The organism is Candidatus Nitrospira nitrificans, assembly GCF_001458775.1.
GTDB lineage: Bacteria > Nitrospirota > Nitrospiria > Nitrospirales > Nitrospiraceae > Nitrospira_D > Nitrospira_D nitrificans.
On sequence record NZ_CZPZ01000004.1, the window covers coordinates 57,298 to 114,968 of the forward strand.

At 56.4% G+C, this 57,671-nt stretch carries 57 protein-coding genes (2 of these 57 only partly in view); 30 read left to right on the plus strand and 27 right to left on the minus strand.

Going from position 1 to position 57,671, the window contains the following annotated elements; genetic code table 11:
• On the plus strand, nucleotides 1-369 hold the 3' portion of the coding sequence (locus COMA2_RS03955) for a hypothetical protein (protein WP_139077039.1). The gene continues 51 nt to the left of window position 1, outside the view; the window shows 369 of its 420 coding nt (coding positions 52-420); its start codon lies off the left edge, out of view; the stop codon is at nucleotides 367-369.
• 522 nt (nucleotides 370-891) lie between these two features.
• Here the strand turns inward: COMA2_RS03955 and COMA2_RS20425 are convergent.
• From COMA2_RS20425 to COMA2_RS03975, 3 genes are all read right to left on the minus strand, one after another.
• Nucleotides 892-1,155 carry a hypothetical protein gene (locus COMA2_RS20425; RefSeq protein ID WP_217490613.1) on the minus strand — a complete coding sequence of 88 codons (264 nt, stop codon included), beginning with the start codon at nucleotides 1,153-1,155 and terminating at the stop codon, nucleotides 892-894.
• A gap of 684 nt (nucleotides 1,156-1,839) precedes the next feature.
• Nucleotides 1,840-2,996 (minus strand): IS3 family transposase gene (locus COMA2_RS03970; protein WP_407919004.1). Its coding sequence is split into 2 segments (ribosomal slippage): nucleotides 1,840-2,732 and nucleotides 2,732-2,996, totalling 1,158 coding nucleotides; the frame shifts between segments, so codons are not numbered across the junction.
• Between the two features lie 1,091 nt (nucleotides 2,997-4,087).
• The gene (locus tag COMA2_RS03975) at nucleotides 4,088-5,263 is read right to left on the minus strand and encodes a class I SAM-dependent rRNA methyltransferase (RefSeq protein WP_090894871.1); all 1,176 of its coding nucleotides are present in this window, start codon (nucleotides 5,261-5,263) and stop codon (nucleotides 4,088-4,090) included.
• 162 nt (nucleotides 5,264-5,425) lie between these two features.
• Between COMA2_RS03975 and COMA2_RS03980 the strand changes: the two genes are divergently transcribed.
• The 5 genes from COMA2_RS03980 (at nucleotide 5,426) to COMA2_RS04000 (ending at nucleotide 11,485) form a co-directional block, all read left to right on the plus strand.
• Entirely contained in the window at nucleotides 5,426-7,087 is a 1,662-nt protein-coding gene (locus COMA2_RS03980) for an alpha-keto acid decarboxylase family protein (RefSeq protein ID WP_090894874.1), read from the plus strand.
• Nucleotides 7,088-7,361: 274 nt separating this feature from the next.
• Nucleotides 7,362-8,579, plus strand: a complete 1,218-nt coding sequence (locus tag COMA2_RS03985) for a glycosyltransferase family protein (RefSeq protein WP_245630867.1) — start codon at nucleotides 7,362-7,364, stop codon at nucleotides 8,577-8,579.
• On the plus strand, nucleotides 8,576-9,901 hold the full coding sequence (locus COMA2_RS03990; protein WP_090894877.1) for a glycosyltransferase family protein: 1,326 nt from the start codon (nucleotides 8,576-8,578) through the stop codon (nucleotides 9,899-9,901). Before COMA2_RS03985 ends, COMA2_RS03990 begins: the two co-directional genes overlap by 4 nt.
• Nucleotides 9,898-10,605 (plus strand): mechanosensitive ion channel family protein, encoded by a 708-nt coding sequence (locus COMA2_RS03995; protein ID WP_090894879.1) that lies wholly within the window; start codon nucleotides 9,898-9,900, stop codon nucleotides 10,603-10,605. Before COMA2_RS03990 ends, COMA2_RS03995 begins: the two co-directional genes overlap by 4 nt.
• Before the next feature lie 4 nt (nucleotides 10,606-10,609).
• Entirely contained in the window at nucleotides 10,610-11,485 is an 876-nt protein-coding gene (locus tag COMA2_RS04000) for an HAD-IIB family hydrolase (protein ID WP_090894880.1), read from the plus strand.
• A gap of 133 nt (nucleotides 11,486-11,618) precedes the next feature.
• Here the strand turns inward: COMA2_RS04000 and COMA2_RS04005 are convergent, their stop codons facing one another.
• From COMA2_RS04005 to COMA2_RS04030, 6 genes are read right to left on the minus strand one after another with little or no spacing between them, the layout of a single operon-like run.
• A complete protein-coding gene (locus tag COMA2_RS04005; RefSeq protein ID WP_090894882.1) occupies nucleotides 11,619-12,062 on the minus strand; it encodes a type II toxin-antitoxin system VapC family toxin in 444 nt (147 codons plus the stop codon).
• Nucleotides 12,063-12,066: 4 nt separating this feature from the next.
• Nucleotides 12,067-12,336 carry a hypothetical protein gene (locus tag COMA2_RS04010; RefSeq protein ID WP_090894884.1) on the minus strand — a complete coding sequence of 90 codons (270 nt, stop codon included), beginning with the start codon at nucleotides 12,334-12,336 and terminating at the stop codon, nucleotides 12,067-12,069.
• 25 nt (nucleotides 12,337-12,361) lie between these two features.
• Nucleotides 12,362-13,501 carry an LPP20 family lipoprotein gene (locus COMA2_RS04015; protein WP_090894886.1) on the minus strand — a complete coding sequence of 380 codons (1,140 nt, stop codon included), beginning with the start codon at nucleotides 13,499-13,501 and terminating at the stop codon, nucleotides 12,362-12,364.
• Entirely contained in the window at nucleotides 13,498-14,946 is a 1,449-nt protein-coding gene (locus COMA2_RS04020) for a COG3014 family protein (protein ID WP_090894888.1), read from the minus strand. Before COMA2_RS04020 ends, COMA2_RS04015 begins: the two co-directional genes overlap by 4 nt.
• A gap of 54 nt (nucleotides 14,947-15,000) precedes the next feature.
• Nucleotides 15,001-15,603 (minus strand): penicillin-binding protein activator LpoB, encoded by a 603-nt coding sequence (locus COMA2_RS04025; protein WP_090894984.1) that lies wholly within the window; start codon nucleotides 15,601-15,603, stop codon nucleotides 15,001-15,003.
• Nucleotides 15,604-15,657: 54 nt separating this feature from the next.
• Nucleotides 15,658-16,221 carry an LPP20 family lipoprotein gene (locus tag COMA2_RS04030; RefSeq protein ID WP_090894889.1) on the minus strand — a complete coding sequence of 188 codons (564 nt, stop codon included), beginning with the start codon at nucleotides 16,219-16,221 and terminating at the stop codon, nucleotides 15,658-15,660.
• Between the two features lie 141 nt (nucleotides 16,222-16,362).
• On the opposite strand from COMA2_RS04030, the gene COMA2_RS20045 reads away from it, so the two are divergent.
• Nucleotides 16,363-16,533 carry a hypothetical protein gene (locus COMA2_RS20045; protein ID WP_175304377.1) on the plus strand — a complete coding sequence of 57 codons (171 nt, stop codon included), beginning with the start codon at nucleotides 16,363-16,365 and terminating at the stop codon, nucleotides 16,531-16,533.
• 129 nt (nucleotides 16,534-16,662) lie between these two features.
• Here COMA2_RS20045 and COMA2_RS04035 read toward each other — a convergent pair whose 3' ends face one another.
• Entirely contained in the window at nucleotides 16,663-18,060 is a 1,398-nt protein-coding gene (locus tag COMA2_RS04035) for a caspase family protein (protein WP_090894891.1), read from the minus strand.
• 166 nt (nucleotides 18,061-18,226) lie between these two features.
• Here COMA2_RS04035 and acs point away from each other — a divergent pair, with 166 nt between their 5' ends.
• Both acs and COMA2_RS04045 read left to right on the plus strand, forming a co-directional pair.
• The gene (acs, locus tag COMA2_RS04040) at nucleotides 18,227-20,116 is read left to right on the plus strand and encodes an acetate--CoA ligase (protein ID WP_090894892.1); all 1,890 of its coding nucleotides are present in this window, start codon (nucleotides 18,227-18,229) and stop codon (nucleotides 20,114-20,116) included.
• Nucleotides 20,117-20,120: 4 nt separating this feature from the next.
• Nucleotides 20,121-20,345 carry a hypothetical protein gene (locus tag COMA2_RS04045; RefSeq protein ID WP_090894894.1) on the plus strand — a complete coding sequence of 75 codons (225 nt, stop codon included), beginning with the start codon at nucleotides 20,121-20,123 and terminating at the stop codon, nucleotides 20,343-20,345.
• Between the two features lie 171 nt (nucleotides 20,346-20,516).
• Here the strand turns inward: COMA2_RS04045 and COMA2_RS04050 are convergent, their stop codons facing one another.
• From COMA2_RS04050 to COMA2_RS04100, 12 genes are all read right to left on the minus strand, one after another.
• Nucleotides 20,517-20,999 carry a helix-turn-helix domain-containing protein gene (locus COMA2_RS04050; RefSeq protein ID WP_090894895.1) on the minus strand — a complete coding sequence of 161 codons (483 nt, stop codon included), beginning with the start codon at nucleotides 20,997-20,999 and terminating at the stop codon, nucleotides 20,517-20,519.
• A gap of 580 nt (nucleotides 21,000-21,579) precedes the next feature.
• Nucleotides 21,580-22,233, minus strand: a complete 654-nt coding sequence (locus tag COMA2_RS04055; protein WP_090894897.1) for a riboflavin synthase — start codon at nucleotides 22,231-22,233, stop codon at nucleotides 21,580-21,582.
• Between the two features lie 158 nt (nucleotides 22,234-22,391).
• The gene (locus COMA2_RS04060) at nucleotides 22,392-23,561 is read right to left on the minus strand and encodes an MFS transporter (RefSeq protein ID WP_090894899.1); all 1,170 of its coding nucleotides are present in this window, start codon (nucleotides 23,559-23,561) and stop codon (nucleotides 22,392-22,394) included.
• On the minus strand, nucleotides 23,558-24,370 hold the full coding sequence (locus COMA2_RS04065; RefSeq protein WP_090894900.1) for a hypothetical protein: 813 nt from the start codon (nucleotides 24,368-24,370) through the stop codon (nucleotides 23,558-23,560). The genes COMA2_RS04060 and COMA2_RS04065 overlap by 4 nt, the downstream gene beginning before the upstream one ends.
• Nucleotides 24,367-25,656 (minus strand): carboxylesterase family protein, encoded by a 1,290-nt coding sequence (locus COMA2_RS04070; protein WP_090894902.1) that lies wholly within the window; start codon nucleotides 25,654-25,656, stop codon nucleotides 24,367-24,369. The genes COMA2_RS04065 and COMA2_RS04070 overlap by 4 nt, the downstream gene beginning before the upstream one ends.
• Nucleotides 25,653-26,741 (minus strand): bifunctional diaminohydroxyphosphoribosylaminopyrimidine deaminase/5-amino-6-(5-phosphoribosylamino)uracil reductase RibD, encoded by a 1,089-nt coding sequence (gene ribD / locus COMA2_RS04075; RefSeq protein ID WP_090894904.1) that lies wholly within the window; start codon nucleotides 26,739-26,741, stop codon nucleotides 25,653-25,655. Before ribD ends, COMA2_RS04070 begins: the two co-directional genes overlap by 4 nt.
• Before the next feature lie 26 nt (nucleotides 26,742-26,767).
• Entirely contained in the window at nucleotides 26,768-29,605 is a 2,838-nt protein-coding gene (gene ppdK / locus COMA2_RS04080; RefSeq protein ID WP_090894905.1) for a pyruvate, phosphate dikinase, read from the minus strand.
• Nucleotides 29,606-29,865: 260 nt separating this feature from the next.
• On the minus strand, nucleotides 29,866-30,357 hold the full coding sequence (locus COMA2_RS04085; RefSeq protein WP_090894907.1) for a hypothetical protein: 492 nt from the start codon (nucleotides 30,355-30,357) through the stop codon (nucleotides 29,866-29,868).
• A 204-nt stretch (nucleotides 30,358-30,561) separates the two neighbouring features.
• Nucleotides 30,562-32,724, minus strand: coding sequence for a glycine--tRNA ligase subunit beta (gene glyS / locus COMA2_RS04090; protein WP_175304378.1), 2,163 nt, complete (start codon nucleotides 32,722-32,724; stop codon nucleotides 30,562-30,564).
• Nucleotides 32,725-32,735: 11 nt separating this feature from the next.
• The gene (locus COMA2_RS04095) at nucleotides 32,736-33,629 is read right to left on the minus strand and encodes a glycine--tRNA ligase subunit alpha (protein ID WP_090894911.1); all 894 of its coding nucleotides are present in this window, start codon (nucleotides 33,627-33,629) and stop codon (nucleotides 32,736-32,738) included.
• Nucleotides 33,630-33,934: 305 nt separating this feature from the next.
• Complete coding sequence (locus COMA2_RS20050; protein ID WP_175304379.1) at nucleotides 33,935-34,102, minus strand: hypothetical protein; 168 nt, start codon at nucleotides 34,100-34,102, stop codon at nucleotides 33,935-33,937.
• Between the two features lie 356 nt (nucleotides 34,103-34,458).
• A complete protein-coding gene (locus COMA2_RS04100) occupies nucleotides 34,459-36,876 on the minus strand; it encodes an endonuclease MutS2 (protein WP_139077041.1) in 2,418 nt (805 codons plus the stop codon).
• 223 nt (nucleotides 36,877-37,099) lie between these two features.
• On the opposite strand from COMA2_RS04100, the gene gap reads away from it, so the two are divergent.
• The 4 genes from gap (at nucleotide 37,100) to secG (ending at nucleotide 40,593) form a co-directional block, all read left to right on the plus strand.
• Complete coding sequence (gene gap, locus COMA2_RS04105) at nucleotides 37,100-38,113, plus strand: type I glyceraldehyde-3-phosphate dehydrogenase (RefSeq protein ID WP_090894915.1); 1,014 nt, start codon at nucleotides 37,100-37,102, stop codon at nucleotides 38,111-38,113.
• Between the two features lie 91 nt (nucleotides 38,114-38,204).
• On the plus strand, nucleotides 38,205-39,404 hold the full coding sequence (locus COMA2_RS04110) for a phosphoglycerate kinase (RefSeq protein ID WP_090894917.1): 1,200 nt from the start codon (nucleotides 38,205-38,207) through the stop codon (nucleotides 39,402-39,404).
• A 43-nt stretch (nucleotides 39,405-39,447) separates the two neighbouring features.
• On the plus strand, nucleotides 39,448-40,230 hold the full coding sequence (gene tpiA, locus COMA2_RS04115; protein ID WP_090894985.1) for a triose-phosphate isomerase: 783 nt from the start codon (nucleotides 39,448-39,450) through the stop codon (nucleotides 40,228-40,230).
• 6 nt (nucleotides 40,231-40,236) lie between these two features.
• Entirely contained in the window at nucleotides 40,237-40,593 is a 357-nt protein-coding gene (gene secG, locus COMA2_RS04120; protein ID WP_090894919.1) for a preprotein translocase subunit SecG, read from the plus strand.
• Nucleotides 40,594-40,688: 95 nt separating this feature from the next.
• On the opposite strand, the gene COMA2_RS04125 is transcribed toward secG, so the two are convergent.
• Together COMA2_RS04125 and COMA2_RS04130 are read right to left on the minus strand one after the other, a co-directional pair.
• A complete protein-coding gene (locus COMA2_RS04125) occupies nucleotides 40,689-41,603 on the minus strand; it encodes a branched-chain amino acid transaminase (protein ID WP_090894921.1) in 915 nt (304 codons plus the stop codon).
• A gap of 139 nt (nucleotides 41,604-41,742) precedes the next feature.
• Nucleotides 41,743-42,087, minus strand: coding sequence for a PilZ domain-containing protein (locus COMA2_RS04130; protein WP_139077043.1), 345 nt, complete (start codon nucleotides 42,085-42,087; stop codon nucleotides 41,743-41,745).
• 218 nt (nucleotides 42,088-42,305) lie between these two features.
• On the opposite strand from COMA2_RS04130, the gene rplU reads away from it, so the two are divergent.
• From rplU to COMA2_RS19695, 14 genes are all read left to right on the plus strand, one after another.
• Complete coding sequence (gene rplU / locus COMA2_RS04135) at nucleotides 42,306-42,620, plus strand: 50S ribosomal protein L21 (protein WP_090894925.1); 315 nt, start codon at nucleotides 42,306-42,308, stop codon at nucleotides 42,618-42,620.
• Nucleotides 42,621-42,640: 20 nt separating this feature from the next.
• A complete protein-coding gene (rpmA, locus tag COMA2_RS04140) occupies nucleotides 42,641-42,904 on the plus strand; it encodes a 50S ribosomal protein L27 (RefSeq protein WP_090894927.1) in 264 nt (87 codons plus the stop codon).
• A 122-nt stretch (nucleotides 42,905-43,026) separates the two neighbouring features.
• Nucleotides 43,027-44,052: a GTPase ObgE gene (obgE, locus tag COMA2_RS04145; protein ID WP_090894929.1), complete on the plus strand. Its 1,026-nt coding sequence runs from the start codon at nucleotides 43,027-43,029 to the stop codon at nucleotides 44,050-44,052.
• Entirely contained in the window at nucleotides 44,034-45,155 is a 1,122-nt protein-coding gene (gene proB, locus COMA2_RS04150; RefSeq protein WP_090894930.1) for a glutamate 5-kinase, read from the plus strand. The genes obgE and proB overlap by 19 nt, the downstream gene beginning before the upstream one ends.
• 100 nt (nucleotides 45,156-45,255) lie before the next feature.
• Entirely contained in the window at nucleotides 45,256-45,942 is a 687-nt protein-coding gene (nadD, locus tag COMA2_RS04155; RefSeq protein ID WP_090894932.1) for a nicotinate-nucleotide adenylyltransferase, read from the plus strand.
• Nucleotides 45,926-46,345, plus strand: coding sequence for a ribosome silencing factor (gene rsfS / locus COMA2_RS04160; protein WP_281176425.1), 420 nt, complete (start codon nucleotides 45,926-45,928; stop codon nucleotides 46,343-46,345). The genes nadD and rsfS overlap by 17 nt, the downstream gene beginning before the upstream one ends.
• Before the next feature lie 3 nt (nucleotides 46,346-46,348).
• Entirely contained in the window at nucleotides 46,349-47,749 is a 1,401-nt protein-coding gene (locus COMA2_RS04165; protein WP_090894936.1) for a tetratricopeptide repeat protein, read from the plus strand.
• 119 nt (nucleotides 47,750-47,868) lie between these two features.
• Nucleotides 47,869-48,861 (plus strand): biotin synthase BioB, encoded by a 993-nt coding sequence (gene bioB, locus COMA2_RS04170; RefSeq protein WP_090894938.1) that lies wholly within the window; start codon nucleotides 47,869-47,871, stop codon nucleotides 48,859-48,861.
• Between the two features lie 104 nt (nucleotides 48,862-48,965).
• Nucleotides 48,966-49,247: a DUF4258 domain-containing protein gene (locus COMA2_RS04175; RefSeq protein WP_217490614.1), complete on the plus strand. Its 282-nt coding sequence runs from the start codon at nucleotides 48,966-48,968 to the stop codon at nucleotides 49,245-49,247.
• Nucleotides 49,244-49,471 carry a type II toxin-antitoxin system MqsA family antitoxin gene (locus tag COMA2_RS21040; protein ID WP_090894940.1) on the plus strand — a complete coding sequence of 76 codons (228 nt, stop codon included), beginning with the start codon at nucleotides 49,244-49,246 and terminating at the stop codon, nucleotides 49,469-49,471. The genes COMA2_RS04175 and COMA2_RS21040 overlap by 4 nt, the downstream gene beginning before the upstream one ends.
• A 562-nt stretch (nucleotides 49,472-50,033) precedes the next feature.
• On the plus strand, nucleotides 50,034-51,131 hold the full coding sequence (locus tag COMA2_RS04185) for a ParB/RepB/Spo0J family partition protein (protein WP_090894989.1): 1,098 nt from the start codon (nucleotides 50,034-50,036) through the stop codon (nucleotides 51,129-51,131).
• A 2-nt stretch (nucleotides 51,132-51,133) separates the two neighbouring features.
• Nucleotides 51,134-52,195, plus strand: a complete 1,062-nt coding sequence (locus tag COMA2_RS04190; protein WP_090894943.1) for a hypothetical protein — start codon at nucleotides 51,134-51,136, stop codon at nucleotides 52,193-52,195.
• Between the two features lie 51 nt (nucleotides 52,196-52,246).
• Entirely contained in the window at nucleotides 52,247-53,125 is an 879-nt protein-coding gene (locus tag COMA2_RS04195) for a DNA adenine methylase (protein WP_139077045.1), read from the plus strand.
• A gap of 418 nt (nucleotides 53,126-53,543) precedes the next feature.
• Complete coding sequence (locus COMA2_RS19695; protein ID WP_139077047.1) at nucleotides 53,544-53,855, plus strand: hypothetical protein; 312 nt, start codon at nucleotides 53,544-53,546, stop codon at nucleotides 53,853-53,855.
• 68 nt (nucleotides 53,856-53,923) lie between these two features.
• On the opposite strand, the gene COMA2_RS04200 is transcribed toward COMA2_RS19695, so the two are convergent.
• The gene (locus tag COMA2_RS04200; RefSeq protein ID WP_139077049.1) at nucleotides 53,924-54,154 is read right to left on the minus strand and encodes a hypothetical protein; all 231 of its coding nucleotides are present in this window, start codon (nucleotides 54,152-54,154) and stop codon (nucleotides 53,924-53,926) included.
• 430 nt (nucleotides 54,155-54,584) lie between these two features.
• Between COMA2_RS04200 and galE the strand changes: the two genes are divergently transcribed.
• From galE to COMA2_RS04215, 3 genes are all read left to right on the plus strand, one after another.
• Nucleotides 54,585-55,619 (plus strand): UDP-glucose 4-epimerase GalE, encoded by a 1,035-nt coding sequence (galE, locus tag COMA2_RS04205; RefSeq protein WP_090894949.1) that lies wholly within the window; start codon nucleotides 54,585-54,587, stop codon nucleotides 55,617-55,619.
• Nucleotides 55,620-55,694: 75 nt separating this feature from the next.
• Nucleotides 55,695-56,159 carry a tRNA (uridine(34)/cytosine(34)/5-carboxymethylaminomethyluridine(34)-2'-O)-methyltransferase TrmL gene (gene trmL, locus COMA2_RS04210; protein WP_090894951.1) on the plus strand — a complete coding sequence of 155 codons (465 nt, stop codon included), beginning with the start codon at nucleotides 55,695-55,697 and terminating at the stop codon, nucleotides 56,157-56,159.
• A 29-nt stretch (nucleotides 56,160-56,188) separates the two neighbouring features.
• Nucleotides 56,189-56,755 (plus strand): metal-dependent hydrolase, encoded by a 567-nt coding sequence (locus COMA2_RS04215; RefSeq protein WP_090894953.1) that lies wholly within the window; start codon nucleotides 56,189-56,191, stop codon nucleotides 56,753-56,755.
• Between the two features lie 152 nt (nucleotides 56,756-56,907).
• Here the strand turns inward: COMA2_RS04215 and COMA2_RS20060 are convergent, their stop codons facing one another.
• Nucleotides 56,908-57,084 (minus strand): hypothetical protein, encoded by a 177-nt coding sequence (locus COMA2_RS20060; protein WP_175304381.1) that lies wholly within the window; start codon nucleotides 57,082-57,084, stop codon nucleotides 56,908-56,910.
• Nucleotides 57,085-57,249: 165 nt separating this feature from the next.
• Nucleotides 57,250-57,671, minus strand: the 3' end of a protein-coding gene (locus tag COMA2_RS04220; RefSeq protein ID WP_090894956.1) for a hypothetical protein. It continues 1,369 nt past the right edge of the window; only the last 422 of its 1,791 coding nucleotides appear in the window; its start codon lies beyond the right edge, outside the window; the stop codon is at nucleotides 57,250-57,252.

Below are 57,671 nucleotides of genomic sequence, written 5' to 3' on the forward strand. Positions count from 1 at the left end.
AACATCAGCGATGTCCGAGCCGGCTATGATTCAGCCCCTTCCGGCTCTGGCAGCGTGGATGGTTGCGACGGCGTATCGTTTTCCACGTTCCTGCCGAAGCCATACTCACAAACAGACAACAATATAGAAGTCGCGCCGCAATCGGCATTTTCGTTTGTGGCATCCAAGTCGACGTTTCCCAAAACCATTATGGTGATGATCAAGGACGAAAGCGTCCCGGTCACCGTGACGCCTCACTTCGGTGGGTTTCTAGTCAGCGGCAAGATCTCCGCCTCGGCCAAAGGCACCTTCATCAGAATTGCTATTACGGGGAAAGGTCCCAATCTCTGTGAGCGCGGCGACGGATGGCTCTTGAAAGTAGGAAAATGATCGAGGGCAGGATAGAGATGGCTCCGGTTGGTTGGCCAGTGTAGGCCATTCCTAATATGGCGCCTGGTAGATGTGACGACACGGCGGTGCGCCGTGTCGTCAGAATGCCATCTCTACAATCTGACAATTTACATAAAGGGGTCGGGAGTCTTTCTTTATTATCCGTTGACCATGGAGCAACTAGCCGGCCAACGCAAAGCAGGCGGCGTTTCCAATTGCACCAGGTGGCGCGATGCCTCCGGGCGAAGGCTGCGCGAAGCAAGACTATGCCGTGCTCATCGTGATCGGCGTGGGCGTGGGACTGAACCTCAGGCTCTGAGTACCAGCCCAGGGCTGCTCACAGGAATCCCAACTGCTCTCCCTCTAGATCGGCCCTTATCTGCTGCCTGATTCTATCGAGCTTGCTCCCCAAGAGAGGTCTGGAAAATTTGATCTGATTGCTTGAGAGGTGGGCAAGCAACGCGGACTGGACTTTGCGACTTCTGGATTTTGACAGGACTTCAAGGGCATAAAGCCTGTCAATTAGAATATCTTCTCTCCCCTCTCTGAAAATAGATTCGATTTGGGCAAGGCCGTAGACTCATCGGAAAGAAGCCCATCAAAGAACTGCCCTAGCCTTTGAAGCTTATTATGAACAGCAAGCGTTAAAGAGCGAGAAAGTTGCTCTAGCTCCTCACGAGGTAATTGCGTGAGACATTGAATCCAGGCCATTTTTACTTCCACGTTATCTTCTTTCTCAAAAGCCTGCTTTGCCCATGCAGGGCCGTTTCTACCTAGGGTTTTCATACTCAATAAAAGAGCGGCCTGCCTTCTCGTATTCCAGTTTATGCTTCGAAGCCTAGAAAGCCGCCAAATTTGAGACCATGTTTCTGGCTCGAGAATTAATAAGTATCGAAGCGATAGGATTAGGCTTGCTTGCTGAAATGGAAACAGCTCTCGCTCCTTAGCTAGTAATTCCGCTATCCGTTGAGCGGTTACCCTCTGATTGCCACGAAGAAATCGGATATAACTAACCCACTTCTCAGACAACCTGGCATCTGGGTTCCTTTCCATCTGGTCAATAATATGTCGTACTAAGCCAGGGTGCTTTAACAGCGTGTAGGCTGTTTCAGCCTCCTGAAAAGCCGAAACGCCCGATCTTTAATAACACCTTTCCGGCCGCCGATACCTCGCACATAACGCCATAGTACTTTCTGGAACTCCTCACGCGGTTTTACAGTTATCGTCGCTTGCGCCTAATTTGATCAATTGCCTTATTAAGAGCAGCTAGTTCAGGGTCGAACAGTTCCGACCGTAAGTCAGGCCCTTCCAATATTCGGGTTTTAGCACCTTGTATGTTGAGCCGAAGCGAAGGAAGCCTTTCGTTCATGAGGAAGAGAGATTCGCGCGCGACACTTTTCTCCTTCGCAAATACTTTAACGTCATCCATATATCTGAAATTGATCTTCCCTCGATTTCATGGACACGTGGTTACGCGACTGCTGCCCGCGCTTCATACTCAGCTGGGGAGTGATAGCCGAGGGTTGAGTGCCGACGCTGCCGATTGTAGAACCCCTCGATGTATTCGAAGATCTCCTTCTTGGCTTCGTCTCGGGTGGCATAGTGCCGATGGTACCCGAGCTCCCGCTTGAGCGTTCCAAAGAAACTTTCGACGCACGCGTTGTCCCAGCAGTTGCCTTTGCGGCTCATACTGGGAATAAGGCCATACTCAGCGAGTCGGTGCTGGTAGCTCGTCGCGGCATACTGACTGCCGCGGTCCGAATGGTGCAGGAGCCCTACCCTGGGAATTCGGTTCATCACGGCCATCAGGAGGGCCTGCTCCGCCAACTCACCCGTTAATCGCTGGCCCATCGCCCAGCCGACCACCCGGCGTGAATACAGATCGAGTAGAACCGCCAGATAGAGCCAGCCCTCCCGTGTCCAGACGTAGGTCAGGTCTCCGGCCCACACTCGATTAGGAGCTTCAACCGTGAAGGCCCGATCCAGAGTATTCGCGGCCACCGGGAACTGATGCTGGGACTGGGTGGTGGCGCGCCACTTCGTCACGGTCTTCGCCCGAATACCGTCTTGGCGCATGAGCCGAGCGACGCGATGCTCGCCAACGCGGTGCCCCTGTTTGACTAAGGCGTCCCAGATCCGGGGACTGCCGTACGTTTCCCGCGACTCCTGGTGGATCACCCGAATGGCTGAGCGCAGTATACGCGTCTGGATGGACCGGGCACTTTCAGGCCGTGATCGCCACGCGTAATAGCCCGCTGCCGAGACGGCGAGGACACGGCACATTAAGCGGATCGGATAGCGACGGTCGTGTTCGTGGATCACGCGGTATCTCATCGCGACTCCTTCGCGAAGAACGCCGCCGCACGTTTTAAAAAATCCCGCTCCTGCTTCAAAATAGCATTTTCACGCCGGAGCTGGATCAGTTCCGCCTGTTCGGCCCGGAGAGAGTGCCGGGTCTGTCCACACCCCTCAGCCTGCTGTTGCTCCGCGCGCCACCGGTAGAGGAGATGGTCCGCAATCCCCAGATCCCGCGCCACCTGTGCAACGGGATGTCCTGACTCCCGGACTAAGCGCACCGCTTCTTCTTTGAACGCCTCCGTATACGACCGTCGTGTCTTCGAGCTCATACTGTCCTCCGATTTCCTCATTCTCCCACTTAGGGAGGTGTCTGTGAAATCGGGGGAAGGGCAAATACCTAACATCGTGACTTTACCGAACGTAATGAACGCTTCATCTAGAGGAAGAAGATAAATGTTTCCAGGGAAACTGCTGACAGCATTTCCTTGAGGGATGCCGCGCGGCGAATAGGCGCCGTGTACTGCTGGCCACGCCCAATACTCCAACATAGTCACAAGGAAATTGATGATTCGAATTTGGTTGGGAAGATGAGAAACCAGAATGTCCGGAAGAACTTTGAGATCTAAATTTTCGAAATAGGCTGCAATGTCCGAAATTACCAGGAAGGTATATCCGTCCCTTTCATATACATATTCCATTTGCTCAACAAACTGGGGCCATTGCCCATACCAAGACTCCGCAATATCAATTTGCTTCCGAATCGTTTCTCCTTTTAGAAATGGCAGCTGAAGGATCTCGAGGTCTTGAAACAGCTCATCACTATTTTCTTTTATTCGCCACGAATAGACCGACCGCGGCAACTTCTTGTCCAACTGCCTGGCGATAGAAAGTGTGATGGCAAACAGAACTATCATGTCCTCTATTTCTAAAACAGTTCCTGGTCGTACAGAGAGTGTGGATTTTGGTATGTCAATTTTCAATGGAGGGCTCGGGTGTAGGTTCCGAGGGCAAGACTTTGAGAAATGTGCCGCAGCCTATCATCCAGCCGATAGGCAAAGTCCGAATACCGGTAAGCATCCGCAATGAAATGTGATCTGGAATAATGGCGTGCCAAATGCCAGGAGCGACGGAGAAGCGAGATGTCTGAAAGTTGTGAGTACAGATCCCGCATTGCTGCTTAGCAGAACAGCTTCCCCCTGGCTATTATTATGGGTCTTCGGGCCGCATTAGATTCACAAGTGTAGCTACAAAGACACACAAATAATAGTGCTCGACCGTCACGTCGGACGAATGGCTTTTCCAATCATCATTTTGGCTTGGTTGCAGGGCACCCTCGTACTGACTAATGCCATCAGAAGCTGGTACTGCAACCTTGCAGATGCGTCGAGGTCATCGCGATACGAGAAGAGATGGCTTTCCGCTACAAGACCTGCACGATGAAACACTTCAAATAACGCGTCTCCGGCATGCTGGCCAGGATCGGATGGTCGGCACTTTGGCCTCGTTGCTCAATCAGGCGAATGTCTCGCTTGGCGTCGCGTGCCGCGAGACGGATGCTCTTCCAGAGATCTGCTTCAGAGACAGGATGAGAGCAGGAACTGGTGACCAGAAACCCTTCCGGCTTGAGTAGCTTCAAACCCAAGAGATTGACATCCTTATACCCGGTCAATGCGCCGGCCAAGGCCTGCTGGCTGCGCGCGAAGGCCGGAGGATCGAGGATCACCAGATCATAGCGTCGCCCCGCCTTCACCAGCTTGCGCATCTCTTCGAACGCATCGGCCTGGCGATAGGTGCAGCGATCCTCCACCTTGTTCATCGTGGCCTGTGTTCGGGCCATGGCCAGTGTGTCCAGACTGACATCGAGGCCCTCCACTGACACGGCTCCGGCGAGCGCGGCATGAAGGCCGAAGGCGCCGGTATGGCAGAACACTTCCAGCACCTCGGCTCCTGATGCCAACTTGGCCGCTGCCAGCCGGTTTTCCCGTTGGTCGCAAAACCAGCCGGTCTTCTGCCCCCGTTCCACATCCACGAGAAACTTCGCGACCCCTTCGTGAATCTCGACTTGTGTCGGGCCGCTGCCACGGAGAAATCTCCGTTCGAGAGGCAACCCTTCGAGTTGCCGACTCTTGGCCTCGTTCCGCAGGTACACACTCGTCAGATTCAATTCTTTCATCAGAATGTCGGCTAAGAGTTCTTTCCGGCTATCCATGCCGAACGATAAGCACTGCATGACCAGCAGTTGATCGTACCGATCCACGATCAACCCCGGTAGTCGATCGCCTTCTGCATAAATCAGCCGATAGGCATTGGACTGCGCGACCACTCGCTGCCGGAGGCGGATCGCCTGCTGAATTCTTCCCCGCCAGAACGTCTCGTCGATGGATTCATCCTCGAATGTCAGGAGCCGGATGCGAATTTTTGACGCAGGATTATAGAGACCACGTCCGTAGAATTGTCCGTCGGGGGTCAGGACATCGACCAAATCCCCGGCTGCGGCTTGACCGGTGACCGGCCCGACATGACCGGCAAAGAGCCAGAGAGGCCGTCCTTCCGGGGCGCGGAGCGACGTAAGGCGGACCTGGGCCATCGTTGTCATCGTCTTGTCTCCTGTGACTGGGTGTAGCTGACTGTGTGCGTGAGCGTTCGCCTGCCGGCTGTCGTCAACTCGATCATCACGCGCTCATTGCTTGACGAACCCCGGCCAGTATGTTTTCCTGATGACGAAGCGTTTCAACCGACCATGTGAGGATAAAGAAGAATGGGCGACAAAGCCACCATTGGTTCCGCGGTACTGGATCGCCTGTATCGCCTGGGCGTTCGCCATATTTTCGGCATTCCCGGGGACTATGTCCTCTCCCTCTATCAACTGATCGAGGCCTCGCCGATCACACACATCGGAACCACGCGAGAAGACTGTGCCGGGTTTGCAGCGGACGCCTATGCCAGGATCAATGGGATAGGCGCGGTCTGTGTCACGTACTGCGTCGGCGGGCTCAATACCGTCAATGCCATCGCCTGTGCCTACGCCGAACGCTCGCCGGTCGTACTCCTGACCGGATCACCCGGTCTATCTGAACGAACTCGAACTCCCTATTTGCATCATATGGTTCGGGATTTTGCCACCCAACGAGAAGTCTTTGAGCGAATGACCGTCGCGGCCGTGACACTGGACGACCCGTTGACGGCTGAACGGGAGATGGATCGAGCCTTTGCCGCCCTGCTCCGCTACCGCCGTCCTATTTATATCGAAATCCCCAGAGACATGGTCCACTGTCCGCTGACAGGAGGCATGAAGCCGTTCTGCATCGAGGATACGCCGAGTGACCCGGCGGCACTGGAGGAAGCGATCAGCGAGGTGCGAATCATGCTCGCCTCTGCCAAACGGCCGGCCATGCTCGTCGGCGCGGAAGTCGGCCGCTTCGGACTCCAGGACGATCTGGCTCGCTTAGTGGAGCGGCTGAATATCCCCATCGCCTCCACCTTGCTCGGGAAATCGATCATTCGAGAAGACCATCCGCTCTATGTCGGCGTGTACGGCGGACTCATCGGCCGGGAAGAAGTGCAGCAGTTCATCAATGAGTCCGACTGCCTGTTGCTCCTGGGATCCATTCTCTCTGATGTGGAAGATTTGGATGCCACATCGCCGTTGCTGTCCGAAGGACGAACCATCCATGCCACCGCCGACCGCGTGGCGATCAAACACCATCGGTACGAATCGATTAAATTCCAGGACTTTGTCCAAGGCCTTGTGAAATCTCCGCTTCCCTCCTTTTCTCATTCCCAGCAGCCGTTCCCCGCTCAAATCCTTCCTGTCCCGGCGACACCGGACCCGGATGCACCAGTGACGCTCGGCGGACTCTTCCGCCACCTGGATACGGTGCTCACCGAAAAGACAGTTGTCATTGCCGACGTGGGCGAATCACTCTTTGCGGCGGCCGATTTGCACGTGCGCCACCGGTTTGAGTTTCTATCGCCGGCCTATTACACATCGATGGGGTTTGCCGTTCCCGCGGCATTAGGCGCTTCGTTTGCGGACCCGAGCCTGCGGCCCATCGTCCTGGTGGGTGACGGCGCCTTTCAAATGACCGGAACTGAATTGGCCAGCTGCGTGCGCTACGGCCAGGCTCCGATCGTCATTATTTTGAATAATCGAGGCTATTCAACTGAGCGTGAGATCTTGGAGGGTCCCTTTAACGATGTGCATGAATGGCAGTATGACAAGGTGTGCGACCTGATCGGAGGCGGAAGAGGTTCGCGTGTAAGCACGCAGCGGGAATTTGAACAGAACCTTGCCGCTGCCTTTGCCGATCCAAGCCGGCTTCATGTCCTGAACGTGCTCCTCAGCCCCAACGATCGATCACCCGGCATGGTGCGATTGGCGAGGCGGCTCGGGAAAAAGCTGTCGACGGATAAGCCATAGGAGAAACCATCCACTCCTGCCTGCTTTTCCCTACACCCCTGCCGGACATTTCCTCAAAATTCGAGTGATTCTCGGGCATGAAGTGACAAACACTTAGCCGTTGGTCACGCCCATCGATGGCATACCCCCTGCATTTTACAGTTGTTTATATTACACTCCAATCGGAGTAACCTAGCTCTTCTCGCCCTGCTGTCTTTACGCGAGACCGGCTTTCAGTAATAATCATTGATCCGCAGAGAGGCCCACAGTGTCTGATTTTTATCAAAATGGAGTCGTGACCGTTCTCCACCGGCTCGGGCAGCCCAACACCGAGCAGCTGGAGGATGAGCTTGAACGGTATGCGAAAACGACGCCGATCGCGCTGGTCCTCCCGTCGCTGTATGCGGAACTGGAGCGTCCCGCCCTCAAACGCATCGTCGAGATCCTGAGCGAGGTTCGCTACATCAACGAGATCGTCATTTCTTTGGATCAGGCCTCCGCCTTGGAATTCAGGCTGGCCAAGCAATTCTTTTCTCAACTCCCTCAACGGGTCCGCGTCGTCTGGAACGACGGCACCCGGATCCAGGCGCTGTTGAACACCTTGGTTTCGCATGAGATCGACATCGGACATCAGGGCAAGGGACGCGGGTGCTGGACCGCCTACGGCTATGTCCTGGCCAGGGGGCAAAGCCAAGTCATCGCCCTGCATGACTGCGACATTGTCAGCTATGACCGTCAGTACCTGGCCCGCCTCTGTTACCCCGTCGCCAATCCGAACCTCGCCTACGAATTTTGTAAGGGGTATTACAGTCGCGTGACGGACCGTATGCATGGACGGGTCACCCGTCTCTTCATCACTCCGCTGATCCGGAGCTTGCAACTGCTGGTCGGGCCGCATCCGCTCCTCTCCTTTTTGGATAGCTTTCGGTACCCGCTGGCCGGTGAATTCGCGATGGTGCGGGATCTGGCGTGGATCAACCGTATTCCCGGCGACTGGGGGTTGGAAATCGGCATGCTGGCCGAGGTGTACCGCAATTGCGCGCTCCGGCGGATCTGCCAGGCGGATATCGCCGATGCCTATGAGCACAAGCATCAAACGCTGTCGACGCACAATCCGGATGCCGGCCTGCTGAAAATGTGCGTCGATATCACGAAGTCGCTGTTCCGCAACCTGGCGAGCGAAGGGCTGGTCCTTTCGGAAAGCACCCTCAAAACGTTGCGGGCTACCTATCTCCAGGCTGCGCAGGAAGCCATCAGCCGGTACGAAAACGACGCGGCGATCAACAGCTTGCGCTTTGACCGCCATGAAGAGCGCCGCGCCGTCGAGGTGTTTCTGCGCGGCATGACCTTGGCGACGGACAGTTTCCTCGGCGACCCCTTGGGGGTTCCCATGATCTCGAACTGGAGCCGGGTGACCCACGCTGTCCCGGACATTTTTCATCGGCTCATGGACGCCGTGGAACAGGACCATGCCTGGGATCCTACGGCAGAAACCAGGCAACCCCTCTCATGAACAACAGCTTGATTCCGCTCACCGCTGAAACCGAAGACCTGCTGGAAGCCGTGCGCAGTGCCGACATCTTAGTCGGCATTCCCAGCTTCAACAATGCAGGGACCGTCGGCCACGTCGTCCGCGCCGTCGGAGCGGGGCTGGCAAAATACTTTCACGGCCATCGTGCCGTCCTGGTCAACGCCGACGGCGGATCCACCGACGACACCTCCACCATCGTCGCCCATACCATGGTCGATCTGGAGCCCCTCTTTATCAGCGATCGGCAGAGCACGCTCCACCGGATTGTCACGCCCTATCACGGAATCCCAGGGAAGGGCAGCGCGTTTCGAACGATTTTCGAGATCGCTCGACGGCTCAAAGTCAAAGCCTGTGCCGTCGTCGATTCGGACGTCCGCAGCATCACGCCCGAGTGGATGGAACTGCTCCTTCATCCGATCATCAAAGAAGGCTATGACTATGTGGCCCCCTACTATCGACGCCACAAGTACGACGGAACCATCACCAACAGCATCGCCTATCCTCTGACCCGAGCCCTCTACGGACAGGAGGTCCGTCAGCCGATCGGCGGAGATTTCGGCTTCACCGGAGAACTGGCGCAACACTATCTTGAGAAACACGTCTGGGAATCCGATGTGGCGCGCTTTGGAATCGACATTTGGATGACGACCGAAGCCATTACGAGCGGAGCCAAAGTGTGTCAGAGTTTTCTGGGGGCCAAGATCCATGATCCCAAGGACCCAGCCGCCGATCTCTCATCCATGTTGCGGCAGGTGGTGGGCGCGTTGTTCGCCCTGATGGAAGCCCATGCCCCCACCTGGCTCCCCGTCACAGACTCTCGGAAGGTACCTCTCTTCGGCTTCCAATATGAGGTGGGTGTTGAGCCGGTGAATGTCAATGTCGAACGGATGGTGGACTTGTTTCATCTCGGGCTGACGGACCTGCGCGATATTTGGGCGCGCATGCTCTCTGAAGACGCCCTGGATGAACTGTCGCGTCTTCGGGATATCCCTCTACGAGATTTCCGCATTCCCGACTCGCTGTGGGCCAAAATTATTTATGATGCCGCCCTGGCGCATCATCGGAACGTGCTGCCCCAAGAACATCTCCTGAAAGCGCTGACCCCTCTCTATTTGGGGAAGACCGCGTCATTCGTGCTGGATAGCCAAGGGTTGACATCGGCGGAAGCCGAGCAGCTCATCGAAACACTCTGCCGGACGTTCGAGAAGCAGAAAGAATATCTTGTCGCACGTTGGCCACAGTCTCACGACGCGCGCGAAGTCATCAGTGCCGCTCGCGCGAGGCCTGAAAGGAGCGAGCCATGACCTCAAGCTGGGAACAGACGTTACTCGGACCAGTCGCAGCGCTCGGCGAACGCGTGCTCGCCATCCTCCCCAATATCCTGGCCATGATGATCCTCTTGCTGGTCGGTCTGGGCGCAGCCTGGGGCACGGGGCATTTGATGGAACGGTTGCTTCGCGTCATCGGCCTGGATCGCCTCTGCGATCGAATCGGCATCGCCGCGGCCCTGCTGAGGGGAGGCATCAAAGCCGATCCGTCCTATATCATCGGCCGCATTACCTACTGGCTGATTGTAATCTTCGCCACCACGGCATCGCTGGGCGCGCTCGATGTGGCTCCGATCAATGAAGCCGCGCACTCGCTCTTGTCGTATATTCCCCATTTGGTCACCGCGGCCGTGATCGGGATCATCGGCTATCTCGTCTCAAATTTCGTGTCACAGGCCGTCCTCATCGCCGCTGTGAACGCGGGGCTCCCTCCCGCCCGCTGGATCGCAGCCGGGACTCGTTGGGGCATTCAGCTCTTGACGGTGGCCATGGCGCTCGAACAGTTGGGGATCGCTCAACACATCGTCGTCGTTGGATTCGGCATTACCTGGGGAGGCCTCGTCCTCGCCGCCGCATTGGCCTTAGGGTTAGGTGGCAAGGATCTTGCTAAAGATTTTCTAGAACGACGTTTGGCCGGACATTCCCGGTCGCAAATCAACGAAGACCTACGACATCTATAAACTTATGTCACGCTATTTACTCTTCACAGACCTGGACGGTTGTCTCTTAGACAACGACACCTATTCCTTTAACGAGGCAAGGCCGGCCCTTCACGCCCTCCGTTCGGAGAACATTCCGGTCATTATCGTCTCCGGAAAGACCCGCGCGGAGATCGAACCGCTTCGAGAGCGCCTTGACCACCATAGTCCTTTCATTGTCGAGAACGGTGCGGCGGTGTTTGTGCCCCTCAACACCTTTGATTTCCCCTTGGAACGATCGCGCCGCCGCTTCGGCTATCAAATCATCGAACTCGGCACACCCTATGCGCTTCTCCGGGATGTGCTCCGGCAAATTGAAGAGGCGGTGGGCACACCGCTTCGAGGATTCGGTGACCTATCGGTCGATGAAGTCATGGCGAATACAGGACTCGCCCGAGAAGATGCGCTACGGGCGATGCTGCGGGAATTCGATGAGCCGTTTTTGGTGAGCGGCCCCCCCAAGCTGATCGAGGAAGTCTGCCGCCAGATCGTGACGCGAGGGCTGAATTGGACCAGAGGGGGGCGGTTCTTTCATTTGACGGGAAACAACGACAAAGGTCGGGCCGCAGAAATTCTTCTTCGCTGTTACAAACGACAGGAACGACTGGCCAACCTGCCGGACGACATCGAAACCATCGGCATCGGCGATAGCTTGAACGATCTCCCGCTCTTACTGACGGTCGATCATCCGGTCTTGGTGCAAAAACCGGACGGCTCGTATGACCCCGACATCAACCTGCCGAATCTCATTCGCGCGCCGGGCATCGGTCCGGCCGGATGGAATCAGGCCGTCTTGGAATTGCTCAGACAGGCCTCGGAAGAGACATCCCTTGGCCGATCAGCTAATATCCGAGCCACCTGACCGCCCCTCTTCCGAACATTTGCGCGCTAGCAGAATGGAGTCCGCAGGCTGGTTAAAAAGGCCAACGTTTTCACCCGCCCTCCCCGGCGCGCCCGCTGCGAGAACGCAGCTCGCGAAATTTTCCTATAGCCTGCTAGTCCTCGGCCGGATTGATGATGTGCAATCCCGCCGTTTTTGATGCTGCCAGCAGCTGGGGATCCGCGCTGACGACGGTCAAGCGCAAGGGCTTCAGCTCCAACGCCAGTGCAAGGTGCATCACCTGAGGCGACCGAAGGAACGGATACTCCAGAGCTAATTCCTTCGTTGCCAAATAGGTTCCCATCTTCGGTTCAATAAATTGATAGAGCCCCTGTTTGGATTCAATCTCGAACTTATACAGAACGGAGTAGCAATCGTCCCGCGTAATCTGCCCTTCGTGAGCGCGTGCGCACAGCACCGAATAGAAATCCGTCACGCTCCAGGTCGGCACGATCGCGACTTTCCCGCGCTTCACCATCAGCTTGTTCACAATCCTGGTGCCCCGCTCCATGCTGTAGCGTTTAATGAGCGCGGTTGAGTCAAAATAGTAGTATGGCATGCCCCTACACCCTCCCCTTCAGAATGATTTCCGCAAGCGGACCTTGGAGCTTGGAGAGCCGATCTTGCAATTCATCGAGCGGCACCTCTTCATAGCCCTCTTTTCGCAAGGTGTCGGCAAGGTTCCCATTATTGAAGGACGCCGTGTCTTCCTTCAGTCGGTCGTTCAATCGCCGCTTGGCCACGCGGCTTGAAAGCTTTTGTCCGGATTTGGTCAACCCCCGCCCCCTGCTGCGAGGAGCTCGGCTGACGGAGAGTTCGTCTGTCTTTTTCACGATCAATGCCTCCTCATGAAAGGTTTTACCGCTTCACCCCCGACTCTTCTCGCGGGCAACTCGCCGGCATCGTCGCCGTCTCCGGCAATGCGACCTCGCCGAAAATATGCGCCGCAATCGCCTTCGCGACATCCGACGACAGCTCGTGTTGCATCACACGCAGCGTCTTCGCCGTGGCTTCACGCTCCGTCAGGTGCCCTTCTCTCCCACCACGCGCCGTCGCCCCGACGACCCGCCGCGTCCCCGGCTCCACAACTTCGAAATCACTGCACCATCGTACGTATTTGAACTGTGGGTCCCGCACCTCAATGGGGAACAAACGGACAGTGCCTCGGACGATCAATTCCGGGGAACCGGCCTCGTCACCTTCCGCTCGTGTCGTCACGTGAAGCCCTTCCCGGATCAGCCCTTCCGCCAGCGCGCGTCCGACCGGTTCCGCATGGTCGCCGGACACTTGTACCGCAAGCACCAGATTCGTGGCAAGAAATTGCTCCAGCTCGCCCGACAATTCGTTTACCTGATAACGGGATGGAGCGCCGTTCCCACTGAGACGGATCACCCGCAAATCCGTGTTGTATACCTCGCGCAGCACGAGATTTCGTCCGGCCCGCCGAAGGGCGCGGACCTTGGCAAGTTTGTCGATCGCTTGCCGTGACTCGGCGACATCCGCGTCGATCGCGCGATCCAACGCCAAGACCTTCTCCATCAATGCGGCTTCGGCCTGCGCGCGATTCATCACACTCAAGGCGTAGTACACCCGGCTGTCCCGGTCATACCACACATCGGCGATCCTGACGCTTTCCAGCATTTTGTCGGTGGACACTTTCGTCACGCTGTCGATCGTGAGCCGCCGCTCGGCGTTGGAGACACCACGATTCTCGACGAGCAAATACGATTCCCAGTCCTTCGCCTGCGCGGCGACTTCCGCCTTGAAGATGCGAGCCACCGCCGCATAGGCCTGATCCTCCGCATTGCTTCGAGTCTCTGCTTGACCGACCCCTGTCAGGTATTGCGTCAACGGGTAGTCCGCGCTCCGGCCATCGACCCACGCGGGCTTTCCTTTGCCAGTGAACCACGCACAGCCAGTCCATGCAGATACCATCCACCCCAGGCACAGGAAGACCGCGACACCTTGTCCGAACCAACACTCGCCGGTCCGCATCATTGCATCACGCGCTGGATAATGAACATCGTCTGGCCTTCGGTCAGTGCTATCGTGTGTCCATCTTTCGCTGCCGTCGCCCCTTGTCCCGAGGGTTGAATGAACAGGCGGTACTGGCCTGGCGGGACCCACGCTCGGGCCACGTGAATTTCGTCGGGCAAAGTCTGCCAGCTTCGCTTGTCGACTTCTTCGGACGCCACGGCCATTCCATGAGCCACGAGCCCGACCAACAGTCCGACCCAGGGAGCGGCATCCCTTCCCGCGGCATGTTGCGCGCCGATCATCGCTCCTTCCGCCGCCGCATATTTCGTCGCGGCTCGCGCGAGGGCTTTCACCGTGATCGACGGTAAACGTTCCGACAGGCTTTTCTCGGCCAGTGCGGTGACATTGTGTGCCGCTTCAGACCGAACGACGACTGACCGGCCGTTCGAATCCGTCAACGTCATGCTTTCGGATGCGACCTGTGTTTTCTGCGAAACCAGCTGCGGCAGGGCGACGCGGACCACCCGCCCATTGAGTCCGTACAGCACACTGTCCGCAACCCGATCTCGCTGATACGGCGACCGGAAGACGCCTCGATTTAGCAAGACTAACTGTGCGGCATCAAGACTAATAGGCAAGTCCAAGAAAAGATCCTCTTTCCGGGGAGCGCGCCCATTATAGCTGATCAGCACGACTTGAGCGAGTCGCTCTTGGGATGAAAGAGGCTGCCAGACGGCATCAGGAAATGCCTGTCGATATTCGGCAAACTCGGTTGCGAGGTCAAGCGCCGCCGTCGTCCGCAGAAGATCGGCGCGCAAAGACGGAGGGGCGGACATTTTCAGCCACCCGCTCATGGCTCCATACGCTTCATAGGCGTTGCGATAGGCGATAAATGCATTATTCAGATCCCCGACCGCCTCGTACAAGATACCGGATACATACCGAGCAAATCCGTCATTCCGGTATTTGTTTGTGTCCTTGACTCTGTCACTCAGCACATTCAAGCGATGATCGATTCGTCGAGCCTCCACGAGCGCGCCTTGGAGCTGCCCTTGAGCCGCATAGTTGATGGCCTTGATCACGTTGATCATGACGTGTTCGTAGGCATCCCCTTCGTACGGCAGGGCATTATCGTTGGTCAGAAACGCGGCGGTTTCAGAACGGATGGTTCTGGTATAGAGCCGCTCGACCTCCTCTTCCGCCCGCTCCAATGCCGCATTGCTTTGCTGATAGTCACCTGCCAGCTGTAGCACCATTCCGCGATCCATTTCATACAGCACGCGCCCCTTCGCTCCATACTCTTTTTCGGTCTGCTCGACGATCGCCACGGCTCGTTGCGGATCACCGGCAACGAGGCTTTGTTCAATGAGGAGGTAGCGATTGACGAAAGGGCCACAGCCGGTCAACAGCACGAGGGCGGCAAGAAACGGCAGCAATGAGATCGGGGTGACAACGCCCCACCGCACAGAAGCCCCGTGGGCAAAGCGTGGGAGGATTGGGTTCAACAGCGTTCGTGGAACTTAAAAGACGGTCCGCTTTTTCTCAACCACCTTCTTGATCTTCTTCTGTCCGTACCACACCTTCGCGTTGTTCTCCAGGTCGATCATCTGAAGATCCACTTGGTAGAAGACCGCTTTGGTCCCATCGGCCTCGTCAAGAATGGTGGCGATCGTCCCCTTCATCATGAAATCGGCGCCGATCTCTTTCCCAGGAGATTTCTGCGTGTCTTCGCGAGCATACATCGCCTGTTCTTTCCGTTCGGTACGAACCTCGTCACGCTCGCCTTTCCCGGCCACGAACGTGACTTTCTGGGAATTGGTGAGTTCCCGCTCCAAATCCGTGATGAAGGTTTGCACGCTGATATGTTCATGACTGCTGTTCAGGACCGTCCCCACGACGACGACGGGCTGACGTTGGTTGGCCTTTTCAAAATTCCCCAGCCATGGATATTGCAGCGCATCCTTGACCATCGCTTCGGCGACCATGCGGGAATCCGTATCGTTCCACCGGCCGCTCAAATCGGTCACGATTCCGGCATCGACACGAGTCACCTTTGTTTCGTGCCCGCATCCGGGCAACGCGAGGCCGACACACACCGTGGCGACGAGCACAGGACGAAACATCCGGATCACCGTGAACCTCCGAGCAGAGATAGACAACGTCCTTTTCATGGAGGTCTAGCGAACGCCTCGCTTTTCCTCTTCGTTCTCCAACCGCTCGAACAGACGGTCGGCATTCTTCCGGACGAAGTCGCGGACTTGTGAATTCAGCTCTTTGGCCTGCTCCAAGTTGTTCTTCATATCCTCCAAGCTCAACTTGGTCAACACGTAATAGGTGTTGGTCTTGGGATCCATATACTGATCGATTTTACGGACTCCGCTGAGTGTGGTCGTCGTGATGGTTTTGATGGCCCGCTCGATATTCTGCTCTTCCGTATTCCGGGTAAAATCTCCGGCGGTCGTCGAGGCCGCATAGTCTCTCATCAGATACCCGCTGTAGGTCTCGAATGTTTTGGCGATCTCGGCCCTCCCGCGATTCTCGGCCGTATCCCAGGCAAGCGGCGCATTACGGACACCCGCGACCGCCCCCACCCCGTAAAACGCTTTGCTGTCTTTTTCATTAAACGCTCCGGATCCTTTTTCGACCCATTTAGGAGGACCGCCACAAGCCGCCAGTCCCATGATGAGGATGACGAGACCAGGACCGACCAGCTTTGAATGAAGCGATTGTGACCGGATCATACACTCCTCCTTGGAGATACGTATAGTTACTGTACGTAGAACATCCCGAGAAAAAACGTTGGAGTCATGCTAACATGGGTTCTTGGATCAGTCAACGCAACGCCCGCTTCGAGCGGCATTTCCTGGACAAGGAGGAGTTCGGTGGCGGATATTCAGATCGACGACGGCATCATTCAAATTCTGAACCTCGAGATTCAGGATCCCAAGGCGGCGGCGGTACTCTCGGCCTACCCCCAAGCACGTTGGGCGGAAATCACCCGTCGAGCGGTCAAAATCGGGCTTGGATACCTGAAAGGTGGAGAAACGGGCTAGCTTCCGGCAAGGCTCGCAACGAGCGAAGAGGTGCGACTCAGTCCCGTACGTTGAGTCTCGGAGCCCGCATCGACGACTTTGCGAGGCGTGCGGCGTGAGAACGAAGCCGGAGGACTTTTCAACAGCCCGCTACGGCGCTGGAGTGCGATCGGCTTGACTGACAGTGGCTCGGGCGCGAGCATGGGTGCCACCCAGCTCCAAGTATCGGCGAAACGCCTCCACCGACTTCGCCTGGTCATTGAGATGATCGGCATACAGCGTCCCCAATGTGAAGTAAACATCCTGGTACGCGTTGTTCACTCGCAGGGCTTGTCGGAGAGCCGCTTCAGCTTCCGCAAATTCGCCGCGTTTTTCATGAACCAATCCCAGTGTATAGAACGAATCGGGGTTTTCCGAAGCGTGTTTCACCGCAAGGAGGCCGGCGGCTAACGCCTCGTCGAGATTCGGCACGATTTCCAATCGAATATAACTCTTCAGAACATACGCATTGCCGTAGGCTGGATCGTAGCCGATCGCTCGATCCAGACGTTCCAACGCTTCGTCCGCGGACTTCCCTTCCTGCAGCAGCGCAAAGGCACGTTCGTATTGAGCCTTCGCCTCCCGTTGCCGTTCGGAAGGAGTCTGTGGACCGGCGCCAAGCGTAAACGCCGACCTCCGCCCCTCGACCAACGCGGTGTCTCCGTCGCCGTCGATGCGGAGGCTCACTGGATGTTGCGTCCCATTGGAGACCGCCTCAACCTGTCGAACCACATAGGTCCCCAACTCGGAAGCCATGAGCCAGCCGTTTCCGTCCAGATCGGCAACACCAGACAGCCCGATCAATAGTGTCTGCACAAAGCGACTGCTCTTCTCAACACGAACGGCGGCCTCTCCCTTGCCTGCTGCACTGATGACTTGGACCGCGCGTCGTTCCGTATCCGATTCTGGAGCCAGCCGTCCTTCTGCTGAAAAGCCAGGCGGCTCAGTGGTCTCCCATCCGAACACCGGCGCATCGAGAATCAGAAGCGTGTGTTTGGAAGCCGAACGCCTCGTAAATTCTTTTAAGTGCTCAACCGTGATCGACTTCGTGGCATTGTTAACCTGTGCGTCAAACGGCACAAGATACCCTCGCTCGTACCCGTCGAGATCCTGCATATACCCCGCATGGCCCGCGTAGAACACAACGAGCCGGTCCATGCGCCCGACTTTTCTCGGCAACATGTCGTTGAACAACTGGTGGAGACGTCGCAAGCTTGCATCCTTGTCGTAGAACTCGACCACCTCGTCGAACCCTAATCGTCGAAATGCCTCGGCCACCTGCTTGGCATCGCTGATCGCTCCCGGGATGGGAGGAGCCAAGACGTAGTTTTCAATCCCGATAATGATCGCCCAGGACTTGTAGTATAGACCTTCCGGCTTTCCCAATTGAGCCTCAGCAGTCGACAGGGCAACGACCAAGAACAGTCCAAACACATGAACGCCCCGTAAGAGCAGCCTCAAAAGCCCACGCGCCAGGCTTTTCTTCCTAAAATGTCGTTTGCTGGTCATCGAGTCAGCCTATCTCCGGCCTAGACAGGTGTCAAGAAACGGAGTCGGGAGGCATCTGCGCCCCGACAAGACTGTCTTGGAACAACTGTATGGTTGCAGGCGTCTCCGACTTTCTCCATAATTACGCGCGACGATGGACTGTGCTAAGGAAGGAGACGCGACCGCCATGAGCGAAAAGATTGAGACCCTGTTGAAGGAGAGTCGGACGTACCAGCCCACCGCCAAGACAATAGCCGCAGCCCGTATCAAAGACTACGAAACCGAGTACAAGAAATCCATCGCCGACCCTGAAGCGTTTTGGGACCGTGAAGCCAAGGAACTGGAGTGGTTTTCTCCTTGGGGAAAAGTGCTGGAGTGGAACTATCCATGGGCCAAATGGTTTGTCGGCGCACGATGCAATATCGCCTATAACTGCCTGGACCGGCATGTCAAAACCTGGCGCAAGAACAAAGTGGCCCTGATCTGGGTGGGGGAAAACGATCAAGAACGCATCTTCACCTATGCCGAACTGTACCGACAGGTGAACCGTTGCGCCAACGCCCTCAAAAAACTTGGCCTCCGGCAAGGCGATCGTGTCACCATCTATTTGCCGAAAATCCCCGAACAAGTCATCGCCATGCTGGCCTGCGCCAGAATCGGCGTGATCCACAGCGTCGTCTATTCAGGATTCAGCGCCCCCGCCCTTGCCAGCCGCATCAACGATGCAGAAGCCAAGCTGGTGATTACGGCTGATGTCGGGTTCGACCGCGGCAAGACCATCCAATTAAAAACCGTGGTGGACGAAGCCGTCAAAACCTGCCCGACGATCGACCATGTGGTGGTCGTACGCCGCGAAGTCCAAGGTCCAGCCCTTTCCGCCCAAAAGGAAATCGACTGGAAGGAGTGGATTGAATGTGAGCGACCGGTGTGTGAAGCGGAACAACTGGATGCCGAAGCCCCGCTGTATATCCTCTACACGTCCGGAACAACCGGGAAACCCAAGGGGGTCGTCCATGTCCATGGCGGGTACATGGTCGGCACCTATACGACGACGAAGTATGTGTTCGACCTCAAAGAGGATGACGTGTACTTCTGCGTGGCAGATCCGGGATGGGTCACAGGTCACAGCTATATCGTCTACGGTCCGCTCCTCAATGGCGCCACGATTCTGACCGCGGAAGGGAAACCCGACCATCCGAATCCCGGACGCTGGTGGGATCTCATTGAACGGTATGGAGTCTCGATTTTCTATACGACCCCGACCGCCATACGACTGCTGATGCGCTACGGCGAAGACTGGCCGAAAAAATTCGACCTCTCGACGCTTCGTATTCTCGGGAGCGTCGGAGAACCGATCAACCCGGAAGCCTGGGAATGGTATCACCGCGTGACGGGCGGGGACAAACCCATCATGGACACCTGGTGGCAAACAGAAACGGGATCGATCTTGATTACCCCGCTTCCCACCGTGCCGCTGAAACCCGGCTCGGCCACGCGCCCATTCCTTGGCATTGAAGCCGATGTCGTCGATCGCGAGGGTAACAGCCTCCCCGCGAACGCCGGTGGCTTTGCCGTCATCAAAAAACCATGGCCCTCCATGATGCGGACCATCTACAAGGACCCTGAACGGTACGAAACCTATTGGCATACGATTCCCAACTGCTATACAGCCGGGGATGTCTGTCACAAAGACTCGGACGGCTACCTCTGGTTCATGGGTCGGGCGGATGATGTGATCAAGGTCGCGGGTAATCGGCTTGGCACGGCCGAAGTGGAAAGCGCATTGGTCAGCCATCCCGCCGTCGCAGAAGCGGCGGTCATCGGAAAACCACACAAAACAGTCGGTGAATCCATCAAGGCCTTCATCATCTTGAAACAGGGAGAGGAGGAAAGTCCGGCCTTGATCAAATCGATCAAAGATCAAGTCTTGAAAGAGCTGGGGAAGATCGGCGTCCCCTCTGAAATTGACATCGTGTCGTCCCTGCCGAAAACTCGATCCGGGAAAATCATGCGCCGCGTGCTCAAAGCGAAAGAACTTGGACAAGACCCAGGGGATATTTCAACCATCGAGGAGTGACGGATTGGGACGGGGCGGTCGAAAGCCAGGGGAGCCGATCTATTTGCGACGGCATCTCATCGCGCTCTCTCTAGCGGTGGGCCTGCCCGTAGTGCTGTTGCAACTCTACAAGATTTACGTGGGCCCGGTGAGCTTCGGGGCGCAGATGGGATTTGGGATTCTGGTCTCAATCCTGGCCGGCATCATCCTCTACTTTACCTACCGCTCATCGGCACAGAGTCAGCGGTAACTTCTAAATCGGTCGATCCTGCCGAGCGGCAAAAGAAGGGAAGAGATCTTTCTGGCGTGTAGTTGCGCGAAGATGCGTGGCGAACGGATACCGGAAACCGTGGCAGCTCAGCGCTTGGCAATCTCGACTTGAGCCGCGAGAAGAGGGGGATGGATCGGCACAACACAGAAGTTATGCAGCCTTCCCTGACGCAGTCTTCGTTCGCACCAGGAGATCTACGTCACAATCCAAGACATGCAGTAAGGACAGCAACTGATCGATGGACTTGCAGTAGTTTGTCTGATCGAGCAGACGATAGAACTGTGTGGCTGATGTTCCAAGCCGCCTGATCATTTCACGCTTCGATAAAGCACTCGCCTTGACTCGTTTCTGCAACTCAATGGTCAACTTGTACAGGAGCGCATTCCGTAAGTAGCGTGGATCCTGGTTGTACTCCAACACTTGCTCGCTATGGACAGTTCCTTCCTTGCCTGATTCCAGCCTATATGTGAACCCTTCTCGTCCCAGCTCCTTGTCGACTTCAAGCTGCACAATCGGATCGTCGAGGGTCGGTTGAGGATCAACCTTGGAATAGGGAAAGTAGAACGTCTTCTTCGACGCCTTCACGTGGAACGCTTTTTTTCGGTTATTATGAGTCACGGATTGGATTCTCATAAAAGTCTCTCGCGTTCTAACTCGGCGATCAATCCTCGAAGCCTTCGCGTGGCCTTCCCGCCATGGACGTACTATGATCCAAGTCCCATTTCACAACCAACACGCCATCGTGATACACATGCACATGTCGGGGAGAATGATCGCTTTTCCAGGTGAAAAAAATATAGCCATCCCGGCGAATCTTACCCAGATCAAGTGTTACCCTTAGCGGTATCATTTGTCAAGACTGCGCCATGGATGCCTCCACAGCGGAAGAAGTCCCCTCGACTGCACAAGCTGCTTCACGAACATCACCGATCGCCTCTCAAATCCGTCAAGGGTCTGATCAGACAGCAGGTCCAACTCTCCTTCCATGTGTTGCGATGGGGAAAGGCTCCTCGACACGTTTTCTGCTCCAATCCGGGACAATCATGCGCCGCGTGCTCAAAGCGAAAGAACTTGGACAAGACCCAGGGGATATTTCAACCATCGAGGAGTGACTGCATTGGGACGGGGCGGTCGAAAACCAGGGGAGCCGATCTATTTGCGACGGCATCTCATCGCGCTCTCTCTAGCGAGCTGAAGGCTGACTGCTATGAAATCAGATCAACCCCCGCTTCTGCAGGTACTCTGTATCGATACTGATGGTGGATTTAGGAAGTTGGCCGCGCTCTTGGAGCAGACGCTCGACATACTTGCCGATGAGGTCAGATTCAAGATTGACGGGATCATTCACCTGCTTGAGGCCAAGGATCGTCACCTTCGCCGTGTGTGGAATGATGGCCACGCTGAACCCCTGCTCGGTCATCGCATTGATTGTGAGGCTGATGCCATCGACCGTAATGGAGCCCTTTGTGACACAATAGCGCAGGATCTCCGGAGGCGCTCCGATGGTGAACAGGATGGCATTGCTGTCTTGCTGCCGGTTGCGAATGACACCCACTCCATCCACATGACCAGCCACCAGATGCCCGCCGATGCGCTCATTGAGCTTCATAGCCCTTTCGAGATTGACCGGCATTCCCACAGCGAATCCTCCGAGCGTCGTCACCGAGAGTGTTTCAGGCGAGACCTCCACGGAAAAGTCGCGCTCGCTTCTCGAGACGACCGTGAGGCAGATTCCATTCACGCTCACGCTGTCACCGATCTTCAGGTCGTCCAGCACTGTCGAGGCCAGAATCGTGAGCCTGGCTCCCGCAAGCGTTTTTCTCAGAACGGTCACGGCGCCCATTTCTTCGACAATGCCGGAGAACATCAGTCTTTCCTCAGGATGATTTGTTTCACCACATAGCCAAACAGCACGATCAGTACCACAACGCCCAGACCGGCCAGCCCGCCGATCACGAGGTTCTCGACCGCAATCTCCTTCATCACGGGGCCATTATATCGTAGCCGTGATCAAGATAGCAGCGTCTACATTCGTTTCATCGCCACCCAGAATACACCCGCCGCCGTCAGTTGTATCCCCGCGATCACGGCAAAGGCCATCGGATAACTCAGGTTCGCAATCAAGAGTCCGGCCAGCAACGGTCCACTCGCGTGCCCGATATCCATAATCGTCCCCTGCATCCCCATCCCGGCTCCGAGCGTCTTAAACTCGGAGCTGTCGGCGACCAGCGCCGAGGAGGACGAGGATACGACCGCTTCACCGAAGCCGAATCCCGCCGACAGCAGGAGCAAGACGGGAAACAGCGCGACATATGGGATGCAGACAAAGGTTCCGGCGCAAATAAGTAGGCCAAGCATGATCAGCGGCTGGCGACCGACTCGATCTGAAATCCGTCCCATGATCGGTTTGGAAAAGAACGACGTGCAGGCTTGGACGGAAAACAACAGACCGACTTCGCCGGGATTCAATCCCGCTGAGACCCCGTACAAGGGCAAAAAGGCCATCAGGGCTCCATTCGCAATCATCTTGGCGGCGTCGGTCATGCTGGTGATCAGGACTTTGTTGTTTTTGGCGACGGCGGCAAATCCCTTCCACATTTCGGACAGCACCACAGCCGTCCCCTGTTCCTTTCTTTGCGGCACCGAGACATCGAGATGAAGACTATAGAACAACGCCATGCCGATGCAGCCGAAGACACCGGCCGTGACAAACGCCGTGGAGAATCCTGCCGCATGGATGAGGTACCCACCGAGAAAGGGGCCCAGGAGAGAGCCGGACTGCGTGCAGGCCGTATAGGTCCCAAGCGCCGCGCCACGCCGTTCCCGATAGAGCTCCGCCACGGTGGCGAGGGCGCTCGGGGCGAAGATGGCCGTCGCCAACCCATGCATGAACCGTAAGACCGTCAGCGCATCCAGGTTCGTAATGAAGGGGTAGAGAAACGGCGGCAGCCCGAACGCCACCACGCCGATCCGCAGCAAGACACGCCGTCCGTAGATGTCGGAGAGGGCGCCGGAAGGTAGCTTCAGCAAGACGCCTGTTAAGGTCGAAACGGATACGATCAGACCGATCCGTTCTGGGCTCGCGCCGAGCGATTCGGCGAACAAAGAGAGTGCGGGCATCCGCACCATGTTGTAGCTGATGAAGCAAAAGATGCCGACCGTGCAGATCAGCGCGAAACTGCGGGATGTCGTCATGGGAAAGATCTGCTGGGTGGAAGGGCCTTGTCAGTGTCCGGGTCGGCGCTCAACGCATGTCTCAGGAAGGCCGCCTGGGCTTCGGGTAACGACGGTGGCCTCGCCGCTTCAGATAACACCCGCTGAGGGTCTTGCCTCATCGCAACACCCAATCGATTCACCGTTTCCACTCCTTTTTGCAACCGACTCGTCACTATCCTCGAAACAAGCGGATGCAGGAGGGACACCAACCCTGAAAGAACACGATTGTCCAACTTGGTGTACGCCACCAACGTATTGTCCGTCGCTTCATTCCCGTTCGCATCTCGCGTCACACCTATCCTGAGAAAGACGACCGCTTTTCCCGTCACATGGGGAAGCAACCGACTCTCATGCGACCCTTCAAGATAGTACATGCGCGAATCAAGGTCCTCGTAGACCAGTTGAACGATGCCCTTGGTCCCATCGCCGTCATCTCCCCAAAATATTCCCGGCCCTCTCATCTCCGACTCATAGCGGCCGAGATTGAGCCGCCAGATCAACGAAGCGGTAAATGGAGGGTGATCCAGGAGATGCCGATACATCGATTCGGATAGAGCGGTTCGGATTGGCCCTACCTTGCTCTCAGTCGTATGGCTCTGAACAATGGGTTGCAGCCTGCAGGTCCAGGCCGGATCCACTCGTTCAACAGGAAACGTCAGCCCGGCATGATCACGCGATAAGGAACACGATTCTGTCTTCCCCTGCTCAGGAGAGAGGAGCAGTCCCGCTCCGAGTCCGGCAATGGCTATTCCAAGTATGTGTCGTTTGACCCGCCCAACGGAGCTCATGGGGTGAGCTTTTCAACGGCGATGGTGAGATGGACGGGAAAAAGCTGTTGGGGATCCTGTCGGAGCCTGGCCTGCCGCAACAACGTTTCCACCGACGGCGATACGGCGCCGCTGAATGAAAGACGTCCATTGGTGACGATCGTGAGCGGCTTGGAGAAGTCGATGAGTCGATCGTTCAAGAACAGGCTGTACCGTTGAACCCGATCAGCCGTTACCTCAATCCGATTGGCTCCTACGATCGCTGCATCCACCTTGGCATATTCACGCCGCTGAATTCGTTCATCCCGCTTGTCGACCAAGTCCTGCGAGAATGCCGCGATCGGGTCGGTCGAGTCGATCCGAAGCCAGGCGAACGATTGAAAGTGGCCGGCATCGCGCACGACGGTCAGCCGCGCAGGCAACGGCTCGCGGCGCCGGCTATTGAACCAGGCGAGAAGATCGGGCAACTCTTCTTTCGGAAAATAGTGACCTCCTGCGACGGGATGCTCGCGCTGATGTTCGCGGTACACATGCGAATAACCAAGTGTCTCCAACTCGTGGACGATCGACCGGCTCAGCCTCACCGGCATGACCTGATCTTTCGCTCCATGAATGATATACACGGGCGTATTGCGAAGATTCCCCAGGAACGGCAGTAACACATCGTCCAATCCGCCGGCCATGGGCGCGAGACCGGCAAACAATGACGCATGGTGCATCCCGATCAACCACGCACCGATCCCACCATTGGACATACCCGTGAGAAAGATCCGATCCGGATCGATATGGTACTGCCGCCGGACCTCTCGGATCGTTTCCAATACCAACTCCTCGGCATGCCTGGTAAACCACGCGCCGGACGGATAGGTCGGACAGGCCACGAGATAGCCCTCGCCCAACCTCGTTCGCCACCGCTCCAAATACTCTTCACCCGTAAAACCGTATCCATGCAGACACACAATGAGGGCGTGACTCTTCGAAGTCTGATACGACGCGGGAATGAACAGAGACAACGGGTAGGAACGCCCACGAACGATGATCTGTTCACGAGGAAGAATCTCGACGGGTTGACGTTGGTACGCGCCTTCCCTCCCGATGATTTCAGAAACCACTTCGACTGAGGCCTTGTCATCGGACAGAATAGTCTGCAAGAGATGTTCGGCTTCATTCGCCTCACCCGTATCGAGAAATCGATAGACGAGTGAAGCAAGCCCCTCGGTCGGTTGAACCGACGATTCTGCAAAGCCGAGCGCGCCACTGCCTGCCACGAGCACCGACAGGATCACACTCCATAGCCGGAGGATCACAAATCTCCTTCCACCACAACATCTTGACCGACGGACCGTGTCACGACATGTCGTAATACTATCGCATCGACAAGTCGTGCCGGGCTCTCTCCCCCAATAAGTCCTTTGGCATTCTGCCCGCCGAGCAGTAGCGGCGCCAGATAGAGGCGAACGTGATCGACCAGCTTTGCCTTCAGCATCGCCGCATTGACCTCACCGCCCCCCTCCACGAGGAGGGACATGATACCGCGCCGACCGAGCTCTCTGAGCAGAGCGGACAATGAAACACGGCCCTGCAGAGCGGGCAAGGTGAGAATCTCGATGCCTTTCTTTTGCAGGGCCGATCGTCGAGCTGCCGGAGCCGCGGCCGTTGTGACGATGATCGTCTGAGCCTTGTCCTGTTGTGCCAGAACCTGTGCCTTGAGGGGCGTACGCAAGCGACTATCGACCACAATGCGAAGAGACTGCTTCGGTGCCGGCTTTTCGAGTCGCGGTCCCGTTCTCGCGGTCAACGAGGGATCATCGGCCAGAACGGTTCCGACTCCGATCAGAACAGCATCCACGTTACTGCGAAGTCGATGGACCTCGCGACGGGACGACTCGCTCGTAATCCATCGCGACTCCCCCGTGGCGGTGGCCAGTTTTCCATCGAGCGTCATGCCCGCCTTGAGCGTCACATAGGGACGGCCCGTTTTCATCCAATGGCAGTAGGCTTTGTTCAGTTTCTCCGCCTCTCGCTGAGCCACTCCGACCGTGACGAAGAGTCCAGCTCGCCGAAGCGCGGCCACTCCTTTTCCCTTTACGGATGGATTCGGATCTTGCATCGCAATCACCAGACGGCGGACGCCGGAGTGAAGAATTTCAGGGACACAAGGCGGAGTTCGTTTTGCGAGATGGCAGCACGGCTCGAGCGTGACATAGAGCGTCGCCCCTTTGGCCCGGCTTCCTGCCTGCCGAAGGGCGAGAATTTCTGCGTGAGGAGTCCCGGGTCGGAGATGAAACCCTTGGCCGATGATTCGACCCTGACGAACCACGACGGCTCCGACCATCGGATTCGGACTTGTCGTTCCCTGGCCCTTCGCCGCAAGACGAAGCGCCAGGGTCATATAACGGAGGTCTCGTGCGCGGTCCGTCACCGTTTCTTGCGGTTGCCTGAAGGCGCCTTGGGCGCCGGCTTGGCCCGCTTTGAAGACTGTGACACCTTCGCGGGTTTCATCTTCATTTTGACGCGCGTCGTCGCGGCTTGCTTAGGCGCCGCCGGTGGCTTGGCGTCCGCTTCGGCGATCGCGGCCTGTGCCGCCGCCAGCCGCGCAATGGCGACGCGGAAGGGCGAACAGCTCACATAGTCCAACCCGATCTGATGGCAAAACTCCACGGAACTTGGATCTCCGCCGTGTTCGCCACAGATGCCGAGCTTGATCCCCGGCCGTGACGCGCGCCCTCCGGCGATGGCCGTCTTCATCAGCGAACCCACACCTTCCCGATCGAGCGTGGCGAACGGATCCGCGTCCATGATCTTCACCGTTCGATAGTGGTCGATGAACTTCGCGGCGTCATCGCGGGAGAATCCGAACGTCGTCTGGGTCAAGTCGTTCGTCCCGAACGAGAAGAATTCAGCCTCTTCGGCAATCCGTTCGGCCGTCACCGCCGCGCGGGGCAATTCGATCATCGTCCCGACAAGGTACGAGAGCTTCACGTTGTAGCGCTTCATGGTCTCTTGCGCGACTTCGCGGATGAGATCCTTCTGCGACTTCATTTCCGTCACCATGCCCACCAGCGGAATCATGATCTCCGGAACGATTTTCTTGCCTTCCTTGGCCAACTCGCAGGCCGCCTCGATAATGGCGCGCGCCTGCATCCGCGTGATCTCGGGCATCGTAATGCCCAGTCGACATCCGCGCAGCCCCAGCATCGGATTGAATTCATGCAACTCTTCGACCCGCGCAAGCAAACGCCGCTGCTCTTCCAGCTTGACACCGTCCTCGCCGGTCAACTCAAGCTGAGCGATCTCCACCATCAACTCTTCACGCTTCGGCAAAAACTCATGCAACGGCGGATCAAGCAGGCGAATGGTGACCGGAAACCCCTCCATCTCGCGATACAGTCCGATGAAGTCCTGCTTCTGCAGCGGCAACAACTGCTCCAGATACTTTTCCCGATCCTCTTTCGTCCTGGCCAGAATCATCTTCTGCATGATCGGAATACGGTCTTCGGCAAAGAACATATGTTCCGTGCGGCAGAGCCCGATGCCTTCGGCGCCGAATCCTCGGGCGATCTTGGCCTGGTCCGGCACATCGGCATTCGCGCGCACCTTCATCGTCCGCACACTGTCCGCCCATGAGAGGATGGTGGAGAAGAGCTGATATTTTTGCGACCGCTTCGCATCCAGCTTCCCCTGCACCACCTGAATGATCTCGGATTCCATGACGGGAATGTCGCCGTCATACACATTCCCGGTCGATCCGTTCACGGACAGATAGTCGCCTTCCCGGAACACTTTCGACCCGATCCGCACCGATTGGGCATCGATGACTTCGACCGCTTCGCACCCGGCCACGCACACTTTACCCATCTGTCGCGCCACCACCGCCGCATGGGACGTCATTCCGCCTCGCGCCGTCACGAACCCGGACGCGGCGTTCATGCCATGAATGTCGTCGGGGCTGGTTTCGTCGCGCACCAGCACGACCCGCTGCCCGGCTGCCTTCATTTCAACGGCGCGATCCGGCGTCAAGGCGATCTTTCCCGCGGCCGCTCCGGGTCCGGCCGGCAATCCCTTGCCCAATGGGGTCGAACCCGCTTCGGATTGGGTGTCGAAGATCGGATAGAGATACTGCGCAAGCTGATCCGGACCGACCCGCTGCACCGCCTCGCGCTTGGTGATCAAGCCTTCATTGACCATCTCGACGGCGATGCGCACGGCGGAAATACCGGTGCGTTTCCCGACCCGCGTCTGCAACATATACAGCGTGCCTTCCTGGATCGTGAATTCCAGGTCGAGCATGTCGCGGTAATGTTTTTCCAATCGCTTGTAGGTATGCTCGAGCTCTTTATAGGCGGGAGGCACGGTTCGGGCCAATTCCGTGACCGGCAGCGGCGTCCGAATTCCGGCGACCACGTCCTCGCCTTGCGCATTCATCAAACACTCGCCGAAAAACTTCCGCTCACCCGTGTTGGGATCGCGCGTAAACGCCACCCCGGTGCCGCTGGTGTCGCCCATGTTGCCGAACACCATGGCCACGACGTTGATCGCCGTCCCCCAGTGATCCGGGATGCCGTTCAGCCGGCGGTAGGTGATCGCGCGCGCGCCGTTCCAGGATAAAAACACCGCGTCGATCGCCAGCTTCAACTGCTCATTCGGATCATCCGGGAAGGCATGGCCCGTTTCTTCCTTGACCAAAGATTTGAACCGCTCCACAAGGTCGCGCAGCGCGCGCGCATCCAGCTGCGTCTCGTGTTTCACGCCCATTTCTTCTTTCTTGAGATTCAGAATCGCTTCGAAATGTTCGCGTGGCACACCCATCACGATACTGCCGAACATCGCCACAAATCGTCGATAGCTATCCTGAGCGAACCGGTCATTTCTGGTCTTGACCGCCAATCCTTCCACCGTCTTCGTGGTGAGACCGACGTTCAGCACCGTGTCCATCATCCCGGGCATCGAGGCGCGAGCCCCGGATCGGACTGAAACCAGCAGCGGCCGCTCAGGATTCCCAAACCCCATCCCCATTGAGCGTTCGACACGCTTGAGCGCCTGCAATGTGGCATCCCACATGCCGGGCGGATACTTCTTGCCGATTTTGTAATATTCGACGCAGGCTTCCGTCGAAATCGTAAACCCGGGTGGGACCGAGATGCCCAAATTGGTCATCTCCGCCAATCCCGCGCCCTTGCCCCCCAGCAACTCCTTCATATTCGACGTACCCTCGGCCTTGCCGTCGCCGAAATAGTAGACGTATTTCTTTGCCACGTGCCTTCTCCTTCCCGCAGGATACTGAAAACGTCCTCCAGCGGCGTTCCCCGCCTTGCCGAAGCGGCTTCGCGAGGCAGGTCGCCTCGCTCAGCGGCTCAACGTACCCCAAGCGCACGTCTCGCCGCTTCGCTCGCTGTGGCCTTGCTGGACAGCCTTTTCGAGCATCCTGAAGTTATCTGGTGTGAACACCGTACGGAAACTCCGGCCAAGTTACCGACATCTACCAAGTACTCCGCAGCCCCCTGGGAAAATGCATATCAATGAGCGGGCGACGCGCGACGACCGTCGATTGATTCCAGACGGATCCGATAGCGGTTCACCAAAAACCACTTCGCCCACACGCCGCCGATGATAACAGCGGCGACAAACAGCATCAGCATCAATAATCGGTAGTCAGCTTGGATACCTTGATCGACGTAGTATCGGCCGTCAAGCCCCTTCTTGAGCTTCGTGTCGGGCTGAAGAAAATGGGTCGTTCCACTCGGGTCGGAGAGATTCAACCATTCCGAACAAAGTCGGACTGGTTCACTCGCTCCAGGCATCGATTGCCACGTGAGTCGAAGACACACGTCCTGCTTCGCGTTGAAGAAATCCGGCGTCTTCACCAAATCGTCCAGATTAATGCCGCTGAGCGCGACCCCACCGAGAAGAACGGCATTGCAGAGCACCATCAGGGCCAGCGAGACGGCAAGAGAAAATCGTCGGATCTTGTCCGCCCGACGGCACTCGTCCGTCATCGGCTGATCCATGGCGACTCCTGTTTTTCCGATCCTCGCTACCGGGCTGTTGAAAAAGACCCTCGCTTTATTCTCACGTCGCTCCCAGGCTCAACGTACGAGAGAATACGCTTCGCCTCTTCGCTCGCCGCGGCCCGCTGGAAGGCCTTTTGAACAGCCTGCCGGAGCTTGTGAGATCGTTTTTCCCTGCCGAGGCAATTCGTTGTTCGAGTCGACCTATCGCCCTTGTACCACAACCTGGGAAAAGTCGGCGAACGACATGAACAACTCATCGACCTCTTTGAGCAACGTCAGCCGATTGCTGCGAATCGCCTTATCGTCCGCGTTGACCATCACCGCTTCGAAAAATGCATCAATGATCGGCCTCAGCCCTACCAAGGAGTTCAATGCCTCCTGATCGTCACCCATCGACAGGGCGAACCTCATCTTCGCTCCTTCTTCGGCGACTGCCTTGTGAAGCGCCGATTCCGACGGATGCTGAAACTTCGTCGCATCGACCGGCCGGCGTTCCCACTGCTCTTTTTCCACCAACCGATGCGCCCGCTTGAAACCGACGATCAACGGATCGAACTCCGGCTTTCTCGTCACGGCTTCAAGCGCCTTCATCTTCTGCACAAGATCGCCGAGATCCACCGATGTATCATAGGCTGACTTCAGCACCGAGTCGATGACGTCGTCGCGCAGACCATGCGCGATCCGGACATAGTGCCGAACCCGTTCAAAGACAAACTCCATGATTTGCCGGAGGCCCTCCCGCTCGGATCCGGACACGTTCGTGAACCCGTCCTCCGATACACGGTTCATGGCCTGACTGATGTATGTCCCCAGATTGACTCGAAGCTTCCCTTCCAGGAGAAGCCGGACAATCGCGGTCGCATGCCGCCGCAGCGCAAACGGATCTTCCGAGCCGGTCGGCACCATGCCGACGTGGAAAAACGCGGCGACGGTATCGAGGCGGTCGGCCAAAGACAGGACTTGCCCCGCAACCGTTTTTGGCAACTCCCCTTCAATCGCGCGCGGAAGATACTGTTCTCGAACCGCCTGGCTCACGGCCTCGGACTCGCCGTCATGCTTCGCGTACTCGCCGCCCATGACACCCTGCAGTTCAGGAAACTCACCGACAATCCCGGTCAGCAGGTCCGCCTTTGCAAGCGATGCCGCGCGAACGCAGGTCCGACGGAATTCCTCATCTTGCGGGCATAGATGGGCTGCAAGCGCTTCTGCGAGTTTCTTGACCCGCTCCTGCTTCTGCGCCATCGTCCCGAGCTTGTGATGGAAGGTAACGCCCGTGAGTTTCCGTCCCCGTTCCTCCAGGGTGACTTTCCGGTCTTCGTCGAAAAAGAATTTCGCATCCGCCAACCGCGCCGCCAACACCCGCTCATTCCCCGCCCGAATGAGCGACATGTTTTTGGGTTCATTGTTGGCGATCGCAATAAAATGCGGCACCAGTTTGCCGGACTTCTTATCCCTGGCCGAGAAGAACCCCTGATGTTCTTTCATCGACGTAATGAGGATTTCCGAAGGCACCGCTAAGTATTCTGTCTTGAAGCTGCCAAGAACGGCACAGGGCCACTCCGTGGTATACACCGCCTCATCGAGCAAGGTGTCATCCGGATTCAATCCGACACCCGCCTTGACACAGAGCCGATCGACTTGCTGCTGAATCGACGCTCGACGGCGTTCGGGATCAAGCATCACCCCTAGCTTTTCAAGACCCTTGCTGTAGGTCTTGAAATCCCGCACAGTGATGGGCTTTCCACCGCCCATCACGCGATGGCCGGACGTCCGATTACCGGCTTTGATACCGGCCACTTGTACCGGCACCACCTTGCCGCCATACAATGCAACGACCCAGCGCACGGGCCGGGCGAAACGCAACCCCGTCTCGTTCCACTTCATGGCCTTCGGGAAAGCCAGCGTTTCAAAAAGGTGCGGAAGCAATTCCGGAAGCAGGGTTACGGTCTTGCGTCCGGCATCGCGCTTGACGGCGAACAGATACTCGCCCTTCGGCGTGCTCCGAATCTCCAGGCCTTCGACCGTGGCGCCCTGTCCGGCCGCAAATCCCATCGCCGCCTTTGTGGGTCGGCCGGCCTGATCGAATGCCACTATTTTCGATGGCCCCATCGTTTCTTTGACCACCGCGGCTTGGTGCGCAAGCAACTCGTCCACGACCAAGACAAGCCGCCGAGGGGTCCCGTAGGTCTTGATGGACCCGAACGACAATCGGGCATCCTGAAAGAGGCGGGTGGCTGATTCTCGAAGAGCCGTCAGGGCCGGCGCGACAAATTCAAACGGCAGCTCCTCCACGCCGATTTCGAACAACAGCTCGGCGGTAGGGTTGGAGCGGCGAGTCGTGTGTTGACGGGGTTTCTTTTTCACGGGCGGGCGCTTCATCGATGTGCGACCTGCGTCTTCATCAGTGGATATCCCAACGCGTCTCGCTCGTCCAGATAGCGCTCGGCGCATTGCCTGGCCAATGCCCGCACCCGCGCGATGTACCCCGTCCGTTCCGCCACACTGATCGCCCCGCGGGCATCGAGGAGGTTGAAGAGATGGGATGATTTGATGCAGTAGTCATAGGCCGGCAGCGTCAGGCGCTTGTCGGTCTGCGCGAGCAATCGCTTGCATTCCGCTTCGTTTGCCTGAAAACCTTGCATCAGCATCGTGACGTCCGCTTCCTCGAAATTGTAGCGCGACCCCTGCACCTCGGTTTCGTGATGAATGTCCCGATACGACACCTGGTCGGTCCACGCGAGATCAAAGACGTTGTCCACCCCCTGTAGATACATCGCGATGCGCTCCGTCCCGTAGGTGATCTCGCCGGTGATCGGGCTGAGTTCAATCCCGCCGATCTCTTGAAAATACGTAAACTGGGTGATCTCCATCCCGTCCAGTCTCACTTCCCATCCGAGTCCCCATGCCCCCAGCGTCGGAGACTCCCAATCGTCCTGGATGAAACGAATGTCATGCTCCTTGGGATTGATCCCCAGCCGGGCCAGACTTTCCAGATACAGTTCTTGAAAATTGTCCGGTGAAGGCTTCAGCACGACCTGATACTGATAGTAATGTTGAAGACGGTTGGGGTTTTCGCCATAGCGGCCGTCCGTCGGACGGCGGCATGGCTGCACATAGGCCGCCCGCCACGGCTCCGGTCCAAGTGATCGCAGAAATGTGGCGGGATGAAATGTCCCCGCGCCCATTTCCATGTCATAGGGTTGATGAATCACACAACCGTGATCGGCCCAGAAGCGATGGAGAGTCAGAATAAGTTCTTGGAACGTCACAGAACCTACAGCCTGGTCGGGAGAGACGATTCGATGTTATCTTCGAAATACCACGCCAAGCTAGCAAGAATGCTTTTCTCCTGTCAAGGAACAGGCCCTCTAGATCAATCACTTATGGATAAAGCGCGCAGCAAACATCTGATCGCCGCGGAGTATCCTCACGGCTGCGGTAAATTCCTCACCGGGCTAAGTCACCTCGGCAAAAGCCATCCGGTGAGAGACTCGGAGAATGCACAAACACAAGGCCTTATGTAGGGTCTTATCTACGAATGGCCACCCCCGCCGATAAGCGGAACCCCTGTCGCTTAACAGACCCTCGCGCTTCGAGTAAGTCCGTCCTTCATCGTCGAAAACTTCCGCAGCAGATCCGTATACAGAAGTTTGAGCAGACCGTTCTCATGCTCCAATTCCCTCAGGCGCTTCATCGTGGGCGCCTTTCGATTCTGCGTTTCCAAGAATGTTGCTTTGCGCATGATGCCCCTCCTGGTTAGACGACATGGTTCTTGCGTGAACACTTTGCCAAAGACTGATCGATGATAACCCCGTGACAATGTAGACTCGTTGCCGGCTCTTGGGTTTCTATGCAACCTGAGACAGGCAACGACTGAGCAAACTTGATACCACGCAGTGCCACACATAAGGAGTGAGTGAAAATTACCGCAACGCAGGTAGTTCCGCGACTCAATAACGCGGGATGAGTCTGGAACGGATTGATGGCTGAATCAGATGTGGTATCGAGTTGGATACTGCGGTGGATCAAAAACTATACAGGCGAGCATCAAAAATATTTCAAAGAATGCCACTCTGCGACATGACATAAGCCCACCCATCACCCTAACTTCGCCACCGTCACCCCATCCCCCCCTTCGGCTCGATCGCCGGGGCGAAATTCGGCGACATAGGGCGAGGCTTTCAGATACTCACGCAGGACGGATTTGAGTCGACCAGTCCCGTGGCCGTGAATGATGCGGAGGAAGGGCGCTCCATCTAACGTCGCCCGATCCAAGGCCGCCACGACCTGATCGAGTGCCTCATCCGCGGCTTGGCCCCGCACATCCACCACGGTCTGTTCATCAAGCCCCAGTCCACCGCCCGTTGAAAACCGGCGGGAGTCGGACGGCGAGGGTGTCTGCGGTGGTGCTCCGGAACCGGTTTCACGTGCCAAACCCACCAGATTCGAGACGGTCGCCAGCAACTCGCCCTCGCCGACTTTGACCCGAACCCGTTTTTTCCCCTGTGGCGGTTCAAGCAAACTCCCCGTCATGCCCAGTCCGACGATCTCAACGACATCGCCGACCGTCAGTTGTTCAACCGGAACCGGTTCACTCGCGGGAGCCAGCTCCTGTCGCGTTTTCACTTCCAGCTCACTGAGTCGCTGCTTGGTCTCTTTCGCTTTGATGAGTTTCTGCTCTCGCTTCAACGAATCGACGGTGGCCTGAACCTCGGCCCGTGCCCGTTGAAATTGTTCGCCCAGTTTCTTCTTGAGCCCACGTCGAGCCTCCTGCTCGGCTTCTTCCAGTTGCGCGCGAAGCGCCTGCGCCTCCCGAGCCGCTTGTTCGGCTTCTAGTCTAGCCCGTTGAGCCCTCTCGCCGTCTTCAGTCAGTTGACGTTGCTTGCGCTGCAAATCAGCCATCAACTCGTCAAGCCGGTGATCCTCATGATGTAACCGCCTCCGCGCATCGTTCAGAATGTTTGAATCCATACCCAGGCGGCCGGCAATCTCAAAGGCGGATGAACCGCCGGGAATCCCGATGAACAATCGATAGGTCGGCGCCAATCGTTCCACGTCGAACTCCACGCTGGCATTCATAAAACCGGAGGTCGTCTGCGCCAGCTCTTTGAGCGCGCCGTAATGCGTCGTCACCACCACCTTCATGTTCAGCTCAGCCAAGCGGCACAGCAGCGCCTCGGCCAACGCCGCGCCTTCTTGCGGATCGGTGGAAGTCACAGGCTCGTCCAAGAGAACCAGCGAGCGAGGCGTGGAACGTTCGCTCGACATCGGTTGGGCGGCGCTCTCGGAGAGGAGTCGGATCAGGCTCGTCATATGGGCGGAATAGCTGGACAGATCGCGGGTCAGATCCTGCGCGTCGCCGATATCGGCGTAGAGATCGGTAAACAGCGCCATCTCCGATTCCGGAGCGCAGGGGAGATGCAGTCCGGCCCGTGCCATAAGGGCAAACAGCCCGACGATTTTCAGTGTGACGGTCTTTCCTCCCGTGTTCGGCCCGGAAATCACAAGGACACGGACCTTCTCATCCATCGACACGTCGTTCGCGACGACATGATCTTTCGCGATAAGCAACAGCGGGTGCCGTGCCTGCTTGAGCATCACGCGACCATCCCCATTCAAGACGACGGGGCGACACTTCAGTCGACGACTCATCTCGGCCTTTGCTCGAATGACATCACAGTCAGCCAGTACCGCCATGCCTTGGCCGATATCCCCCGCTCTTGAGGCCACGAGAGCGGTGAGTTCCCGCAAGATGCGCTGGACCTCCCGTTCAATCTCCAAATCCGCCACTTTGATGGAATTGTTCAGCTCAACCAATTCCCGCGGCTCCAGAAAGACGGTGGCCCCGCTGGACGACACATCGTGGACGATCCCGGGAATTCTCCCTCGCATGTCCGCCTTCACCGGCACGACGTAACGCCCCTCTCGCTGAGCGAAATACGACTCTTGGAGCACATCCGCATAGCGCTTGGAGTGGAGGAGCTGCTCAAGCTGCTGCCGCATCTCTTGCTTCAACCCCTGAGCCTGGTGAGTCAGACGCCGTAGCTCCGGCGAGGCCGTATCTTTCATGGAACCGTCCGACTGGATTGCGCCCTCGATGGCCCTCAGGACACCCTTCAAGGTTTGTGTGATATGCAGTGGCTCCAAGACTCGCGCCAAAGCCTGCAGCGCGCCTTGGTGAGCCTCGGCGTACCGCGCTACGTCCGCCATCAGGGCCAGCACCACCGCACAGTCCCGCAACTCGACGGCCTCAAGCGCGCCTCCCTTTCCGGATCGGATCAGTTGCTCACGAATATCGGGGAAGGTGAGCGCCGGCATCGGATCACTCCCCTCCAGCACGCTCACCATCTCAGTCGTCTCTTGTTGGCGCCGGCGCGCTTCCGCGAGGTCGCACGATAAGACGCACGCCCGGCATTGAGCCGCTCCCATCGCCGATTGCGCATGCGCTGCCAGAAATTCAAGGACACGAGCCCACTGCAATACCTCCATCGCGTGATCTGATAATGATTTATTCATATCGAATGTGCGGTCCACCGGACTGACGGTCAAACTCTAGCCAAGATCTCGATCGACAGGCAAGATGGGCGAGGCTCGGAACCCACGGAATCGTATTCTCCCCCTTTCCACTGAGCCCGCGTCTCAAACCTTGACAAGAAGGAGAAGGCATCGATACTATCATTTGTTCCGGCGAAACACCTGGTTATACTGAACCCATCATTATCATGTAGAGGATTACGCTATGGCCATTCGAGTTGGAATCAATGGATTCGGACGCATCGGACGCAATGTATTCCGCGCCTCGATGGGCGACAAAGATCTGCAGATCGTCGCCATTAACGATCTCACGGACGCCAAGACTCTCGCATACCTGCTCAAGTATGACTCCGTACACGGAACCCTTCCGGCCACTGTCGAAGCCAAGGAAGACCACATTTTCGTTGATGGGACTCCCATCAAAGTGCTTGCGATGAAAGACCCGAAAGAACTGCCCTGGAAAGCGCTGAACGTGGACGTGGTGATCGAATCGACCGGCCGATTTACCGACCGAGACGCGGCAGGAAAACATTTGTCCGCCGGGGCCAAACACGTGATTATCTCGGCCCCGTCGAAAGATCCCGATGTCACCATCGTGCTCGGAGTGAACGAAGACAAGCTCGATCCCAAATCGCATCACATTGTGTCCAATGCCTCCTGCACGACGAACTGTCTGGCGCCGGTGGCAAAGGTCTTGCTGGAAACGTTCGGCATCAAGCACGGCATCATGACCACCATCCATTCGTACACCAACGATCAACAATTGTTGGATCTGCCTCATAAAGACCTTCGACGCGCCCGCGCAGCCGGCATGTCGATGATTCCTACCAGCACCGGAGCGGCCAAGGCCTTGCATCTGGTCATCCCCGAACTGAAGGGCAAATTGGACGGGCTTGCCATTCGTGTCCCGACCCCGAATGTCTCGCTGGTCGATCTTACGGTCGAAACGGAGAGGGATTGCGATATCGCATCCGTCAACGCGGCCTTCAAGAAGGCAGCGGACGGTCCACTCAAAGGCATTCTCAAGTACTCCGAAGAGCCCCTCGTCTCGATCGACCAAAAAGGCGACGCTCACTCGGCCACCGTCGATGCCCCGTTGACCAACGTCGTGGACAAGCGCCTGGTCAAAGTGACGGCGTGGTACGACAATGAATGGGGTTATTCATGCCGAGTCCGCGACCTGGTGAAGGTCCTGGCCGGAAAATCTGTTACGCACTGAATGTGGCACCAGGGATGACGGGGCACGTTTCACACGAATCCATCCCTCTGACCAATTTATCAGTTCACAGCACCTACGAGAGGAGCGCTCGATGAACTTGCACAAGAAGACCATCGACGATGTGCAACTTCGCGGCAAGCGCGTCATCATCCGCGCCGACTTCAATGTGCCGCTCGATGAATCGCTGCAAATTACCGACGACACCCGCATCCGGTCCACTCTGCCGACGATCAATCGCGTCGTCGATGAAGGCGCCAAAGTCATTCTTTGCTCTCACCTCGGTCGGCCGAAAGGCGCTTTCGAACCGAAGTACAGCCTCGCCGCTGTCTCAAAGCGTTTGGGACGACTGCTCGGGAAAGAAGTGGTCTTCGCGCCGGACTGTATCGGCCCGGCCGTTGAAAAGCTGGTCGCCAAGATGAAGGACGGAGATGTGCTGTTACTGGAAAATCTCCGTTTTCATACCGGAGAGGAAAAAAACGACGATGGCTTCGCCAAAGCCCTGGCCTCGCTGGGCGATGTCTTCATCAACGACGCCTTCGGGGCAGCCCACCGAGCCCATGCATCGACCGTCGGAATCACGAAGTACATTAAGGACGCAGCGGCTGGAGCGCTGCTCAAGAAGGAAATTGAGTATCTCGAAGGCGCCATCGCCAATCCCGTGCGCCCGTTTGCCGCCGTCCTGGGAGGCGCGAAGGTGTCCGGAAAGATCGGCGTGATTGAAAACCTGGGCAAGAAGGTCGACAAGGTCATCATCGGCGGCGGCATGGCGTTTACGTTCCTGAAGGCCAAAGGCATGGAGATCGGCAACTCCCTCGTTGAAATGGATATGCTGGATTTCGCGCGAGGAATCGAAGAGCATGCGCTCTCGCGAGGAGTCAAATTTTACCTGCCCGTCGATTGCGTTGTCGCAACCAGCCGAGAGGTCGGCGCTGAAACGAAAATCGTCCCGGTGCAAGAGATCCCCAAAGGATGGTATGCCCTCGATATCGGGCCGGCCTCGGTCAAACTCTTCAATGAGGCGGTCCAAAACGCGAAAACCATCCTGTGGAACGGACCGATGGGAGTCTTTGAAATCGACGCCTACGCCAGAGGCACCATGGCGATGGCTCACGCAATCGCCGATGCCTATGCGCTCACCATCGTCGGCGGCGGCGAAACGGCGTTGGCCGTTCATCGGTCCGGCGAATCGGAGAATATGTCATTCATCTCGACCGGAGGGGGCGCGGCCCTGGAATTACTCGAAGGCAAAACACTTCCAGGCCTGGCGGCCCTGCCTGACCGCGCGGACTGATTCACACGCCCGACAACTGTAACGGAAATCCTTGGAAATCGCCGTGCGCACTGTCCTGATCGTCGGCAATTGGAAAATGAATAAGACCGCGTCTGAAGCGACCATCTTCATTCGCGATCTGAACGCGCGTGTTTCTGCTCAGCTGCCGAACCTTGAGCTCGTCGTGGCTCCCCCGTTTACGGCGCTCGAATCGGTCCGCACGGCGCTGGGCGCTTCGTCTCCGATTCAACTCGGAGCGCAGGATCTGTTCTGGGAAGATCAGGGTGCCTACACGGGAGAAGTCTCCGCGCCGATGCTCAAGGATCTCGGTTGTCGCTACGTCATTGTCGGGCATTCAGAGCGGCGAACCATCTTCGGCGAACAGGGCGATCGGATCCAGAAGAAGATCCGAGCGGCGCTCAACCACGAGTTGCGCCCCATTCTCTGCATCGGCGAGACGATGACGGAACGAGACAACGGCACGACCGACGACGTACTGACGCAACAATTGCGCGACGGCCTGTCCGGCCTTGCCGCGGAGGCGCTGGCCACCGTCACCATCGCGTATGAACCGGTCTGGGCCATTGGGACCGGTAAGTCGGCCACGACCGAGCAAGCCGTCGAGGCCCACCGGGCTATTCGGCGAGTCCTTGCCGCCACAGCCTCTCCCGCGATCGCCGACCGCGCGAGAATTCTCTATGGAGGAAGCGTCACGCCCCACAATATCGAATCGTTACTGGCCTCGGACCAGATCGACGGCGCGCTTATCGGTGGCGCTTGTCTCCAAGTCGAGTCCTTTGCTACAATCGCGACGGTTGCGTCCGTCGCTCGATCAATCGGAGTCTGAGATCTCATGCTGTATACGTTGATTGTTATTGTCCATGTCTTTATCTGCTTCCTGATGATCGGGGCGATTCTTCTCCAATCGGGGAAGGGGGCTGAAATCGGCGCCGCGTTCGGAGGATCCAGTCAGACGGTGTTCGGCAGCCGTGGCCCGGCAAATTTTCTGAGCAAGCTGACGGTCGTTGTGGCGGCCGTGTTCATGGTGACATCGTTCAGTCTGGCCATTTTAGCCAAGCAACGAAACTTCTCTTCGACCGTCATCGACATGCAGCCCAAGAGCGAACCCACGGCTCCCCCGGCTGCTCCACCCGCTCAGCCTTCAGGGGATTCGCATCCTTCTGGAGAGACTCCCGCGGCAGGCCACTGACCTGTTCTTCGCCGGTCGTCATTCGGCAATCGAGAGAGAGTCCCGGTCTATTTCACTCTCGATCGACGGTTGACGTTTTTGGGCTTGTAAGGGTATCAGATACGAGTCAGCCAGGACTCGTGCGCGAGGTCTTCACCGCGCACGATTGAGAAGAAAGTGTCTTGGAGGGCGCGTGTCATCGGTCCTGGGGTGCCGGCTCCGATGCGCCGGTTGTCGATTTCTCGAACCGGGGTCAACTCCGCCGCGGTTCCCGTCACAAAAACTTCGTCGGCAATATACATTTCATCGCGCGTGAATCGTTCCTCCACCACGGTGATGTTTCGCTCTTGAGCCAATTGGATGACGGAGTTTCGCGTAATCCCTTCAAGCACCGACGTCAACGGCGTTGTCTTGAGAACGCCCCGCCGAACGATGAATACATTCTCTCCCGTTCCCTCGGCAACATACCCTTCCGGATCGAGAAGAATCGCCTCATCATATCCATCGGCCTTCGCCTGCCGCTTGGCCATGATGGAGTTCACATAGTACCCGGATATTTTCCCCCGCGTCATGGACACATTCACGTGGTGCCTCGTAAAGGACGAGATGCAGGCGCGCATCCCATTGGCCAATGCATCATCCCCCAAATAGGCGCCCCACCGCCAAGCGGCAATGCCCACCCGAATCGGATTGTCCCCTGGATGGACGCCCATCGCTCCATACCCGATATAGACCAGCGGACGAATGTAACAGGCCTCGAGACGATTCACGCGAACGGTTTCGATGATGGCGTCGGTGATCTGCTTTTTGTCATACGGCATGGCCATCATGCCGATATGGGCCGAATCAAACAGTCGATCGACATGTTCCTGAAGCCGGAAGATTGCGGATCCTGATTTGCCTTTATAGCACCGAATACCTTCAAACGCGGCAAGGCCATAGTGCAGTGAATGAGTGAGAATGTGGACGTTGGCCTCCCCCCACCCGACAAACTTCCCGTCCATCCAGATTTTATCAACCGGTTCCAACATTGACGGCGATCTCCATCGAGCCATCGTACTCATTCCGCCCGTGAGGAGCGGGCGTGACGAACTATAGCGTGAGGCTGAACGTGGGTCAAGCAAACAGGCCGGCGAGCCTCCGAACCGACTCGCCTGATGATGGACGCGCTTACGTAGAGGCGCAATAAGCGCGCAGGCGGGCACTCAGAAACGTTCCGACTCGCTCTTCTCCCTCCGGACTCATGGTCACGACCTTGCCGCCGAACAACAGGCCGCGCACCCATCGAACAACGACGCGCTGGATTTCGACCGGCTCATCTTTGTCGGGAAGGGTGAGCCGGACGACCAGTTCCATTCCAGGGACTACTTGATGATCGCCCAAGACACGAAACCCGTTACGACACAGGTTTATCGCCGTTCCTTTTCCGAGGAAATCTCCGCCCAGATAGTACACGACACAGCGAACGGGAATCCGATGATAGGTGCGGATCACAAACTTGTTGGTGTAAGCCATGATCTTGTTGCCGTCTCCCGATTGGTATCGCGGAAACACTGAAAACGCCCCCTCGCGACAGTGTGCCCAGCATACGTGTCGGCACGATCGCTCTCCTAGCCCTCCGAAGAGGGGGGCATGCGTGCGATCGCATACGCTCCCGATGCTCCTAGTTTGTCTTGACACCTCTCATATCTCCATGTTAAATGAACCCTTCTTTAAGCTCGGAGAGGGAAAAAATGTACGCGATCGTTGAGACAGGCGGTAAACAGTATCGAGTCGAAACCGGATCGACGATTCAGGTCGAACGGCTGCCAGGAGACGTCGGGGCTGAGATAGAACTCGGCCAGGTCCGTCTCGTCCATGGTGACGCTGGTGTTCTGGTTGGACAGCCACTCCTTAACGGGGCCAAGGTCACGGCTGAAATCGTGCGGCAAGGACGAACCCGATCGATTACCGTTTTCAAGAAGAAGCGCCGCAAGAACTATCGCCGCACCCGCGGACACCGACAAGGATTCACCAAACTGTTGATTACGAATATCGCAACGGCCTAAAGACACAATAAGGACTTACCATGGCAACAAATAAAGGCGGCGGATCATCACGTAACGGTCGTGACAGCAATCCTCAATATTTGGGGGTCAAGGCCTATGGTGGTCAGACCGTAACAGCCGGCAGCATCATCGTCCGCCAGCGCGGCACCAAATTTTTCCCCGGATTCAATGTAGACCTTGGAAGAGACCACACTCTCTTCGCTACAATGACCGGTGTGGTCAAGTTTGAAGGTGGGCGCGGCAGACGAAAAGTCAGTGTATATCCTGTTCCGGCCAAATCCTGATTCTCTTTCCTGCTTCCCTCCGTTACGATCACGCTGCCTAACTTCTCGCTCCCTCTCCAGGCAGGGTCGGGGTATACTTTCCTATCGTCGTTAACCGGCAGGCTACGGAACGTTGACAGATTATGTTTGTCGATGAAGCACATATCGCGGTACGAGCCGGTCGTGGCGGAAACGGCATCTGCAGTTTCCGCAGGGAGATGTTTGTCCCGCGTGGAGGCCCGGACGGCGGAGATGGAGGCAACGGCGGCGACATCGTCATGACCGCATCTCATCGCTTGACGACCCTGCTCGACCTCCGCTACCAAAACCATTATGAGGCTGAGGACGGGCGACACGGCGGCGGATCCAATTGCACGGGTCGTTCCGGAGAAGATCTGACGATCACTGTTCCAGTCGGCACCATTGTCTCCGATGACCAGACGGAAGAAATACTCGTGGATTTCATCGAAGACGGCCAAACGGCCGTCATCGCCCACGGCGGGCGAGGCGGGAAAGGCAACAGCAACTTTGCCACCTCCGTCAATCGAGTGCCGACGAAGTGCACTCCCGGAACTCCGGGCGAAGCCCGAACATTGCGGCTTGAGCTGAAGTTGCTCGCCGACGTCGGGCTGGTCGGTTTTCCCAACGCCGGCAAGTCGACCCTGATTGCCGCTATCTCGGCCGCCCGTCCCAAAATCGCTGACTACCCCTTCACCACACTGATCCCCAACCTCGGCGTTGTCCGAGTGGGGTCCGATGGAAGCTTCGTCGTGGCCGATATTCCAGGCCTGATCGAAGGCGCCCACGAGGGGAAAGGCCTGGGTGTGCAGTTTCTCCGCCATATCGAACGCACCGCGTTCTTGCTCCACTTGATCGATGTCTCGGAATGGGCCCCTGATGATCCCGTGATCGGATTTGAGACCTTGCGACGGGAACTTGCCGCCTATGACGAAGGGCTCGCGACGCGCCCATTCGCCGTCGTACCGACCAAGATCGATGTGATCGGCACCAGCGACCGGTTTGCCCTGCTGCAGACCTATTGCCGCCTCAACGGCTATCCTTGCTTGCCGATTTCCGCCGCCACGAATCAAGGACTCGCTGACTTGATCGCGTACATCGGGAAACAGGTCGTGCGCGCACGAAAGACACCATGCGAGACAAGCTCTTAGGACAAGCGAGGCGGATCGTCATCAAGATCGGCAGCAGCCTGATCGCTTCGCGCGCGGAAGGTCTGCGCCCTCAGCACATTGAGCGATTGGCTGATGATATCGCGACACTCCGAGCCCAGGGTCGGGAAATCCTGGTGGTCTCTTCCGGCGCTATCGTCTCCGGTATCCGAAAGTTACAGCTGAAGGAGTATCCCAAGAGTCTCCCGGTCAAACAAGCGGCGGCGGCCGTGGGACAGAGCCGGCTCATGTGGGCCTATGAAAAAGCGTTTGAACGCCTCAATATTCAAGTGGCCCAGATTCTGCTGACCCACCAGGATCTCGCGGATCGCCGCCGATTTCTGAATGCTCGCCATACCCTCGCGGCACTCATCGGTTTCGGCATCGTGCCCATCATCAATGAAAACGATACCGTCGCGGTCGATGAAATCAGGGTCGGCGACAACGACACCCTCGCGAGCGAAGTGGCTCATCTGGCCGATGCGGACTTGCTGGTGATTCTTTCCGACGTCGATGGGCTGCACACGGAAGATCCGCGGAAAAACCCGTCGGCCACATTGATTCCGCTGATTACCGAGATGACTCACGATATCGAGCGTCTGGCAGGGGTGTCCAGCACATTTGAAGGGACCGGCGGAATGGCGACGAAACTTCGAGCCGCCAAAAAAGTCGGCGAGTATGGGATTCCGACGTTGGTGCTCAATGGCCAGCAAGCCGGACTCCTCCCCGCGGTCCTTGGCGGCGGACCCGGAGGCAGTCTCTTCCTCGCCAGGGAACGTCGGCTGACCAGCCGTAAACATTGGATCGCCTTTACGCTTCGCCCTCGCGGCCAGGTCCATCTCGATCAGGGGGCGGTGGACGCCTTGACCAAGCGAGGGAAAAGCCTCCTGGCATCCGGCATCCACAAGGTGACGGGATCATTTGAAGCCGGCGATCCGGTCAGTTGTCTCGATACGGACGGAAAGGAATTCGCCAAAGGCCTGGTGAACGTATCATCCGACTTATTAGGCCGGATGAAAGGCTTCAAGACTGCGGATATTCATGAACAGTTCGGACCCCAAGAGTATGAGGAAGTCATTCACCGAGACAACTTGGTTATCCTGTAATAGGACATGGTCGATGGTTCATGTTGAATGAATGACATCAAGATCCGCTGAACCGCATTCATACCTTGAACATTAACCATTAAACATTCAACATTGTTCCATGCGTCTCGGCTTATTGGGTGGAAGCTTCAATCCTATTCATCATGGTCATCTGGCCATTGCCCGGCACGTGCAGGAGCGGCTGCGGCTCTCCCAGGTCCTCTTCATCCCGACCGGCGACCCACCCCATAAGCGGGACGGCGCGCTGGCTTCGGCGAATGTTCGGCTTGAAATGGTCCGGCTGGCGATCGCGGACGACCCGCTGTTCACGGTGTCGGACATCGAGATGCAACGAAAAGGAAAGTCCTATTCGATCGATACCATCCGCGCAGTGCGACAGCAGTATGGCCCCTCCACGGAGCTGTTCTTCATCATCGGTCTCGACGCCTTTCTCGACTTCCCGACATGGAGAGAACCACAAGAGCTCTTACGGATCTGCCGTTTCGTGGTCGTTCCCAGGCCGGGGCAATCTTTTCGGGCATTGGCTGAAATGTCACTGCTCCCCCCACTCGATCCTGAGAGCCTGACAGAGCTGGACACCGGTGCCCTCAACAGGCTCGACATTGCCGTCCCCTCTGCTTCGGGAGTCACGTGTCTGGCCGTTCCGCCCTGTTCAACCTCGGCCTCAGAGATCAGACGGAGAGTTCGGAACGGACTCCCCTTGGTAAATATGTTGCCCCCCCTAGTAGAATCTTATATACTTCGCCATAGCCTTTATCTGGAGGACAGCGATCACACGCGCATCTAAGGCCACCGCCCTAGCCGTAGCCAGGGCCATGCTCGACAAAAAGGCCATCGATGTCCAAGTCCTCCATGTCGCCCCGCTGACGTCAATCGCTGATTACTTGGTCATTGGGTCGGCTGAATCCGACCGACAAACACGCGCGATCGCTGATTCCGTCGCCGATGTCCTCTCGCGCGCGGGTCAACGACCACTGAGTCTCGAAGGCACCACATCGGGCCAATGGGTCTTGATCGATTTCGGCGATGTGGTCGCCCACGTCTTCAGGCAAGACACGCGCTCGCATTATGCCCTTGAGCGTCTGTGGAGCGACGCGCAGCAGATTCCCGTTCCGGACGAAACATCGGCTCCGATAGCCGCCGCAAAGGGGCGGATGATCCAGAAGGCGACTTCACAGAAGATGGTCTAGGCCATGTTCAAGCTGCTGATCACTATTTTCCTCATCAGCGCCGGCGTATTCATTTACAGTTATTTCCGCGAACTGAATCCAGGGACCATCCTCATCCATACCGCGCCCGGCGCGGAGTTTGAGCTCAGCCCCGTCACGCTTGTCGTGATTTCCATGGCCTGTGGGGCGGTGATTGCGACGTTCGTCGTCGGGCTCCAGCAAACGGCGCACTTAATCCTGAATTGGCGAAGCAACCGCCTGATGCGCCGGAGAGAGAAGGTCGACACCCTCCACCGAGACGGAACCCATGCGTTCATGTCCAAACGCACCTTGGACGCGATCACGCTTTTGGAGAAGGCCCTGGCGATCGACCCCAATCGAGTCGATTCCCTTCTATGGCTGGGGAATATCTACCGATCAGAGCGCAACTTCCCGGAAGCGATCCGGCTCCATCAACATGCGCAACGAGTGGACGAACGAAACATCGAGGTGTTGTTGGAATTGGGCAAGGATCTGGAGGACGCCAAACGTTACGAGGAGGCGCTTCAGGCACTTCAGCAAATCCTCAAGATCGAACCCGACAATCTGACCGCGCTCATCAGGAAACGGAATCTCAATATCCGCATGGAGCGGTGGAGCGATGCGCTGGAGATCCAACATCGTTTGCTCAAAGCCAATCTTCCCGCCCCTGAAAAACAAGCTGAAGCGGCTCTGCTCATCGGATGCATGTATGAAGTCGGGCGTCAACTGCTCGAACGCGGACATCCCGATAAAGCTCGGCGATATTTCCGGGGAGCGATTAAGAAGGATCGGAGTTTTCTGCCGGCCTATATCGGAATCGGTGAAATTCTGATCCATGAAGGCAAGACGAAAGATGCCGTCGAAATCTTGAAAAAAGTCTACTCGCGGACGCGCAGCGTGATCATCCTCCACCGGTTGGAGGAGTTGTTTCTGGATCAAGGCGAGCCCAGCGAAATCATTCGGGTCTATCAGGAGGCCTTGCAGCAGGACCCGCAGAATCCCGTGCTCCAGTTCTACCTCGGCAAGCTCTACTATCGGTTGGAAATGGTCGATGAGGCGTTCGATCAGCTGTCGACGATTGAAGGCCCCCAAGATCACCTCTTGGACTATCATAAGATCATGGCCAACCTGTACTTGCGGAAGCAGCATTTTGAAGAAGCCATCGTGGAATTGAAGAAAGCCCTCAGTTTCAAGAAACGCGTGGTCGTCCCCTATATCTGTACCCAGTGCCAGCAGGAATCCGTCGAATGGTCGGGCCGCTGCCGGCGCTGCGCCAAGTGGAATACCCTCACCGCCCTCCCCTGGCTCGAAGCCAGCCAAAGCGCCGTCAGCTCCGCCGGAGAGCCCTCTTCTGTTCCCTCCGTGCCCTACCAAGGCATTGCTTCTCCGTTTGAAACCGTGTAGGTTTCCCGCCAGCGTCTGCCGATCATTTGACCTGGTCGCGTTGTGCAACCTCTCTCTTCGCTTCTAGATATCGGCGGCACGGCAGAGCACCATCGACATCGCCACTTTTTGAGGATCCCATGAACTATTTGACCTTGGCTGACAAAGCCCTCAATGACGAACCCCTGACGAGAGACGAGTGCCGTTCCGTGTTGAATGCGCCGGATGATGAGCTGCTTGCGCTGTTGCACGCAGCTTTCCAAGTCCGATCCAAATATTTCAGCCGTACCGTCCGGCTGCAGATGTTGCAGAATGCCAAGAGCGGAGCCTGCCAGGAAGACTGTCATTACTGTTCGCAGTCCTCCATCTCGACCGCCCCGATCGAGCGGTATAACCTGCTTCCGCAGAAGCAGATGATGGAGGGCGCACGGCAAGCCGCCGCCTCCAAAGCTCAGCGCTATTGCATCGTCATCAGCGGGCGCAGCCCCTTGGATCGGGAAATCGACGAAATTGCCGGAGCGGTCCGCTCGATCAAACAGGAAGTTCCGATTCAGATCTGCTGCTCACTCGGCCTGATGAGTGAATCTCAAGCCAAGCGCCTCAAAGCCGCCGGCGTCGATCGTGTGAACCACAATTTGAACACCAGCGAAGCCTTCCACGCATCGATCTGCACGACCCACACCTTCCAAGACCGGCTGGCGACGATCAAGAACGCGCGCGCGGCGGGTTTGGAAATCTGCTCCGGCGGCATTGTCGGCATGGGCGAAACCGACGAAGACCTCGTCGAACTGGCGACGGCATTGCGTGATGTGAAGCCGGATTCCATTCCCTTGAACATGCTCACCCCGGTTGCTGGCACACCGTTAGAACAGGCCGACAACCTCACGCCGCAGCGTTGCTTAAAAGTGCTCTGCCTCTTCCGGTTCCTCCATCCTCGTACAGAAATTCGCATCGCCGGCGGGCGGGAACATAATCTGCGCAGCTTACAACCCCTTGCCCTCTATCCAGCCGACTCCGTCTTTGTGAACGGGTACCTCACGACTCCAGGCGCACCAGCTCCTGAAGTCTGGGGCATGATCAAAGACTTGGGCTTCACCATCGAAGTGGATTATCAGCAACCAGTCGCTGGCTGATTGACTTCGTTGTTGCCGTATAAGCAGCCTGTTTGCATCCAAGTATCCGTGAGCACCAAGAACTTCTATTGTCACTCGATAAGCACCCGAAGCTGGAGTATTAATTGAGTCGCATCGTTTTCCGCATCCATGCCATCAAGCGTATGTTCCAACGACGGATTTCTGAGGAGAACGTCAAGCAGGTCGTGGCAGCCGGAGAAATCATCGAGAGCTATCCCAAGGACACTCCGTATCCCAGCAAATTATTGCTGGGCTGGCAAGGAAGTCGCCCATTGCACGTCGTCGCAGCAGATAATGTGGAGAGCGATGAAACGATTGTCATCACGGCATATGAACCCGATCCTCAAGAATGGGAAACCGGGTTTGCACGGAGGAAACCCCAATGAAATGCGTCATCTGCAAAAACGGTGAAACCAAACCAGGGAGAGCAACGGTTACGCTAGAACGCCAGGAAACGACACTCGTGATAAAGAACGTCCCAGCAGAGGTGTGTGCGAATTGTGGAGAAGAGTACGTGGACGAGAAGGCGGCATCGCGGTTATTGAAAACCGCAGAAGAGGTCGCCCAAAGAGGTGTTCAGGTGGATGTTCGATCGTACGAAGCGGCATGATTTAGAAGCATACAAAGCAACAGATACACATCGGAGTGAATTTCTTTCGCTATTTTCACTCAAAACTTGCGTTGCAAGGCACCCCTGTCAGACTCGAAACGGAGCGGCCACAACGTTCCACGGCCTGACATCATCGGCTCCTCATCTGATGGAGAGAGTCTCATGAAAAAAGCCGAGAGACAGAGAACATCCGATTTGTACAGAGGCGGTCGGACGCGCACTCCGCCGCGCCGCCAAGGCGGCTCGAAAAACCGCCAAGATGTATGGCACGCCGATCTACGTATGGGAAAACGGCAAGGTGGTGGCCAAGAAACCCTGAGATCTCCAAGCCGCATACCAGATCTTCTTCGCGCCTTTGAGAGCTTATATGAATCCATGCCCGTGCAAGCCTCAATCTCATCTATATAGTCCTCGAGTGCTACTCCAAGAAAGTTGACACAGTTAGCCCCAAGAAGTAGCCTAGCGCGATATTGTTAGCGGTTTTTAACTCCTGTACTAGAGCTTTGCTTGTCTTGTGGCACATGCCATGCTAGCGTTCGATCGGAGGGAGGGTCTTAAGCCCATGGCGGTGAAATCCAACGTGCAAGATGTTCAAGATATTAATGTGCCGTTGAAAGATCTGCAGTTTGATAGTGAGAACCCTCGATTTACAGATCAAACTTTTCAGAACGATGAAGACCTTATTCGATATCTCTATGATGAGATGGACGTGGCCGAAATAATTCAATCGATTCTCTCAAGTGGTTACCTCAATTATGAGCCACTAATAGTTTTGAAAGAGGGAACCTCATACACGGTGCTAGAGGGAAACCGTCGTCTGGCTGCTCTACGTATACTGGCTAACAAAGAGTTGAGGAACAAGCTTGGGATTCAGCTATCTAGCGAACCTACGGCTAAAGCACTTCCAGGAGAAATAAAAGTTCGCTGTGTCGATGCAAGGAAGGATGCACGGGCCTACATCGGATTCAAGCATATCAATGGCCCAATGAAATGGGATGCGCTTGCTAAGGCAAAGTATGCAGCCCGATGGTTTGAAGAAGGGGCAGATATTGCGACTATTAGTAAGACTCTTGGTGACAACCATAACACCGTCAGGCGATTGGTAAATGGCTGGCTTGCTTTAGAGCAAGCAAAAGCCTCGGGGTTCGATATCGAAGACATATCTAGGAAAAGGCTAGCGTTCTCTCACCTCTACACGGCCCTTACTAGAAATGGCTATCGGGATTTTATTGGATTAGGAGATGAGGATCTTTCGTCACCCCCCAAGAAGAATCCGATCCCTGCTACGAAGACGAAGGACTTCCTTGCTGTCATGTCATGGCTATACGGGCAGGAGAAGCAGAAGCAGCCTGCGCTAATAAGATCCCAAAATCCCGATCTAAACAAGTTGAACCAGGTACTTTTACATCCAGAAGCAAAGAAACTCTTAGTTGCTGAACGCAACCTAGATTCTGCATTCGAAAGAGTCGAGCCTGCCAGTAAACGCTTTGAGGATGCCTTACTCAAGGCAAGTCGCCAATGTGAAGATGCCAATAAGTTGTCAGGTCACTACGATGGTGATGGTACTCTTCTCCAAGTAGCAGATGGGATGCAAAAGACTGTGAAGAGTCTTGTTCTTGTGATGAAGGACAAAGTCAGGGCTGAGACCGATGGGGAATAGTTTTGCCTGTACGGGTTGTTGAGCCAATTCCAAAGAATTCCACTCGTAGCGCTCTTGCCGATTGGCTTGAGCTCAGTGCGCTCTCATCTGACAGAAAGCAAGTGAGTGAAGCTGATCTAATTGGGCTACACGAGCTATATGGCGGAGACAGTGTTGCCACATTACGGTCTGAACCAGAGACCGGAGAAGTTCTTGATGAATCAATTCTTGAGACGATGCAGGAACAATCCCTACAGGCTGTTGTGGAAGAAATCATGTACCGGGCAGAAGTTCTACAGGGGTGCTACCCTTTCAAGGTAAAGCCGCGGGGCATTCTCCTTGCTGAGTCAACGGGGGAAGAGCAGTTAACTATCGGAGAATGGGTATACCTATTCTGTCTGTTATCCTCGGCTATTAGAGAAGGGGGTCTGCAAACAACGGATGAGAGTATAGAAACTCGCATAGCTTCTCTGTTTCAAGTATGTGCGTGTCTGGCTGCTGTTGGGTATCTTTCTGGAACTGCATCTTCTTTTGGGTTTCCTCGAGCCCAAGGGAATGCCTTCCTACCCGCCCTACAACTTGCCTACAAGGAGTTTGGTGAGGGCACTGTCAGAAGTGATGACAATGTTCCTCCTGGATTCCCATCTGATCTTAAAGATGGAGGAATTGATGTAATTGCATGGCGGGATTTTCCTGATAAGTTGCCAGGTAAACTTTATCTGCTGGGGCAATGCGCATCTGGGAAGAATTGGAAATCCAAACCTGTACGGACATACATAAAGTCCTTTCACGGGAATTGGTTCACTGGGACCCCTGCTAGCGAACCGATCGAGGCACTTTTTATCCCATTCACATTCCATCATGAGTTACAAGATAGTGATGAGGAGGATTTTTCTACCCGTCGCCGAAATGCCTTTCATTATGAGACGAGGACATTTGGTGTCATTCACGATCGATTTCGCCTTGCATACTTTGCTGGTCTAGGAAGCTCTTTGCCTCCGCAGAACCAGGGTGCTTTCAATGAGAACATTGACAAAGTGAAGGCGTGGGTAGGGGACGTGCTTGCCTTAATGCGCGGCAACTAGTGCGATAGGCATTGAAAGGTTCAGGACTTTCGACACAAGCACGAAGATAGTATGAAACAAGATGCCTATGTTGGGAGAAACTCTCGTCGATCTGGGCAAATGATTAGGCATCTCAGTCCTTTCCGTTATCCAGGCGGGAAAAGCTGGCTCGCGGATCATGTTCGTCTATGGTTAAAAGCTCAGACTAATCGACCTAAAATATTGGTCGAACCATTTGGGGGAGGAGCGGGTACATCATTAATTGCCGTAAATGAGGGGCTAGTTGAAGAGGCTGTGTTCGCTGAGATCGATCCAGATGTTGCTGCTACTTGGGAAACAGTATTGAACGGGCATGCAAGATGGCTAGCCAACACAATTAGCGCATTTCGAGTTACTAGAAAAAATGTTGAACGCGCTTTGAGCGAGATTCCCCAAAGTACCCATGAACGAGCTTTTCAATGCATACTTAGGAATCGGACGGCTCGTGGTGGTGTTTTGTCTGATGGTGCCGGCCTAATTCGCCGTGGTGAAAATGATAGAGGCCTGAAGTCTCGATGGTATCCTGAGACTCTTTCGAAGCGAATAGAGGTTATCTCGGGTTTGAAGAGTCAGTTGTGCTTTCTTCAAAGAGATGGCTTCAATGTTATTAATGAGTATTTGGATCGACCCGATACGGTGTTCTTTGTTGATCCCCCATATACTCAGGCCGCACGTCGTCTCTATCGATATTGGGACATAGATCACGAAAACCTGTTTAGGTTATTGGGCGATGCTAAGGGTAAAGTGCTTATGACCTATGACGATACAAAGGAGGTTCGAGTGTGGGCTAGTCGTTGTAAGTTTAAGGTGCGAAGAATATCTATGCATACCACGCACCATCAGTATAAACGCGAATTGATGATTTCTCGTGATTTCAATTGGTTAAAAATGAACCCCAGGCATAAAATCTGACACCCGCAGCTCACAACTTTACCTGAGAAGCTTTAAGAGATCGGACCCCGTTTCTATCATCCTGCTCAGTGATTGCAAGGCTCAAGTCTCTGCATATAATCAACTCTCACGCTGCCTTGTTGGGATGGCAGATGCACCAAGCAAGAAGTCGATCCACATCCCAGACGCTATTCTCTAGTAATGCTAATGAGCCGCACAAACCGATGAAATTGGCGAGCGCAGCTCGTAGCCTGCCGATGGCTGGGGAAGTAGTGCCGCTCGATGTACCCTGAATGGCAGACCTGTAGTGGTGTTGGTAGACTTGACAACTGCATCGAGATCACCAAAACTCGCCTGGCGTCCTAGAGAATGAGCTGCTTGGATACACTGATCGGTCTAATCAATCGCGTTAGGTAGACAGCCGAAAAGAGGATACGCCATGAAACAATGTCACCAACTTCTCGCAATCGCCTATATGGTTGCCAATGTCGTATCCATAACAAATGCCTATGCTGGTCCTGAAATTACCGGCATTCCAAGGGGACCGGTTGACAAAGGCAAGGTCGCAATGGCAGAAAAGGCGAAATTATCTGCACAATTATGCGGCCCGGGATGGACCCTGTCCGACGATCGTGAACATACCCAAGCGAGTTTCTTGTGCGTACCTGTAAAGCCAAAAGTACAATGCCCGCCGGATGCGCAGGTACTTGAAACGGACTATTCAATCGGCTGCGTCCCTAGGCCAAAGTAGATAAGCACCTGTTCAATGGATGATGCTGGTGGCATCAAGGCCGGGCACGCGAGCCAAGGGAAGCGATATTATGAATTCAGTTGCTGCATCCGTTTGATCGAGCAGTAGAGCGCATAGCCTTGGGCCACCATCCCGGTCACGAGTAACCCCAGCGCGGTCTGCAGCCAATGTGAAGCAGGATGGTCGAGTCCGTACATGCCGATGACGAACCCGAGAGCGATGGCGAGGATTCCGACGGATCGCGCGATGACACCCCTCAGCCACCAATTGTCTGTCGAAGGGGTTTTGAGAGGCATCATTGTTTCAGTCTACATACTTATAGACAGAGAGTCCAATCACACCTAGGGGACAGCCCCGTTCCGATCATGAGCCCGAACAGTGGTGGGCTCAACGATCCGGCGGCCCCGACCCATCATCAGCAGCGGCACAGAGACCGGCCATCAGACCCAGCGTAAACGCGCTCATCACAAGCACGACGCCGGCACAGGGTCGTGCTCGATCAACAGAGTCTTGCCTATCAGACGGCATGGTCATCTTTCCATTTTGCACTCGCTGCGCTTGGAACCAACTATACCAAGAAGCAGGAAGAAGATAGCAGCCAGGGCTCAAGCAAACCTGCCTCGCACAAATCATTCTTGCAGTTTCATCCCCTCGCTTGACCAACTCTCATGATCCCGCTACTCTGGCCTCAGACGAAATCCTGGAAGAGAGTTCTACTGGAGATGACGCGTGATTCTGGTCACCGGTGGCGCCGGATATATTGGGTCTCACACCTGTGTCGAACTGCTCCAGGCGGGACACGACATTACCGCCTTCGATAATTTCTGCAACAGCCATCCTGAATCGCTGGAACGTGTACGACGTCTTACAGGGAAACAGCTCCGCCTCATCCGCGGCGACATCCGCGACCGAGCGGCGCTGGTGACGGCGCTGCGAGAAAGCGGGGCGCAATCGGTGATTCACTTTGCCGGCCTGAAGGCGGTCGGCCAGTCGGTCCAGCAACCACTGTCCTACTACGACAACAATGTCGTCGGCTCTTTGCGTTTATTGGAGGCAATGGCAGTCTGTGGGGTCAAGACGCTGGTATTCAGTTCCTCCGCCACGGTGTACGGCGATCCGCAGCGGCTGCCGCTGACAGAAGATCATCCGCTCTCCGCCACCAATCCCTATGGACAAACGAAACTGACGGTGGAACACATGCTGCGGGATCTGCAGCGAAGCGATACTTCGTGGCGCATCGGGATTCTCCGCTACTTTAATCCGGTGGGCGCGCATGCGAGCGGGTTGATCGGCGAAGATCCACAGGGTACGCCGAACAACCTCATGCCCTTCGTAGCGCAGGTGGCGGTCGGCCTCCGCCCGCATCTGAACGTGTTCGGGAATGATTACACAACTCCGGACGGCACGGGTGTGCGCGACTATATCCATGTCGTGGATCTGGCCAGAGGACATCTCAAAGCCCTGGACGCGCTCGGACAATCCACGCGCCAGGCGGAATGTCTCACGGTCAATCTTGGAACCGGAACCGGTTACAGCGTACTGGAGATCGTGCGGGCCTTCGAGCAGGCCAGCGGCCGACGGGTGGCGTACAAAGCTGCGCCTCGTCGGCCCGGCGACGTCGCAGCCTGTTACGCCGATCCCGGCAAGGCGGCTGCCCTCCTCGGCTGGCGGACTGAGCGAGGCCTCGCCGACATGTGCGCCGACACGTGGCGATGGCAGCGCCTCAATCCTCACGGGTACAATCTTCCTCACCCAGCGGCCTAAGCCGTACCTATGGCGCTTCGCCGCGCCACAGGGTCATCGTGCAGCGAGCGGGTGTCATGATACACTGCCCTTCAGATGTTCGATGTCATCCTCTACCAACCGGAAATCCCCCCGAATACCGGCAATATTATCCGTCTTTGCGCCAATACCGGCGTCCGGCTTCACCTCGTGAGGCCGCTTGGTTTTGCCATGGATGATAAACAACTCGTGCGGGCCGGGCTGGACTATCATGAGTTCGCGGCGATCCGCACCTACGACGACTGGGCCGAATGTGCGGAGCGCTTCAAGGATCGCCGTCTATTCGCTATCTCCACAAAAGGAACCAGACGCTATGACCAGATCGACTATGCCAAAGACAACGTGTTTCTGTTCGGTCCGGAGACACGCGGGCTCCCATCCACACTCCTTGAATCGTTTTCAGCGGAACGGCGCATCCGTGTCCCGATGCGCCCAGAGAGTCGCAGCCTCAATCTCTCAAACGCCGTCGCGGTAGTGGTCTACGAAGCCTGGCGGCAGATTGGGTTTGAGCAGGGGATCTGACGTTCGTCCGTTTCGAAAAAGGCAGCTGCATGGCCTCGGCATTCTCCCACGCGTTCGTTGCCCTCGCACTCGGCAAGGCCCCTCGACATCCTCTCTTCACCTGGCCGGTCTTGTTCCTGGGCATGGCCTGTTCAATTGTGCCGGATCTGGATGTCATCGGCTTTTCCTTCGGGATTCAATACGGTGATCTGTGGGGCCATCGTGGCCTGACCCATTCGCTCTTCTTCGCCGGCCTCCTGAGTGCCGTTCTCACGGGTATCTGGCACCGACAGCAGTCGACGGCTGCACGGATGAGCCTTTTCGTCTATTTCTTCCTCTGCACCGCGTCACATGGTGTGCTCGATGCATTGACCGACGGCGGGCTCGGTGTGGCGTTCCTTTCCCCGTTCGATACCAGCCGATATTTTTTCGCGGCCCGACCGGTTGCCGTTTCTCCGATCGGCATCCACGCATTTTTCAGCGAGAAGGCTTTCCACGTGCTCGCCAGCGAGGTGCAATGGATCTGGCTCCCAACCATGGCGGGGCTCTTGATCGTTCGCCTGCTACAATCTGTGCGGTCGGTTCAACGAACGGTACCGCAAGCACCGAAAGAATGATCGGCATCTTGGAGAAATCGACCGGCTATGGCACGAATGTGCCGTTCCGGATAATTGGTTGGCTGCGTGCCTGCCAAGATGGAGATTCCGCCCAATCCATCGATCCCATTTGCCGCATCCCCTAGCTCGACAAGCGAATAGGGCTAGAGCGGTTATCTGAGATATCGACCATACAAGAAGGCGACAAACTGCTTGGCTCCGCGCATTCTATTCCTGATGTTGTCTTCCGTGACACTGCCTTGTCGCAGTTGTTTTTCAAACCTGATCAATGCATCCTTCAATTCTCTTCTTAATTCTTTCTCGATTACTCGATCCAACACGCTTGGCATAATATTCCTCCCTGATTAATTTCCTCGGATCCACTCCGATCAGGACTCGATCTGAACGGTGGCGCACGGAGACCAATTTGTAAATTCTACCGAACTCATCAGAGACAAGCCAGTTCTTACACCAGGAAGCACCAGCTCAACAAAAGACTCCTCCTTCGGGCAAGTCTAGAGCCGCCTGACATGGAACAACGTAAGCCCTGTTTTTACCCTGGCCTTGGGTAGAATCGTCTTATGCATGAGAAACGTTGGAAGTGAGGCTACCGATTCATCCCAATGGACCAGCAACCGCGACGGTTCCTGCCTCAGCAGCTCCCCTAGTCGAACCGGGCCAACAACAAAGGCCTCACCACCCCGTCGTAACATGTGACTCAATCTCGCAATGATCGCGCTCATGGTCGTCGAAGAATCAAAGGAGCCATACGGCAACCACTGATAAATCAGGTCGTACAGTTCGCGGCTCTCCGGGGACTTCTCGCTCCTATCAACGGCTACCATTCGGATTCGTTGCAACCAATCCCATCGTTGCACTTCGGCACACTGAGTCCAAAGCTGCTGGGCTTGACGCTGCGCATAGGCCACGTGGTGAA

Bases quoted from the DNA above. Each gene is read 5' to 3' on its own strand.
- COMA2_RS03980 (WP_090894874.1), top strand. From the start codon at position 5,426: ATGGGCGACAAAGCCACCATTGGTTCCGCGGTACTGGATCGCCTGTAT.
- COMA2_RS04030 (WP_090894889.1), bottom strand. From the start codon at position 16,221: ATGATCCGGTCACAATCGCTTCATTCAAAGCTGGTCGGTCCTGGTCTC.
- COMA2_RS04065 (WP_090894900.1), bottom strand. From the start codon at position 24,370: ATGAGCTCCGTTGGGCGGGTCAAACGACACATACTTGGAATAGCCATT.
- obgE (WP_090894929.1), top strand. From the start codon at position 43,027: ATGTTTGTCGATGAAGCACATATCGCGGTACGAGCCGGTCGTGGCGGA.
- secG (WP_090894919.1), top strand. From the start codon at position 40,237: ATGCTGTATACGTTGATTGTTATTGTCCATGTCTTTATCTGCTTCCTG.
- acs (WP_090894892.1), top strand. From the start codon at position 18,227: ATGAGCGAAAAGATTGAGACCCTGTTGAAGGAGAGTCGGACGTACCAG.
- COMA2_RS03975 (WP_090894871.1), bottom strand. From the start codon at position 5,263: ATGACAACGATGGCCCAGGTCCGCCTTACGTCGCTCCGCGCCCCGGAA.
- COMA2_RS20050 (WP_175304379.1), bottom strand. From the start codon at position 34,102: ATGCGCAAAGCAACATTCTTGGAAACGCAGAATCGAAAGGCGCCCACG.
- COMA2_RS04060 (WP_090894899.1), bottom strand. From the start codon at position 23,561: ATGACGACATCCCGCAGTTTCGCGCTGATCTGCACGGTCGGCATCTTT.
- proB (WP_090894930.1), top strand. From the start codon at position 44,034: ATGCGAGACAAGCTCTTAGGACAAGCGAGGCGGATCGTCATCAAGATC.
- COMA2_RS04125 (WP_090894921.1), bottom strand. From the start codon at position 41,603: ATGTTGGAACCGGTTGATAAAATCTGGATGGACGGGAAGTTTGTCGGG.
- COMA2_RS19695 (WP_139077047.1), top strand. From the start codon at position 53,544: ATGAAACAATGTCACCAACTTCTCGCAATCGCCTATATGGTTGCCAAT.
- COMA2_RS03990 (WP_090894877.1), top strand. From the start codon at position 8,576: ATGAACAACAGCTTGATTCCGCTCACCGCTGAAACCGAAGACCTGCTG.
- nadD (WP_090894932.1), top strand. From the start codon at position 45,256: ATGCGTCTCGGCTTATTGGGTGGAAGCTTCAATCCTATTCATCATGGT.
- COMA2_RS04200 (WP_139077049.1), bottom strand. From the start codon at position 54,154: ATGATGCCTCTCAAAACCCCTTCGACAGACAATTGGTGGCTGAGGGGT.
- COMA2_RS04215 (WP_090894953.1), top strand. From the start codon at position 56,189: ATGGCCTCGGCATTCTCCCACGCGTTCGTTGCCCTCGCACTCGGCAAG.
- COMA2_RS04005 (WP_090894882.1), bottom strand. From the start codon at position 12,062: ATGCCATACTACTATTTTGACTCAACCGCGCTCATTAAACGCTACAGC.
- ribD (WP_090894904.1), bottom strand. From the start codon at position 26,741: ATGACCCTGGCGCTTCGTCTTGCGGCGAAGGGCCAGGGAACGACAAGT.
- COMA2_RS20425 (WP_217490613.1), bottom strand. From the start codon at position 1,155: ATGAAAACCCTAGGTAGAAACGGCCCTGCATGGGCAAAGCAGGCTTTT.
- COMA2_RS20060 (WP_175304381.1), bottom strand. From the start codon at position 57,084: ATGCCAAGCGTGTTGGATCGAGTAATCGAGAAAGAATTAAGAAGAGAA.
- COMA2_RS21040 (WP_090894940.1), top strand. From the start codon at position 49,244: ATGAAATGCGTCATCTGCAAAAACGGTGAAACCAAACCAGGGAGAGCA.
- rplU (WP_090894925.1), top strand. From the start codon at position 42,306: ATGTACGCGATCGTTGAGACAGGCGGTAAACAGTATCGAGTCGAAACC.
- trmL (WP_090894951.1), top strand. From the start codon at position 55,695: ATGTTCGATGTCATCCTCTACCAACCGGAAATCCCCCCGAATACCGGC.
- COMA2_RS04025 (WP_090894984.1), bottom strand. From the start codon at position 15,603: ATGTTTCGTCCTGTGCTCGTCGCCACGGTGTGTGTCGGCCTCGCGTTG.
- COMA2_RS04035 (WP_090894891.1), bottom strand. From the start codon at position 18,060: ATGACCAGCAAACGACATTTTAGGAAGAAAAGCCTGGCGCGTGGGCTT.
- COMA2_RS04130 (WP_139077043.1), bottom strand. From the start codon at position 42,087: ATGGCTTACACCAACAAGTTTGTGATCCGCACCTATCATCGGATTCCC.
- rpmA (WP_090894927.1), top strand. From the start codon at position 42,641: ATGGCAACAAATAAAGGCGGCGGATCATCACGTAACGGTCGTGACAGC.
- COMA2_RS04195 (WP_139077045.1), top strand. From the start codon at position 52,247: ATGAAACAAGATGCCTATGTTGGGAGAAACTCTCGTCGATCTGGGCAA.
- bioB (WP_090894938.1), top strand. From the start codon at position 47,869: ATGAACTATTTGACCTTGGCTGACAAAGCCCTCAATGACGAACCCCTG.
- COMA2_RS03995 (WP_090894879.1), top strand. From the start codon at position 9,898: ATGACCTCAAGCTGGGAACAGACGTTACTCGGACCAGTCGCAGCGCTC.
- COMA2_RS04085 (WP_090894907.1), bottom strand. From the start codon at position 30,357: ATGGATCAGCCGATGACGGACGAGTGCCGTCGGGCGGACAAGATCCGA.
- COMA2_RS04185 (WP_090894989.1), top strand. From the start codon at position 50,034: ATGGCGGTGAAATCCAACGTGCAAGATGTTCAAGATATTAATGTGCCG.
- gap (WP_090894915.1), top strand. From the start codon at position 37,100: ATGGCCATTCGAGTTGGAATCAATGGATTCGGACGCATCGGACGCAAT.
- COMA2_RS04015 (WP_090894886.1), bottom strand. From the start codon at position 13,501: ATGATGCGGACCGGCGAGTGTTGGTTCGGACAAGGTGTCGCGGTCTTC.
- COMA2_RS04110 (WP_090894917.1), top strand. From the start codon at position 38,205: ATGAACTTGCACAAGAAGACCATCGACGATGTGCAACTTCGCGGCAAG.
- COMA2_RS04000 (WP_090894880.1), top strand. From the start codon at position 10,610: ATGTCACGCTATTTACTCTTCACAGACCTGGACGGTTGTCTCTTAGAC.
- COMA2_RS04165 (WP_090894936.1), top strand. From the start codon at position 46,349: ATGTTCAAGCTGCTGATCACTATTTTCCTCATCAGCGCCGGCGTATTC.
- COMA2_RS04055 (WP_090894897.1), bottom strand. From the start codon at position 22,233: ATGTTCTCCGGCATTGTCGAAGAAATGGGCGCCGTGACCGTTCTGAGA.
- COMA2_RS04050 (WP_090894895.1), bottom strand. From the start codon at position 20,999: ATGAGAATCCAATCCGTGACTCATAATAACCGAAAAAAAGCGTTCCAC.
- COMA2_RS04100 (WP_139077041.1), bottom strand. From the start codon at position 36,876: ATGAATAAATCATTATCAGATCACGCGATGGAGGTATTGCAGTGGGCT.